Origin of the sequence: Vagococcus zengguangii, assembly GCF_005145005.1 — a bacterium.
Lineage (GTDB): Bacteria > Bacillota > Bacilli > Lactobacillales > Vagococcaceae > Vagococcus_A > Vagococcus_A zengguangii.
On the sequence record NZ_CP039712.1, the window covers coordinates 1,647,843 to 1,705,513 of the forward strand.

Below are 57,671 nucleotides of genomic sequence, written 5' to 3' on the forward strand. Positions count from 1 at the left end.
CCATTAATACTGAAGCGCCACGCGCTACAACGATGATTAATACAACCGATAAGATATCTTTTGCACCATCGATAAATGTGTCAATAATATCACTTTCTGACATTTTAGCGATTAACGCAATGATAATCCCCATGATGAAGAACCACATTGCTAAGTCACCAAAGTACCAAGCACCAAATGGTTCGCCTGTTAAGAAAGTTGTCCAGCTATCAAAGAAAGTTACACCAAAGTCTCCCCATGGAATAAGTGACACAATCATAACCAAGAAAGTAATCGCAAAAATAGTTAAAATCATTTTGTGTTTGCCAGTGAAAACAACTTTATCATCAAAACCTTTAGCAAAATGTTCTTCCATATCATTTTGTTCTTGCAGTGATAAAATAGTTGAACCTTTATCAGCTTTCACTTTTTTCGCATAACTCATTACAACAAAGATTGCGTAAGCAGTAGTTAAAGCCCATAATACTAAACCAATTAACATGATCAAACCAGTTTTTGGTTGAATGCTAATTCCTTTTAAAGCATCCATTGCTACTCCTGTTGCGAATGGGTTAACAGTTGAACCAATTACCCCTGCACCCGCACCAAGCATGACGGTACCAACTGAAACAATCGTATCAAAACCAGCTGCCACCATTGTCATTCCTAATAAACCGTAGAATGGAATGGTTTCTTCGGCCATCCCATATGTTGAACCACCAATTGAGAATAAGAACATTAAGATTGGAATAATAACTAATTCATTACCTTTTAATTTCTTCACGACATTTTGAATACCTGCTTCTAAAGCCCCTGTTTTGGTTACGATATTCAAGAAGCCACCTAATACTAAGATAAAGATACAAATATCAATCGCATCTTTGAAACCATAGAACGGTGACATCACCACATCTGATAACTTCGCACCGACTACTTGACTAACTGTTTCACCAGTATCACGTAATTCCATTGGTGAAAATTTAGCCCCATCTAAAAATTTGGTTATAATACCCAAGACGATAATAATAATAAATAAAATACTAAAAGACGAAAGCGATTTACGTTGTTTTTTCTCTTCCATTATTATTTTGGCACTAACTCGATAGTGCCACTCCTCTCTTATTTATTAATCGTTAAGATAATCCATAAAATAGTCTGTATCTAAAAAGATTAATTGTTTTTTATGATATTTAATTTTGCCCTGACACTCTAATTGTTTAATCATAGAACTAGCTGTTTCTCTTGTTGTACCAGCTAATTTAGCTAAATCATTAATGGTGATTGGAAATTTAATTTCATATCCCCCTTCATAACTCACCATGCCAAAATCGTGTAGAATCACCGCAAGTGAAAAAGAAATCCGATGAATCGCATTATTCGTAGTTCCTTTTTGAACTTTCAACATTTGGCGTTTCAAACTTTCCGATTGACTACGAATAAAATTCATTAGTTGAAGGTTATTTTGTTTAACTAAACGTTCATAGATGTCTTTTGGTAAATAATAAACTTCAATATCGGTGTACGCACTAGCAGAGAAATAATAATCCTCATCAAATAAGAAACCTATTTTAGGAAACATGGTACCTGGATTCAAGAAATCGATATACTCAAATTCACCCGTAAAGTCAGTTTTTTCAATTTTAACAACGCCTGACTTAAGTAAATAGACGCGATTTCTTTCATCGGCAGCATCAAATAAGACCTGTCCTTTTTTATATGATCTAAAATAAGTATGTTCTTCAATTTCTGCGAATTCTTCCTCATTAAAGTAACAAAAGTCTTTATATCTTTTTAAAAAGGTAATCTCTCTGCTTTTTTGCATACTAACACCCCTGATCTATTATTTGCTAATAATGGTCCCTACCCCTTCGTTGCCCAAAAACTCTAAGTTTTCTAAAGAAGTGATAACCGCTTGGCTACTTGGATTATTGTTTACGTAATCAATCGCCGCTTCGATTTTTGGTAACATGCTGCCTGGGGCAAAATGACCTTCTGCTTTGTATTTTTCTAACTGAGAAACAGAAACATTGGTTAAACTTTCTTGATTTTCTTTTCCAAAGTTAATCGCAACATTATCCACACCTGTTAAAATAATTAATTGATCAGCATGAACTAATTCTGCTAATTTAGCTGAAGCATAATCTTTATCAATCACTGCTTCAACCCCACGCAACTCTTCACCAACAACAGGAATACCACCACCACCAGCTGAAATAGTGATCACATCTTCTTCAACTAATCGGTTAATAACCTTGTATTCAACAATGCTTTCTGGTTTTGGACTTGCCACAACTTTACGCCAACCACGGCCAGCATCTTCCTTAAAGGTTGCGCCAGTCGCATTCATTTGTGCTTTAGCCTCTTCTTCTGATAAGAATGGACCAATTGGCTTCGTTGGATTAGCAAATGCTGGATCATTTTCATCGACTACCACTTGAGTGACAACGGTTACAACTTCTTTGTCGATACCAGCTACTTTTAATTCTTGAATCATCGCATTTGTTAACCAATAACCAATACTTCCTTGTGTCATCGCAACACAGGTGTCTAGTGGCATCGCTGGGTTCTTTTCTGAGTCAGCCGCTTGTTGTTGTAATAATAAATTACCAACTTGAGGCCCGTTACCATGTGAAATAATTAATTGGTTGCCTTTTTTTACTAATTCAACTAATTGTTTTGCTGTTTTTACTAATGCATCTTGTTGAGATTTTGCGCTAGCATTATCTGACAAAATCGCATTTCCACCTAAAGCTACAACGATTTTTTTGCTCATGCTATGTCCTCTTTCCTTAATTATATCTGATTTATTTTTCATTATTAGTAAAATGAGTTTTTTATCATTTCCACTAATTGATAAAAATAAAGGCAACATGAAAATTTATTCATGCTGCCTATTTCCCACTAACTACTAATCATTATGTACGTGGAATAAATAAATTACCTAATGTAGCAGCCATGATTGCTTTGATTGAATGCATTCTATTTTCTGCTTCTTCGAACTGACGACCATATTTACTTCTGAATACTTCGTCAGTAATTTCCATTTCTTTCACACCAAATTGTTCTTCAACCATTTTTCCGTATTCAGTGTTAGTGTCATGGAAGGCTGGTAAACAGTGTAATACGATTAAGTTATCAGTATCTTGGTTGCCAGTCTTATTAATCATATCCATATTTAATTGATAAGGTTGTAACATATTTACACGTTCTTCGAATTTATCTTCTTCACCCATAGATACCCATACATCTGTATATAATACGTTAGCGCCTTTAACCCCTTCGTCAACATTGTCAGTAATCATTAATTCTGCACCTGATTCAGCTGCGAATTTGTTAGCATAGTCAATAACTTCTTGTTCTGGGAATAAAGCTTCTGGTGCACAGATTCGTACATTAACACCTAAGATAGCTCCTGTCACTAGTAAGCTGTTTGCCATGTTGTTACGGCCGTCCCCAACATATACTAACGTAATGTTTTCTAATGAACCGAAGTTTTCTTTGATTGTCATGAAGTCAGCAATCATTTGTGTTGGATGCCATTCATCAGTTAAACCGTTCCACACTGGCACACCAGAGAATTCTGCTAATTCTTCAACCATTTTTTGGCTGAATCCACGGAATTCGATACCATCAAACATGCTACCTAATACTTTCGCTGTATCTTCAGTTGTTTCTTTTTTACCTAATTGAATATCGTTTGCTCCAAGGTATTCAGGATGCGCTCCTAAATCAACAGCTGCTGTTGTAAATGCCGCACGTGTTCTTGTTGAAGTTTTTTCGAATAATAACGCAATGTTTTTACCTTCTAAGTAACGATGTGGGATATTGCGTTTTTTCAAATCTTTTAAATGAATACTGAAATCGATTAAATATTCTAACTCTGAACGAGTGAAGTCTTTCTCTGCTAATAAACTACGTCCTTGAAATACTGATGTCATAATTGAATCTCTCCATTTCTATTTTTTTATTATTAAATAAAAAGTATTTAGATATCTTCACGATAAATTGGCATACTCATGCAACGTGGGCCCCCACGACCGCGAACCAATTCACTTCCGCGTAATTTATGTAATTTTAACCCTGCTTTTTCAAGTAATTCATTCGTTACCACGTTACGGTCATAAACTACTACTTCACCTGGTGCGATTGTTAAAGTATTTGATCCGTCATTCCATTGTTCACGAGCTGCTGCTGCAACATCGCCACCACCACAGCGAATTAATTGAACACTTTCGACACCTAAATATTTAGCTAAAATACTTTCTAATTGGTCAACTTCTTTCTTAATCACTAAATCTTTTTCACCTTTAGTGATTGAGTAAACAGTTAAGTCCCCTTCAATTTCTGGGTGAATCGTGAATTTATCATAATCAACCATTGTAAATACTGTATCTAAATGCATGAATTTACGATATTCACCAATATCAAAGGCTAAAACTGTTTCGAAGCTCATGTTTTCTTTGAAGATATTGCGCGCTAATTTTTCAATTGCTTTAGCATCTGTACGTTGAGAAATACCAACTGCCAATACTTTACTTGAAAGTACTAATTCGTCTCCACCTTCGATACGATGTTCTTCATTACGACAATATAAACGTGGAATATCTTGATCTTTGAATCTTGGATGATTATCAAAGATATATTTTGCATAAATTGTTTCTCTATTTCTTGTTTCAGAGTACATGTGATTTAATGAGATACCATTTCCAATTGTTGCGAAGTTGTCGCGTGTAAAATACAGATTTGGCATTGGATCAATAGCAAATGGATAATCATTACCCATTAAGTCAACTAAACTATTTTTATCATGTTCAGGTAGTTCAGTTACTTGCATACCAGCCATTGTCTTATCAACTAGTTCACGTTTGTCTTCAATTGCCATTAACATTTCTTTAATAGTAGCAACTGTTTCATCACTCTCAATATTCGCTTCAGATAAATACTCATCAATAAACGCTTCTTTTACTTCATCAGACACTAATGACTCAGCCATTAAATCTTCCAAATATAACACTTCAACGCCATTGTCAGTTAAGATTTTAGCAAATTGATCATGCTCAGCTTGGGCATCTTGTAAGAAAGGAATATCATCAAATAATAATCTTTCTAAATAGTCAGGCATTAAGTTTTCTAACTCTTTTCCCGGACGATGCAGTAAAACCGTTTTCAATTTCCCGATTTCAGAATACACATTGATAGGACCATTCATAATTCATTTCCTCCTCATTACTTTTGATTACATGTATATCTTAACAAAGGCAAAAAATAAAAAAGCTAAATCTTCGATGTTTAAAATGCTAAATATTAATCATTAATTGTGAAAAATTCAACAATATTATGTAAGCGTTTTATTCTCGTTGTTTTTATGCTCCTTTTTTATTCAAAAAAAGAAAAAAAATGCAAAAATATTTTTTCGTTTTTTTGATTTTCTCTCATTTTATTCTAATATAAACCTAGAAATAGCAAGACTTTTAGAATATCTACCAAACAAAAAAAGACGATTGAGTGAAAATCGTCTTTTTCTTCATGTTATTTACTATGAATTATTTAAATTATTTAATTTTGCCAAATAATCTACATAATAGAATTTTTCAGAATTTCAATCGTCGGTATCAACTCATCTTTTCTAACTTCTATCGACTCTCCAGACTCTCTTAGTTTAATTTCAACAACATTTTCAACAGCTTTTTTCCCTACTGTTACACGCAGTGGTATTCCGATTAAGTCGGCATCATTAAACTTAACACCCGCGCTTTCTTTACGATCATCAATTAATATTTCATAGCTAGATTCCTTTAATAGACTAGCAATCTCAGCTGTCAATTTATTTTGATTTTCATCGCGGACGTTCATTGTTAACAGATGAATGTCAAATGGTGCAATAGCTTTGGGCCAAATTAAACCATTCTCATCAGATGTTTGCTCAACAATTGCCGCCATTAGGGTAGACGTGATTAATTCATAAGCTGCCATAATTAACGGTTGAGGTTTCCCATCTGAATCAATCAGCTGAGCGTTCATCATTTCACTAAGTGTGGTACCCATCGTTTCCAAATACCCTACGACTATCCCTTTAGAAAATATTAACGCTCCTTCACCATCAGGAGAGGGATCACCTTCTTTAACAATTCTTATATCAGCAAACTGACTAGGCTTAATATCACGCTCTAAGTTAACATGTCTCAAATGATAATTTTTTTTATTCGCCCCTACGATAGCATTATCCATATCTTGAACGTATTCATCCGCAATAATTACTACCTCTTCAGGCAATCCAATTGGGCCAATGTAGCCACTTTCTGAATGTGTGAGTTGTCGAATCTCTTCTTCAGTTGCTGGTAAGAGGTGTTTACTCCCCAGCAGTTTTTTTAATTTTAGTTCATTAACTTCATAATCACCACGAATTAGAGCTAAAACGGGTTGTCCATCACTCATAAATAAAAAGGATTTTATGATTTTTTCTTCAGGAACATCTAAATACTCTGAAACTTCCTTTATCGTCTTAACATTTGGCGTCTCGATTTCTTCTAATTCTAAAAAAACATCACGCTTAAGCTTTGGTGTATACAAACTAGTTGCTAACTCTAGTTGTGCAACATAATCACTTTCTGTTGAAAAACAAACCGTTTGTTCTCCGACTTCCGATAATGCAATAAATTGTTTACCGTCAATGCCTGCTTCATCTGTAAAGCGACTTACTAACGTACGAAACTCCAAGCCAAACCGCTCTAAAATACGACTATACGCTGATTCTAATTGACGGTAAGTTTCAAGTAAACTCTCTGACGTTTCGTGAAATGAATAAGCACTGTGAGCGATTAACTCACGACTTTTTAACAACCCATAACGTGGACGTTCTTCATCAATAAAATGCGTTTGCATCGTATATAGCGTTAAAGGTAATTTTTTATATGAAATAGCTTCGGTAGTAAATAAACTTAATATTGCCTCTTGATAACACGGTGATAAAATAAACGCGTGTTCGTTTTGATCATTCAAGCGAAACACATTCTCTTCAGTGCGTTCTGTCGTTCCTGCCGACTCTAGCACACGCTCAGGCAACAAATAGGGTAAATGCATCTCAATCGCTGCCACTTTTTCTAACTCTTCACGAATTATTTGATTCATTCGGTCCATTACTCGTTTGGCCAGTGGTAAATAACTATAAATACCACTAGCCATTTGACGAATGTAACCCGCTCTTAATAATAAACGATGACTTAACACTTCAGCTTCACTTGGATTTTCTCTTAATGTTGGTAGAAATATATTCGACTGTTTCATCTGTCATCCCCCAGTTTGAAATACTAGCGTCCCAAAAATCTCATAATATCATTCCACGTAACTAACACAATTAAACCAATTAATAACACAGCACTTGCTAGCGTAATCTTCATTTCAATTTCTTGATTTAAAGGCTTACGGCGAATACCTTCGACAATGTTGAATAAAAGTTTTCCACCATCTAACATCGGAATTGGCAGTAAATTCATGATACCTAAGTTAACACTTAACATCGCAATAAAACTTAGAATAGTCACTAAGCTTTGATTAGATAATTCAGATGAAGCTTGATAAATCATAACCGGTCCACCTAATTTATCTAAACTAAAGCCACCTATCAAATCTTTTAAGGCATTAAAGATTGTCAAGGCACTTGCTTTGGTTTGCAACGCTGCTACCTTGAACTTCTCACCAAATGATAATTTCTTCAAAATTGTCCCTGGAGAAACACCAATCATATAACGTTCATTGCCATCTTCAGTGACTTTTTCAGGCGTTATATTTAAGGTTTGTTCTTGATTATCACGTTGAATGACTACCTCTAGTGCTTTATCTTTTGTTTCTGCGATGACCTCGCCGATTTCAGTAAACTCAGCAACTTTGACACCATCAATTGACAGAATACGGTCGTCCGGTTTAAGTCCGGCTTTATCAGCAGGACTATCCACTTGCACCGATCCTATAGTACTTGACGGATCCGACGACATCGCTCCACCTTGCATAAAAATCACTAATAGGAACAATGCAAAGGTCAAAATAAAGTTAAATAACGGTCCAGCAAAGTTCGTTAACATGCGTTGATATAATTTAGCCGATTGGAACTGCACATCTAGTGGTGCAATACGCACTTCAGTTCCATCTTCTTCAATAATCGTCGCATCATGATCAACAACGTAAGTCGTTTCTTGTTCACCGTTAACATAACCTTTAATAAATAACTTATCTTCTAAATCAGCTTCTAATAGCTCCATCGGAATACCATTAGTCAACGTCACTTTCGAACTCGTATTAATCCTTGCAACATGACCTTCTGCATTTAATTCCACTGACAACGGTTTTCCAGGTGGTAAATCAACCTCTTCTTCCCCCATGCCAGCCATGCGGACATAACCACCCATGGGTAAAATTCTAATTGTATACAATGTCCCAGATTTATCACGATGACTAAAAATCTTTGGGCCCATTCCAATCGCAAACTCACGTACCAAGATACCTGAGCGTTTAGCAAAAATAAAATGACCCAACTCGTGAATCACCACAATCAACCCGAAAACAAAAATAAACACTAATAATGTTTTCATATGCAACATCCTTTCTTTTTATACAGTAAGAGGGTTATTTTTAAGAAAATAACCCTAGAATATACATTAATGGAAAAACAAATAACAAACTGTCAAAACGGTCTAATATCCCACCGTGCCCTGGTAATAACTTACCAGAATCTTTGACACCATAAAAACGTTTAAACGCTGATTCAACTAAATCACCCATTTGACCAGCAATCGATAAAACAATCGTAATTGGAATCATTACCGGCCAACTATAAGTTAATGTTGTTGCGCTAGGATTCAAGGTGATCACAAGTAGCGCTGCTACAATGGCACAAATAATCCCACCAATTGAGCCTTCAATTGTTTTATTAGGTGAAATATGTGGGGCTAATTTATTTTTTCCTAATTTACGACCTACCATATACGCGCCAATATCAGTACTCCAAACCACTGCTAACCCATAAATAATAAATAAAAATTGTGAATCATTGCCACGAGCTAACACAAAATGTTGGAAACCGACCCCGACATACAGACTAGTTAAAATCGGAAACGCCACGTCTTCAAAACTAAATTCATTTTTTGAAAAAACAGTCACACATAATAGCAACATCATCATGACAATAAACAAATGAAAATTATTAATATTATAGGGTAAAAATTCAAACCAATTTTGTCTTGGCAAGATTAACGAAACTACCGCCAAGGCTGATAAAACGCCCGGCACGCTTAACATAGATAAACCTTTCATTTTAAATAACTCATATACCCCTACGACTCCCATTAACGCCACCACTAATTGAAAGACGGGACCACCGTACCAAACAACTGGCACGAAAAACAGCAACGCAATGATCGCTGTAATAACACGTTGTTTCATTTATTTACTCTCCTTTGTCTCATTTAAACCACCAAAACGGCGATTACGCGCTTGGAAACTACCAAACGCTTCTTCTAAGTGACTTTCGCTAAAGTCTGGCCAATAGACTTTAGAAAAGTATAACTCACTATAAGCAATTTGCCATAATAAAAAGTTACTGATACGTTCTTCACCGCTTGTACGAATGACTAAATCAGGATCTTGATAATCTTCTGGTAAAATCGCTGTCATCAAGTGTTTTGAAAACATGTCTTCAGTAACCTCTTCAGTTAACTCACCACTTTTTGCCTCCTCAACTAGTTGATTAACCGCCGTCAACATCTCCGCACGACTACCGTAGTTAAGGGCAAAGTTTAGAATCATCCCGGTACAATGCGCCGTTTGTTCAATCGCAGAATCTACTGCCTGTTTAGTATGTTCCGGTAAAGCATCGGTATAACCAATGACTTGAACTTTAACATTTTCTTGAATTAACTCAGGCACAAATGTATCAAAAAAATCAACCGGCAATTGCATCAAAAAGCTCACTTCGTCGTTCGGACGACGCCAATTTTCAGTAGAAAAAGCGTATAACGTCAATACTTTCACACCCATTTGACTCGCTTTTTTTGTTATTTTTTTGACATTATTCATGCCTTCTTTATGTCCCGCAACACGTGGTAAACGTCGATTATTTGCCCAACGTCCATTCCCATCCATGATAATCGCAATATGATTAGGAACTGGCAAATCCCGATTAAACACGTTGGGGATTTCTTCTATATGATATTTATTTTTTTGAGGAAAAAAACGGAACATCACTCAACATCCTTCCTTTAATTACTATCCCTCTTATTGTAGCAAAAAACAAGGAAAAAACCTATATAAAGTAAAGAATCAATAAACATATGGTCTAGTATTTAATAAAAGATTAATGTTTTGTTTATTAAAAGACAAAAAGAGATCTAGCCAGATGCTAAATCTCTTTAATAATTAAACTGAAGTTTCTAATTCCCAAGTAATTGTCCCTGAGTATTCAGTGTTATTTGTGACAGTATTACGAGGAATTTCAATTCTAACACCATTCGTTATATCATATGTTACATCTTCTAATACTGAAGCATCTTCTTGAGTTGGTAATTGTGTTGTAAATTCTTTAACATTACCTAAAGCCATTGACCATTGACCAGCACCAGTTTCAGCAGTAGTGTTCGCTAGAACTTGCTTCCCAGCACTAATGTTCTTATCTCCTTGAACAGCTTGAGGCGCTAACTCACTATCATTGTATGACGCGTTCGATAGAATGATTTGTGCCCCTTTTAATTCATTCTCATTTTCATCTGTTAAAACAGAAGCCGTTGCAGATAGTGTCCAACCATTCCCGCGCTCAGTTCCGCGATTATCAATCGTTGAAACGAATGGTGCTACGTCTTGCACCTCACCATTTGTTAAATAAATCGGTTGTGCTTTCGCATAAGCCGTAATATTATTGGTGGTACTTCCCCATGTCCCAAAGTCGAAGTTTGATACATAGTTAATACGTAATAAGTGGTTCTCCGGATTTGGATTTGGAGAAGGATTTTCTGGATTTTCTGGATCAACGATTTCAGGATCAGTAATACCCGGAATCTCAATATCTTCTTCTTCCAAAGACTTTACAAAGTTAATTTTAGCTTCTGATGTTGCTACATTATAATCATTGCTTTCAGCAAAAGTAACGGTTCCACCTAATCCTACTGTACCCAATAAAACGACTGTCATCATATTTTTCATAGTTTTCATAATTAATTTCTCCCTTAATTTATATTGTACTATTTTATTAAATATTTTATATCTTTATATTATGGTCCAACTGACAAATTCCACGTAATGGTAGACGTATATTCAACACCATCGTTGATTACGATATTTGAAGGAATTCGTAACTCAACGCCGTCAGTTAATGTCTCATCTTCATTTTTGTAGCCCATTGCTAATGACCAGCTACCTACACCTGTATCTTGTGTACCATTTTCTTCAGAATAAGCAGTTGCAGTTGCTAATGTTTGAGGGCTATAACCTAATGTAATCTTACCTGCTCTTGCTTGTGGGGCACGTTCAGAACCACTAGCATAGTTTAAATTAGATAATGTAATTTCAGCACCACGTAAAACATGTCCACTTCCATCTTCAAGAGGTGTAGTCGAAGCTTCTAATTTCCAATCAGAACGCTCAGTTGCGTTTCTCATATCATACGTTGTAACCCAAGGAACACGTTGAACTTGATCTAGACTTTCAGAAGTGGTAACTGCTAATGTTTTCGCCTTAACTACTTGTTCTTTGGCAGTTGCTTCTACTTCACCAAATTCTAAGTTAGAAGCATGAATGACTTTGAAGCGATTTTCACCAGGAGGGGTAATTGGAGGTTCAATAATTTCTCCAGGTCCTTCAGGGTCAGGGTTCTCAGGTTCAACTTGGGTTAATTCTTTCACACTTACTCGACCGGTACTTGTTATACTTGTATCTGCATTAACAACAGCACCTCCTAATAAACTACTTGTTAATAATCCAATCGATAATAAATTAATTTTTTTCATGTTCTTTTCCTTCTTTCTTTTTTATTATTAAAGCAATTATAATGACAATTAATCCCATTAGAACTACTAATTTAGACTGTCTAAAACCCGTCTTCGGTAAATAACCCGGAGTCTGATTTCTATCACTAGTTAGTGAAGAATTCTCCTGTTTCTCTGATAAATTAACGGAGTCTCTGTCATTAGTAAACGAATTATCTGGAATATTTTCATCAGTTGGAAAATTTGTAATCGTTTCTTCTACCACTATGGGTGCTTTATTTTCCTTATAAAATCTAATCGAACTTTGGCTCTCTGCTGCACTCATAAACGGAGAAAAAGCACTTGATATGATTAATCCTATTGCTAATACTAAACTCATTTTTTTCATTTTCTCCCCCTATGGTGCGTCAATCAAGTCAAACATGATCTTCACTTGATAGTCACTATTTTCTTTTAACCCAGTGATTTGATTTAACATAATACCTAACTTTTGCTCTTCTCCAACAGGTATTACTTGTTCTTTAGAATCTAATGGTTTTTCTTTAATTGGATTATGTTCATAAAGAACAACTCCATCCTTAGCATTACACCAACTACCATCAGTTGTTTGTCCTAATAATTGGAACAAACCTCTATCGCTTTTGCCTTCATCATTAATAAAGACGTTATCGGTTGAAACTTCCACACGCCATGATGAACGATTTCCTTGAATGCCATTTTCTTCAACATCATTTGAGCCTCGTAAATCTTCAACTTTCAATTCAAAAGATCGTGATTGCACAGTGATTTCGTCCAGCATTAGATTATCCCATTCTTTAAATCCAATAACTTCAGGTGCTTTTGATATAAATCGTATACGTCCGTTATCTACTGTTAAAGAATTAACACCCGTCCATACATAATTAGTGATTTCTGTCCCTTTTTGATTTAACATCACTTTTATATTATTATCATAATATTCATTATTTACACCCAGTAAGTCGTAAGAAAACTCGACGATACTATTTTTTGGAATAACAATACCCTCGATTAGGTTTTGATAGTTCAACTGTGAAATCTTACCATCTATTTTCACTTCAATCGTCTCTTCTAATAATTCTATTCCTTCAAATACTCCATTCACAAGTTCTACCGTTACTTCAACATCATCATAGCCGGTCAAATTTTCAATTGTGGCATTCACTTTCGTTGTTTCTCCAATTGTAATTTTATCGTCAGTAAGTTGGACATTTACTTCTAACTCATGCATGTATTCAACTTCCGCAATGTAGGTCCCTGCTAATAAATCACCTTCACCATATTTTTGAGTAAATTCAGTAGGCGTGTATGCTTTTGAATTACCATCTTGTCTCATCCATTTACCCGTTAAATAACCAGGAAATGAAGATTCCAACATCCCAGGACTTGACAAATTTGAATTATCTCCAAACTTGAAACTTTCTCCCAAAATCAATTGATTAATTTTCGAGCATCCTTTAAACATAGCAGACATATTCTTAACTTTTTTTGTATCAAATGTGGTTAAGTTGATTAAGTTTAAATTTTCACACTTCTCAAACATATAAGACATATTTGTAACATTATTAGTTTCAAAAGAGACTAAATTTGCTTCTTTCATGTTTTTGTTTCCACTAAACATATAAGACATATCTATTACATTATTTGTAGTAAAAGAACCAAATATTATGTTTTCCAATTGATAACAGTTCCTAAACGATGATCTCATACTAGTAACTTCAGTAAGGTCAAAACTAGAAACATTTAATTCCACCAGTAGCTTGCATAGATTGAACATATAACTTATGTTAGTCACTTTTGATGTATCAATCATTGATACATCAATTGTTTTTAAACTTTCACATCTATTGAATAGATAAGACATATCCGTTACATTACTAGTATCAAGACTATTAATATCAATGTTAGTTAAAGAGCGGCAATTTGAAAACAAGTTGGACATATTGGTCACTTCAGTAGTATTAAATCTATCTAATCCTTCAATAGTAGTGACCTTAGTTAACATTGTAAATAAGTAAGAAATGTTACCAAGTCCTTTTACGGAAGATGGCGTATTCGTGTCATAATTCCAGAAATTTACTTTTGTAACTATTTCACTGTAGTCTTCCCAAAATCCTCTTCCTTCAACTCCAACTTCAAATTTAGGAGTTGATATTTCCCCACTCCCAATTTGTAATTCGCCCGTTTCAAGAATCCACCAAGTTGATGTACCAATTTCTCCTTGATGAATAACTTTACTATCACTCTTTGATGCTATCGGATTGGTATTGGCCGCGCTCTCTTTTAATTCAATTGAATTTTCATCATTTTCAACAACTACTTCTTCAATATTTGATTCCAAATCAAGAGATGAGGAACTCTCTATTGAAATTTCTTCTTTAATTTCATCTAAATTATTAATTGTAAGTGTTTGTTTTTCTGAATCTAACTCTGTATCTAGTTCACTACTTGTCTCTATGTTTTCTGTTTGAAATAATTGCTCAGACTCATTCAAATTAACTTTTTCAAGAGTGTCTTCTATATAGGATACTTCAATAGGAACTTCCACTTGAGCTGTTTTAATCTCATCTTCATCCATCTGTATTTCTTCAGCCACTACGTTTAAAGGGATACTCTGCAGTACTATACTAGCAATCACACCATAAGTAATTGTTTTTTTCATTAAATTCTTCCTTTCACTATTTTTCTTTTTTTACCGCCCAAATCACGGTTGTTACACTCAGTAACACTGCTGAAATCGCTATCCACATCCAAAGTTTGATTGCAGGTTCTTCAATAAAAATAGCTTCTTTATTATGAGTTTTGGCTTCTTTACCTGAAATTTCAAATTCTTGATTCCAACTAAATTCTTCACCATCAGCATTAGCTGTTAACTTTAGTTGGTATTTACCTGGTTTAAAAGCCGTTTCTTGTGTTGAAATCCCATAGTTAAAACTTGAATTTGGAGCCATTCGTAATTCTTGACTACTTGCTGTGTAAATGGGTTGATTGCTTCCCAACTCATAAACTTCAGCTTCAATCATCATCTCATCAATAATTCTAGGCATATCATTTTGTAAATTAACTAGAATATGATTACGATAGTTAACTTGACCCGTTGTAATATCCAGTAGATTCAAATTTACTGGTATATCTTGTTCTTGATTGCTTAATAAAATACCAACAGTATACGCAAAACGATTTTCAATACCCACTATTTCGTTATCTTTTTCTGCTAAAGTAAAGCGAAAACCACCTAACACAACACCATCAAAACTTTCTTTCGGCATATTAATATCCCATTTAACTACCTCGGACGATTTTGGTTTAAGTACAACACTTTCAATTTCATTTGTCACAATTTCTTCAATATTATTAATAACACTCTCATCAACCAATTCAGTTGTTTGATAAGTAATATTTCCAACATCAGAAGTAGTCGCTCTATTTAATTCAGTCATTACTTCAATTTCTTCATCTGAATCATTAAATACTTCAATTTCGATTATTTGTTCTTGATTAGGTTTCAATTCTAAATCAAAATAACTCGTACTATTCTTTTGATTTTCAGGAATTTTTGGTTGAACAGAAAAATTGGCACCTGATGATGCAAATGTTACTTCTTCTGTTACAAACACACCTACACCTATCACTGCTACCATCAAACTAATCAATTTTTTCATTGTTCTTATCTTCCTCTCTATATCTGTATCACTTAACTACTTATCAACTATAACATCTTACGATTCTATAAAATTTTATGTTTTATCTCTTTTGGAAAGAATATAAAACGAATTATTTGACTATTATTTAGAACCAGCTCTTTGCTACTAATCAAATATAACATGCTAAAAATAATCTGGATTTTACGTTTTATCCTGAAATTTAAAAAAATAAAACGAGGCATAAAAAAAGCTAATCAAACATGATAATCCTTAATCGTTGGAATATCATTTATAATTAGCTTTTTATTTTATTAAAACCATTTGTTCAAATTCTTGCCAGAATTCATTACTAGGGTAGCGAGAATAATATAAATATTTACCTTCAAAATCTTCTAAATAAATATCAGAAATAATCACATCATAGTTTTTCACTTGGTAATCGTTATATAAAATGTTGATATAATCAATAGTTATTTTATATTGATTTTCATATTTATCTTTCAAAATACTTTCAAAAATTTCAGAGTAAATATTATTTTCTGAATAATATAGTAAGATTCTAATATTTTCAGATTGATTGATACCAAAGTAATCTTTACGCACCTCATCAATAATGGTTAAAAAGAAGATACAAAATTCATACTTTAAGCTCTCTCTATCTGTTAAAAAAAGCTCTGAACTAGCTATCACTCGGTATAAGAAAGATGATTTTTCTAAATTAATTTCAGCCAGTTTTTTATAGTTAATATCAAAATCTCTTAAAATCACCTGATTAATCGGACCAATTGTCACCAATTGATTAGTTAGAAATTTAATATAGCGCTCTTGTTTCTTGAGTGGAATGCATAAACCGTACTTCCTTAAATAACATTTGAGGATATCTGATATTTTATGTTCTTTATCATCATTTAACATATAGCCTTCTTTAAGAAACAAAATTTCTTCTATATATTCTATTGGGATAATATTGGCAATTAAATATGGAGAAAATATGACATTATAAGTAGACTCAATAAAATTTACAAAAGGTTTTTTTTGAACCAACGTATTATAAATTATCATTACTTCGGTTTTAATCTCACCATCAAGTTGTTCTAAATCATCATGTAAATAATAATGTTTCGACACACGATTTAATGCAATTAATAAGTAAGTATCAATCATCAATGATTCATGCCTTGTGTGATAGTCACGATAATTTTTTTTAAAAAAAAGATGGACCTCATTAAATATTATTTGATTTTCTCGAAGTACTTCATAATCACCCATTTCAAGAAGTAACACTCTAAAAAAATGTCTCACTATTCTCTCATGACCAGTTATTTCATAATAGTCATTATAGACAATTTGAATATCTAATGCTTCCCTTTCAAAATACTTATTAATATGGTTAATTTTATACAAAACGGTAGGCTTGGTCATATAAAGTTGTTGAGATAATTCTGTTAAATTACATTGATCAAAAAAAATAGAAAGTAATAACTTCAAATTAATGGAATCACCTAGTAGTAATTTAGATACCATAATAGAATTTTGACGATAATCTGATATCAAATGAATCGTGCTACCTTTAATGACTATTTCATAACTATCCGTACTTGTATTAATTTCTTTGATATATTTTTTTAACGTCACAATAGTTGTATCTAAAAACTTTAGGAGATCCTCTGTAGAAGCTTCTCCACCATAAGCTTCTAAGTAATACATCAACTCTATTTTTTTAGAAATATTTTTTTCAATAAACACCCATTCTCTTCCCTTCTATTTATTTACTTTTCCTTACATATAGACATCTCCCTTTTTTTAAATATATCATGTATATTTTTTCTCATATTTTTTTTTTTTTTATAATCAATAAAATAAAAAAAACACATGAAAATAATTCATGTGTTTCATTTCCCTTTAATTAAATCCTCAAAGCTCTTCCAAAAAAATGTACTTGGCAATTTTGTGAAATATAAATACTTATCCTTAAAACTATCCAAATAAATATCCGAAATAATAACGTCATAATCATCGACATTATATGTATCATGTAAAACGTCTTTATAATCCATCACCACCGAAAAATAGGCACTGTAACGATCTTTCAAAATATACTCAAGTACTTCCGAATAGACATTATGCTTAGCAGAATAAAGTAATATTTTAATTTTTTTAGACGGATGAATATGAAAATAATCTTTCCTAACTTCAGAAACTACAACTAAAAAATATATGATAAATTCTTGGTAAATACTTGGCACTTCATAAGTAATAATACCTGACTCTTGTACTAATTTATAAAGATAATCTAATTTTTCTTCATTTTCTCTTCTCAAAGCACGATAATGAATCTCGTAGTCTTCGAGTAGTATTTGATTAAGCGGCCCATACATAAGAATCTGAATGGATAACAACTTGACGTAATAATCAAAATCATTTTTTAGCATATCGATATTATACTTATCTATATATTGTTTAATAATATTTCCAACCGATGATTCTAACGGATCCCCAATCTCAAAATTTCCATTTAAATACATAATTTCATATAAATATTCTATTGGAATTATATTAGCTAGTAATAACAAATCAAATTTCACTAAGTACTTGCTCTCAAGAAAACTAACAAAAGGTGTTTTCTTTTTTAAATGTTCAAATAAATACTCTAGCTCAATTCTGACTTCTTTAGGAACTTCTTCAAAACTGTCAAATAAATAAAAACCCCGTGATGCTCTTCTTAAACCAATAAAAACATACGTATCTACTGTCAGCGCTTCATTTTGAGTGTAATGTTCATTAAAATGATTATCTAATTGTTCATGAATTTCTTTAAAAATGGGTTTGTTTTGCAAATAAATATCATAGTAATCGATTTCCAATAATAAAATTTTAAAAAAATGTCTAATTTCCCATTCCTCACCAACTATTTCATAACTTTCATTATCAAGATAAATAATTTCAATTTCTAATTCTTGATTCTTAAAGTACTCATTCAACTGTTCAACTTTGTAAATAACTGTTGATTTTGTAATAAACAAACGTTCTGCTAATTCTGACAGATTATATTTTTTATATAAAATACTTAGTAAAAGAGTGATATTAAGAGACTCCCCAATTATTCTCTTAGCAATCAACAAACTATTTTCCCTATGGTCACTTTTTAATTCTATACTGTTACCTTTTATAATTATTTCATACTCTTGTGCCATTTCATTGATTTCTTTAACATATTTTTTTAACGTTATTTTAGAAATATTTAAAAACTCTAATAACTTATCAACAGTAATATCATTTCCAAAAAATTCTAAATAGTATAATAGATTTAGTTTAGTGGTAATATTTGTTTCAGCAAACAATACAAATCACTCCTCCATATTTCATGATCTCTAATGTTATTCTAATACATAAATATCCAATTAACTACTATTTAATAGTTTTAAGTTAACAAAAAAGCATTGAAATAGAATTGATCGATTTTAATCGGACAATTCTACTATCAATGCTTGCTTTATTACACTTCCAATAATTCTTGTTCTTTTGCTTTTGTAATGCTATCAATTTTAGCAATACTGTTATCTGTCAATGTTTGAACGTCTTTTTCGTAAGTACGTAATTCATCTTCAGAAATTTCTTTGTTTTTCTCTAATTTTTTCAATTCATCAATTGCATCACGACGAATGTTACGAACCGCTACTTTTGAAGATTCAGCGATTTTGCCTACTTCTTTCGCTAATTCTTTACGGCGTTCTTCCGTTAATTGAGGAATCACTAAACGGATAACAGAACCGTCGTTTGATGGGCTTAAACCTAAGTCACTGGCCATGATCGCACGTTCGATATCTTCTAAAGCTGTTTTGTCGAATGGTGTAATCATTAACATACGTGCTTCTGGTATGTTGATTTGAGCGATTTGATTCAATGGTGTTGGAGCACCGTAATAATCAACTTGTACGCGATCTAAAATGCTAGCGTTAGCACGACCAGCACGAATGTAACCTAGTTCACGTTGTAAGTTTTCTTCAGACTTAATCATTCTTTCTTTAGTACTATTTAATACTGCTTGGACCATTATTTTTTCCCCCTTACCGTTGTTCCGATGTTTTCACCTTCAACAACGCGTTTAATATTTCCTGGTTCATTTAAGTTAAAGACAACTAATGGAATATCATTATCCATACTCAATGAGCTTGCTGTAGAATCCATTACCGCTAATCCTTTAGCAATCACGTCTAAGTGAGTTAATTCTTCAAATTTAACCGCATCTGCATCTAATTTAGGATCAGCAGAGTAAACACCGTCAACATTATTTTTCGCCATTAAGATAACGTCAGCATTGATTTCAGCTGCACGTAAAGCAGATGTTGTATCTGTTGAGAAGTAAGGATTACCTGTTCCCCCAGCAAAGATTACAACACGACCTTTTTCTAAATGACGTACGGCACGACGACGAATGTATTGTTCAGCGATTTGACGCATTTCGATTGATGTTTGAACACGAGTTGGTAGCCCAACGTTTTCTAACACATCTTGTAAAGCTAAAGCGTTCATCACCGTTGCAAGCATTCCCATATAGTCAGCTTGTGCACGTTCCATGCCCATTTGTTCACCGACTTGACCACGCCAGATGTTTCCGCCACCGACAACGATTGCGATTTCAACACCTAAATCATGAACTTCTTTGATTTCTTTACAAATTTCTTCGATTACTGGTGGTTTAATTCCAAAACCAACATCTCCAGCTAATGCTTCTCCACTTAATTTTAATACCACGCGTTTAAATTTTGGCTCCTCCATGATAACACCCTCCATTAATTTCTGTACTTATTCTAGCATAAATCTAGTCTTACGACCATTTTCTAATTTTGCCTAAAAAAAGGGAGCGCACTTTTTACAGTTGCGTCCCCAACTATCAGATGATAGATTAATTATTTCATTTGGCTTCTTACTTCGTCAGCAAAGTTTTCTTGACGTTTTTCGATTCCTTCGCCTACTTCGAAACGAACGAATGCTTTAACTTCAGAGTTTTTGCTTGCTAAGTATTTAGAAACTGTCATATCTGGATCTTTAACGAATGGTTGGTCCACTAAGCAGATTTCTGCTAAGAATTTTTGCATACGGCCGATAACCATTTTTTCAACGATGTTAGCTGGTTTGCCTTCGTTTAATGCTTGCTCAGTTAAAACTTTTTTCTCGTGTTCTAATTCTTCAGCAGGCACTTCTTCTTTTGTCATGTAACGAGGGTTGATAGCTGCAACGTGCATTGAAACGTCTTTAGCTACTGCTTCGTCAGCACCAGAAACTACTGATAATACAGCGATAGTTCCGCCAGCATGTAAGTAAGCTCCGAATACTTCATCGTCAGCTTTTTCAACGATTTCGAAACGACGGAAAGCAATTTTTTCTCCGATAACTGTAGTAGCTTCTAAGATTTCTTTCTCGATAGTTCCGTTTTCTGTTTCGATAGCTAAAGCAGCTTCCATATCAGCTGGTTTGTTTTCAGCAACTAATTTAGCTACACGTACAACTAATTCTTTGAATTGGTCGTTTTTAGCAACGAAGTCAGTTTCTGAGTTGATTTCTACGATTGCAGCAGTATTGCCGTTAACGTAAACGTTAGCTAAACCTTCAGCAGCGATACGGTCACCTTTTTTAGCAGCTTTTGCTAAACCAGATTCTCTTAAGTGATCGATTGCTTTGTCCATGTCTCCGTCAACTTCTACTAATGCGCGTTTAGCGTCCATCATACCAACGCCTGTTTTGTCGCGTAATTCTTTTACCATAGCTGCAGTAATTTTTTGTGCCATTTTATATGTGCCTCCTAGAGTATTTTTCTTTGTAAAAAAAGTCTCAAAGGTACAAGACGGGCTACTTTGTTCGCCTACTACTTCATAGCCTTTGAGACATTTAATTATTTAACTAAAATTATTCAGCGTTGCTTCCTTCAACAACTTCAACGATTTCTTCCATTGAATCTGCTGCTGGAGCTTCTTCAGCTGTAAAAGTTTCTTCTACAACTTCGTCTTCACCTTGACGGCCTTCGATGAAAGCGTCAGCCATTTTACCAGCGATTAATTTAACCGCGCGGATAGCATCGTCATTTGATGGGATAACTACGTCGATCTCATCTGGATCACAGTTAGTATCTACCATAGCAACGATAGGAATGTTTAATTTATGAGCTTCTTGTACCGCAATACGCTCTTTACGAGGGTCTACGATGAACATTACGTCTGGAATTCTTGGCATATCAGCGATACCGCCTAAGAATTTTTCTAAACGTTCACGTTCTTTGTTTAATACAGAAACTTCTTTTTTAGGTAAAACAGAGAAGATTCCTTCTTCTTCCATTTTGTTAATTTCTTTTAAGCGAGCGATACGTTTTTGGATAGTATCCCAGTTAGTTAAAGTTCCACCTAACCAACGGTGATTCACGTAGAATTGACCTGAACGTGTAGCTTCTTCTTTAACAGCTTCTTGAGCTTGTTTTTTAGTACCTACGAATAAAGCGATACCGCCGTTTTCAGCAACATCCTTCATGTAGTTGTAAGCGTCGTCTACTAAACGAACTGTTTTTTGTAAGTCGATGATGTAGATCCCGTTTCTTTCAGTGAAGATATATTTCTTCATTTTTGGGTTCCAACGACGAGTTTGGTGACCAAAGTGTACACCAGATTCTAGTAATTGTTTCATTGAAATTACTGCCATTTTTGTTTCCTCCATTTGGTTTTTAATTTTTCCTCTCCACTATTCAACTTCACAGAGAACTTTGTCAGACAAAGCACCGCTCTGAAAATCGTAATGGATGTGGTTTTTGTTAGTTATTTGCATAACCTTGAATAGTATATAATAGATTCCCATAAATTTCAAGTGTTTTACCACAAAATCTAGATTAACTATTCGTTTGTTAAGCCTCTTTCACACTTCTCAAAATCAAGTAGCCTTTTTCTTTCGTCACAATCTCGCAGTTTCCGAAAACTTCTGCCATCTTCTTCTGAGCGCTTGGTGCCCCTTGTTTCTTTTGAATGACAACCGTTAAGCTACCGCCTTCTTTAAGTAATGGATAGGCCCCTTCTAAAATACCATGCACCACTTGTTTACCAGCACGAATGGGTGGGTTGCTCACAATCCCTGCGTAACTTTCTTGATTAGTTACTTCATATATAGAAGAAACATGGATATCTACTTGTTCAATACCATTAGCTGCTGCGTTTTCTTTTGCTAAACCTAAAGCACGCTCGTTCACATCCACCATCTCGACAAAACGTCCCGTACTATATGCTAGTGACAAGCCCATTGGACCGTAACCACAACCAACATCTAGCAACGCGCCTTCTGGTAGTTCGCTATCGTCAAACGCGTCGATTAGCACACGACTGCCAAAATCAATCGTGTTCTTTGAAAAAACATGGCTATCCGTATTAAAAATAAATTTTTTGCCTTTTAGCTCAAAAGTAAATTGCGCTCGCTCATGAGCGGTTTCTGGTGAATTACTAAAATAATGCTCTGTCATAAAACTTCCCTCTTCTTTTTAATTTCTTGATTAAATAATTTTGCAAGTTCCTCATAACCATAACTTGAAAAATGGAGACCATCTGCTTGGAACCAATCATCACGTCTAGTGTCATTCATCATGATTTCTAATAAGTTAACAAACGGAACATCCAACTCCCCCGCTAGCGTTTGCGCCACTTCTACAAACTGTTCGATACGTGTTAACGGACGGTCTTGAAATCTTAAACGTTGATTAACATATGGTGCAGAAAAAACAATTACTTTATCATAGCCTATTTGCTCGACGATTGATTTGAGGTGCGCTTGATAATCCATCACGGATACATCACGGTGCAACGCTAAATCATTTACCCCGAAGAAAACAGTGACAACCTCCAATTTATTTGTTTCATCCGCTTTATATTTTAACACATGTTCCTCTATTCGCTGAAGGCCTTGTTCGGCCGCATCTCCAGGTATTCCAGCGTTAATAACGTCTAATTCTGGGAAAGCGGCTTGCACACGGCGCGTCAATTCGTCCGTAAACATTTCTTCTGGATTATAACCTGCTGTTAAGCTATCACCAAATAAAATTATCCTTGCCATTTAGGTTGCTTCCTTCCTATTCTATCCCCTGTTTATGGTATAATCAGAGTGCTATTTTATCTATCATAGCACGGGAGGAAGTTTTTTTATATGAATGAAGTTAAACCAAATCAAAAATTTTGTCATGAGTCACGTACGGTTCAAACCCATTTAGTGTTACCTCAAGACACAAACAGCCACAACACGTTATACGGTGGCCAATTAATGTACTATATTGATAGTTGCGCAGCAATGGCAGCGATTCGCCATACGCGTCAACCAGTTGTAACGGCTTCGACTGATCGTTTAAACTTCTTAGCACCGATTCCAGCTGACTATGCCTTAACATTGGATGCCTTTGTAACAGGTACTGGAACCCGTTCGTTAGAAGTTTTTGTAAAAGTAACTGGTGAAAATTTAACAACCGGAGAGCGCTATTTAGCGGCAACTTGCTTTATGACTTTTGTGGTAGTAGGAAAAGAAATTGACAAAGGTTATGTCGTGCCCACTGTCGTTCCTGAAAGTACTGAGGAAATTAGTATTTCTAAAGACTACTCGGAACGCAAACAAAATCGTTTACGCGATTTAAAACTTGAAAAAACATTTGCAGCCGACATTTCTTTAACCACTTTTTAATTTTGAACATTTTAAACTATGAAAAAAATTTAAATGTGGTATAATTCTTTCTACACCCTATTCTTAGGAGGAAATAAACATCGTGCAAGCGAAGGAATCAAAGAAGTATCATCACTTCACACGTCCAGAGTGGGAAAGTTTTTATCTAAATGGTATACCTCCATTAACCGAGGAAGAGCTTCAAGAAATTAAAAGTTTCAACGATAAAATTTCTTTACAAGACGTGCAAGACATTTATATGCCCTTAACACATTTAATTAAGCTGTATATGAAAGAATACGATTCGTTGCAACAAAGTAAAGGCTTGTTCATGCAGAAGTACCAAGAAACCCCACCTTTCATTATCGGCATTGCAGGTAGTGTCGCGGTCGGTAAAAGTACCACTGCACGTGTCTTACAAATGATGTTGTCACGTATTTTTAAACGTCGCAACGTTCATTTAATTACCACTGACGGTTTCTTGTATCCTAATGAGTATTTGCTTGAAAATAACATGATGGATCAAAAAGGATTTCCAGAGAGTTACGATATGGAACGGCTAATCGGCTTTTTAGAAGACGTTAAACGTCGGAAATCGCCATTACAAATCCCAATATACTCTCACGAGGTTTACAATATTATTCCGGATGAATTTCAAGAAATATGTGAACCTGATATTTTGATTGTTGAAGGAATTAATGTTTTACAATTACCCGCAAACCAACAAATCTATGTTAGCGACTTTTTTGACTTTTCAATTTTTGTTGATGCCGATCCTAAAACAATTGAGAAATGGTACTTAGATCGCTTTGAAGCGCTTCTTGATTCAGCCTTCTTAGAACCAAATAATTATTATTATTCATATGCAACCGGCCCTCGTGAAGAAGCGATGGAAATGGCGCGTGGCGTATGGAAACGAGTGAATTTACGCAACTTAGAAGACTATATCTTACCAACTCGTCATCATGCTGAGTTGATTTTGCGTAAACAAGCTAACCACCAAATTAGTGATGTCTATTTGACTAAATATTAATAACAGAAAGAGGGAACAACGTGACTAATCCAACACTAGAAACCATTATCGTTTTAGATTTTGGTAGCCAGTACAACCAATTAATTACTCGTCGTATTCGTGAGTTTGGTGTATTCTCTGAATTACTAAGCCACAAAACAACTGCTGAAGAAATCAAAGCAATGAATCCAAAAGGAATTATCTTCTCTGGTGGACCAAACAGTGTCTATGAAGAAGATTCATTCAAAGTTGATCCAGAAATTTTCAACTTAGGCATTCCTGTCTTCGGTATTTGCTACGGTATGCAATTAATGACTGACCACTTCGGCGGAACAGTTGAAGCAGCAGCGAAAAAAGAATACGGACAAGCCTTCATCGATGTTCAAAATACAACATCTGGTTTATTCCAAAACCTACCTGCGCAAGAACAAGTATGGATGAGCCACGGTGACTTAGTGACTAAATTACCGGAAGGTTTTGACGTAACCGCGACAAGCGCTGACTGTCCGGTAGCTGCTATGGCTAACGAAGCTAAAAACTTCTACGGCGTGCAATTCCATCCAGAAGTACGTCACTCTCTAAACGGGAACGACTTATTGAAAAACTTTGCCTTTGAAATCTGTGGCTGTAAAGGCGACTGGTCAATGGAAAACTTCATCGAAAACGAAATCGCAAAAATCCGCGAAACAGTTGGCGACAAAAAAGTTTTACTTGGTCTTTCAGGCGGTGTGGACTCTAGTGTTGTTGGGGTTCTTTTACAAAAAGCAATCGGCGACCAATTAACTTGTATCTTCGTTGACCACGGTTTATTACGTAAAGGCGAAGCAGAACAAGTAATGGAAAGTTTAGGCGGAAAATTCGGCTTAAACATCATCAAAGTAGACGCTAAAAAACGTTTCTTAGATAAATTAGCAGGTGTTTCTGATCCAGAACAAAAACGTAAAATTATCGGTAACGAATTCATTTACGTATTCGACGATGAAGCAACTAAATTAGACGGCATCGAATTCTTAGCACAAGGTACGTTATACACTGACGTGATCGAAAGTGGAACTGATACTGCTGAAGTTATCAAGTCTCACCATAACGTAGGTGGTTTACCTGACGATATGCAATTCAAACTAATCGAACCATTGAATACATTATTCAAAGATGAAGTTCGCGCTTTAGGAACTGAATTAGGTATGCCTGATTCACTTGTATGGCGTCAACCATTCCCAGGACCAGGATTAGGTATCCGCGTGCTTGGTGAAATTTCTGAAGAAAAATTAGAAATCGTTCGTGAATCAGATGCTATCTTACGTGAAGAAATCGCAAACGCTGGTTTAGACCGCGATATCTGGCAATATTTCACAGTCTTACCAGGCATCCGTTCAGTTGGTGTTATGGGTGACGGCCGTACGTACGATTACACAATCGGTATCCGCGCTATCACATCAATCGACGGTATGACGGCTGACTTCGCACGTATCGATTGGGATCTATTACAAAAAATCTCAGTTCGTTTAGTAAACGAAGTGGCACACGTTAACCGCGTCGTGTATGACATTACCTCTAAACCACCAGCGACTGTAGAGTGGGAATAGCCTAAAATCATAAAGTTCAATTGGTTCAAGGATTTTTAAGGCGTTTGTAGAGGTATAAAACAGCTTGAAAACGGGTTAGTTTTGGTTAAGTGTCCCCAAAATGTCCCCCATTACTATCAAATGCTGGCTTGTTATTTTGACAGGTCAGTGTTTTCATTTTCCTAAAAATTTACAAGGTAAAAAACAGACTGACTATATTTGTCAGTCTGTTTTATTTTTTCTATATCGATATAACTCTACTGTAGCGGATAATAAACATCCTTAATTTCTGAAGCTCCTTGTCCTATGATGATTCTATCTCTAGTTATGTCTGTACTACCTAAAACAAGTGTTTCTGTAAATTCTATACCTTTAGGAGCTATTGCAATTCTTGCTCCAGTCATTCCGAAACTCACACTCCCTAAAAGCACTTCATTTTCTACTTGTAATCCACCTGTCGAAAGTTCAACTATGTCACCAGAAGATAAATTTATACTAGCACCCGCTATACTTATCATGTCTCCAGCTTCATTTACCCATGAATGCGAAATACTTGAATAATCACCTTTCTGAACCGCTGCAATATCCACTTCTCCGCTGGTACCTTGTTGTTCTGGCGCATCAGTTTTAACGGATTGCCATTTTAATATGGATAAATCAACAGATTCTCCAATCTCTATCGACTCGCCTTCTACATTCGTACTTTCTCTAGTACTGTAAAGCTGTATTCCTTGTTGATTAAATTCATAGATTTTGTAGCTTTGGCTGTTAGCTCCGCTACTTCCTATATAGTATAATGTGCCATCCTGAAGGGGTATTAATCGCATTCTTTCCCCAATAGCATTCAACTGATTTTCTTCCGTTGTTAAACGAATCAATTCATTGTCAGATGAAATAGTGTACATATCTAATAACGTATATGCCCCCTCCTGATTACCTAACGCAATCAATAACTCCTGAGTTCCGTTATTATCCACATCCAATGTTGTATGAAAAACTCCAGTATAGAAATATTGAGTAGCTAAAAATGCCATGCTATTTATATCCGCTCGTTGAACATTTGTATCTTCTAAAAAGGTTGCATAGTTTCCAACAATTTGGTTATATTGACTCATATCAGCTTTACGTCCTGATTCAGTTGTACTCTCTGACGTAACTGTGGAGCTTGTGCTTGCTACAGAAGTGCTTTCTTTTGTAGCAGCTATGCTAGTGCTAGAATCTTCATTTTTCTTCTCATTTTCCCCACACCCGACTAACACCGTAACTAATAATAACAATAGAACTTTATTTTTCATTTTTCCCATCCTCTGGTCAAATTTTGTCATGTTACTAATGATACTTTTTAAAACTACCATTCAAACGCACATTTCTATATGATCAAAAAAACTAGCACAAGACTACTTAACCTATATCTTGTACTAGTCACTTTTATTATGTGAACGCTCACTTTTTTTTAGAGGTATTATAAGCTGTAATAACTGAGGTTATAGCTGAAACTCGTGTATTTCTTTCTGCAGCTTCCGAAGCTTTAAGATTCTGTTCTGCCAAATGATTTTGATATTCAGCGTTTAATTGTAATTCTAGTAAATTGAATGCTTCTTGAAGAGTATTCGCTCTGCTTTCACTTACTAGATTATATAGTCGATACGTAGAATCAAAATCATAAAATTTCACAGGAAAATTATGTAATCCTTCAAGATATTCAGGTTTACTCATTTCATTTTTTAATAATTGCTCTGTCTCACTAACTTTATTTGCACATACCTGTACTTTATTTCTTCTCAATAGGAATAATCCAATCCCTAAAACATACAAAAAAGTAGTGAACATCATGTAATTATTATATGGATAATACATAATTCTCAGCAGTGTAGCTACAATAATTGAGGCGTAAATTGTTCCATTCCATTTCTTTTTCATATCCGCTTCTACATTTTTTTGATTTCTAAGTGTTTTTTCTAATTTAGTAGCTACCTTTGTTCTTTTTTGCTGATTCAACAAATAATTCAAAAGCTCATTCTTGTCCATTTTTCCCTCCTATTTTCCAAAAAGATACACTGCTATTATATACGAATAACAATCATATCACAATGCAAATATTAATAATTCAGAATAAAAAATATAAGCGAACAATTTTTCTGAAAAATTATATTACGGTTGTAAAATCAACCCTAGAACTAGATTTTTATGATACAAAATTAACATAAACAAAGGCAAGCTCATAAATATTCGTATTTTTCTTTTGTGATATTTACTATGAAATTGACTCAATTACTTTTTATTTTCTAACTCTTTAAATTTTTTTTGAAACATAGCCAATTTTTCAATATGATTTATAGAATATGTTGTGTATTCATCTAATAGTGTTGTTATATCATTTTCCCCTCCATGAAGCTGCTCTTTTATACCATTGAGTTTATCGTAATTAATATCAACTTCTTTTTGATATCTGAATGTTTGCTGTCCAAAAGAATTTTCCTCTGGGATAAATTGTTGTAAAAATTCTTTTAAAAATTTATCTAAAAAATATGAAAGTTTTTGATTAAATTTATCTAGCTTCGTTCCAGTAAATTCTTTTAAAAATGATTTTTTGAGTTCTTTTACATATGTCTCAGTAGAATCAAAGTAGCTCCATTTAATAGCTTTATTTGTTATATCTTCTTTTTCTTGCTTTTCATATAGTCCCCATACTTTACCATATTCCGTTACTTCATAATAATGTAGTTTAGAATACGGCACATAATCAATAAGGTTTTTTTTAAATGTTTCTTGCAAGTCGTTTGACACGTTACCTTTACTCAAATCCTCTATAACTGCACTATACATGTCTTGCCATCTAATATGTCCCCACAGCATTTCATCACTATTAGTATAATTTAGTGTCTTAGTTAATACATCTACTTCATTACTACTCATAAGGTAAGGATAACTTTCTGGTCTATTATTGTTAAGAATTCGGCTAACACGTTTATTTCGTGAATTTTGTTGTTTAACAACGAATTCTTTGGGAATCTTAAGTCCATTCTCTATTTCATCAGCAGGAAAAATTTCTCTATTTTTTTTCTTGCTTTCTTTTTTACGTTGTTTTAATGACAAAGAAAGACTTTTATAAAAATAATTTCTTGTAACTTCGTACATAAAACCACCTCCTCAAAACTCATTATACTATAAATAGATAAGAGGTGTATTATTTTTGTTAATTAAATACGCTAAAAAGAAGCAATTGCAATACACTTTCAGTCTGTTAAACTTATATCAGTTAGTTAATTAACTTATAAAGTTGTTTAGTGCACGTAAACAACAAAAAAAATGAAAAGGCGGTTTTCAAATGGAAAATCAAAAATTAAAATTAACTGGGACAAAACTAGGAATATTAGTTGCAAAAGCTAGTGAAACAAATGTCGAGATTCCAACACAAATTCAAATCATTACAGCAACTACGCGGAATGAATATGTAAATGGTATTGCTACCGATACTATCTCAAAAATCGCTTTGACGGCACTTGATGAAAAAGCAGTCCAAGCAGCTACTGCTGCGGAAATTGACTTAACAGATATGCCTGCTTTCATCGTAGAAATTCAAGATAAGAATTTAGTTAATAAACTAGCTACACAAACCGAAAAATTAATCGGTCAAAAACTTTCAACTGAAAACTCACTAATTGCCTTACGTTGGGTTTCTAAGGGACAATCTGGCTCATGGAATGGCTTGAAACTTATTCTTACACAAATAAAAACAGCCATATCAAGCCGAGGGTAAAAGTATGAAACAACGAGAATACACTTTTAAAAAAAAACGCAGTAATACTGAATCTCTGCAAAACTTGCTAGTCATCATTTCTTTGATGATTAGCGTAGCTTTTGCGATTAGTTTTTTACTAGAAATCAAATATGTTGATAATTTAAATCAGCTTTCAACTTTATTTGGGAATTCTGTGATTTTTGGATTTATGATGACATTTTCAATTATTTATATTTTTGTAATTTGTCTATACTTACGTTCGCCTTGGTGGTACGAACTTTTTTGTTGGCGATTAAACACTCTATTTGAAAATGTTGGAAAAAATGAAACATTATCAAAAAAGCTAGTCTATCCAATTGTTAAAATGTCTGAAAATAAGAACGACGAGATATTTTTAATAAAGTTCATTTGGCAGGCTTCCATGACTAAAAGTATTCAGAATGAGATAAAAGAGCACTTATTAGAAGAACTTTTATTTCCTTCCAAAGATTACGTTATTGAAGAAATAATAGAAACTACAACAGACACAACTTTTATCTTCCAAAAAAAAGCGAAAAGGTTAGTGATTAACTATGAACAATAACATTCCCCTAAATAACAAATACTCATGGAATTTAGATACTCAACCTCATTGCGTAGTTACGGGAAAAACTGGTTCTGGTAAAACACAATTTATTTACTATCTTATTTTAGAAGCGGCAAAATTAACCAATGAAATTTTGATTTTTGATGGAAAAAATGGCGATTTAAGTAATCTAACAGCAGTTACGATCGCACAAACAACAGAAGAGGTTGTCACTGAACTTCAACAATTAGTTCTTATAATGAAACAACGAATTACTACTATTAAATCAAAGAAATTGGGGAACGTTACAGCTTCTGAAATTGGACTATCTCATATTTTCTGTTTTGTCGATGAGTTAGCAGCGATTATGATTAATGCAAAAAAAACAGATAGAAAAAATAAAATTGCGAATAAAGAGAACTCTAAAAATACTGCTTGGAACAGACTAAAAGAAGACAATACTACGGATATTCTTGATTCATTAACAGAACTAATTTTAGTCGCTCGTCAAGCTTCTATTCATCTCGTACTTTCAACACAACACTTTGATGCTAAACTATTGGGGGATTCACAAATTAGATCGAATATTTCAATGAAAGTTTTATTGGGGCAACAAACAGCACAAGAATACAATATGTTGAATCTGACTCAAGAACAGTTACCGAACGTTGATTTCTCTAAAATTGGTGCTGGTGTATTAATGCTTGATGGGCTCGGATGGGTTAGAGCTAAAGCGTATGAAACTCCATTTATTCGATTTAGTAATTGTACCCCAAATGATATTTTACGAACACAGATCAATAATCATCAGTTGAACAATCATTGATTATTGTACGCAAAGGCAGCGCGACTCAGTCGCAGCTGCCAAGCGAGCCGCCGTTTGCGGCGGCTCTACTTGATAATAAAGCGAAGTTTGGAACAAACGAAAAAAAGAGAAAGAGTGTTGATACAAATATGCCCAAATTTTTTGATAGCAATGGAGAAATTTTAGGTGGCAAAACAAAATGGCTTAAATATTGGCTACCACAAGAAAAAAATAAACTTCAGTATGATAAAGTGTTTAAAATTTCAGATGATTCTATCGAGTTAAAAGAATATGCTCAAACAAAAGAAATTGTGCCTTACGAATTAAAAGAAGGTTTTCAAGCTATCTCAATCCAAGACGGAAAAATCACATATATTCTTGATAAGAAAACAAAAAATATCGTCATTACAAAAGTACTATCTGACGAAGAACACACTCATTTAAGGCTAAAGAAAAAACGTAGAAAAAGAAAAGAATTCATTGATAAAGCATTAGCAAATCCTTGGACTCACTGGGCAACGCTCACTTTCTCACCAGAATTAGCACCTAAAATGGCTTACTCTTATGATGAAGCAAAAAAGGCTTTTATGGAATTTCGCAAAAAAATTAGGCGGAAATATAACAATAATGTAAAATATATGGCTATTTCCGAATATGGAGAAAAAAATGGACGGATTCATTGGCATATCCTTCTATATTTTGATAAAACTATCGTTTTTGAACAGGCACGAAGTCAAAAAGGCAAGCTACTTTACTTAACAAATTCTCATAATCGCAATGTTCTTGACGATAATAAAAAATCAATCCCTAAATTGATTCTTCCAAATTGGAAATATGGAAATAGTGATTTTTATCCGATTTACAATAGTTCCCAAAAAGCTGTTAACTATATGTCCAAATATATGATGAAGAACGAGGGGCGAGCTCCATACGAGGAACAAGGCAGTAAGGCAAAAGCATACCTAGCAAGCAAAAACCTAAATAGCCCGCATAAAGAATATTTAATGAGACACGACAAAAGTAATCTATTGGATGAAAATATTCAGAAAAAAATTGAACACGCTCAAGCTACTGTTCAACTAAATATCTATGATAAAAAAATTATGACAAAAAAAGAAGCGATTATTGATGATAACGGTACTACACACACTGTAAAAAAAAACACGTATATCATTGATATAACTGAAAAAGCTCATCAATCATCAACTCTCACATCTCCGATTGATGAACGTCCTAATTGTGAAATTTAAAATTCACAATTTGTATCGCGAGCAACTATGCTCAATCACATTATACTAAATCGCATAGTTGTTTGCATATTTTTATGGAATACGAAAGGTACTGATAGTATGTATAAACAAATTATCACAAAACAAGACTTAATGAAATTAGGCTATTCTGACTATCAATCTAAAGAGATCATCAGACAATCTCGAATTTATATGATAGAATTAGGTAATGAATTTTACGATAATCGTAAAATTACAGCAATACCTCTACACGCCATAGAAAAAGTTCTTGGATTTGAACCTCAAATTCAGGAGGCTAAATAAATATGGCAATGAAAAAAAGTAAGTATACTGGCGTATACTACGATAAAGAAGCAGATAAAGTTCAAGTTCAAATATCATTGGGTACTGACCCTGTTACTGGTAAACGAAATCGGTTAAAAACAATGGTAGATGAAAACAATAAACCTTTTTCTTCTCTTACAGAAGCAAATAAGTTTGTTGTCGTTCAAAAAGCAAAATATTTCAAGACTGGCGCTTATGCTGCTTCAAAAATGAGCTTTGATACTTTTGTTGATAATGAGTATTTACCGCATTATAAGACAACAGTTAAACCACAAACTTATGAACACAAATTAAATGGTATCAAAGTTATCCGCAATTTTTTTGGTAAGCGTAAGCTTAAAGATATCGATGTGAAGCTAGTCAACGATTTTCGAATCTGGTTAGTCAATTATGGCTACAAACCCAGTTATTCTAGTGGTCTGTTCTCTACTTTTAAAAGAATTTTGTCCTTTGCGGAACAATTGGGCTATATCCAAGATAACCCTGCTCACAAAGTCAAAGCATTACCTAAAGGAAAAGCAAAAGTTGCTTTTTGGACTAAAAAAGAATTTGAAAAAGTATTAGCTCAAATTTGTATTGATGATGTGTATGAACATCTCAACTATACTATGTTAACTCTATATTTCATGACTGGGATGCGAGTAAATGAAGCGACTGCTCTCTATTGGGAAGATATTGATTTTAAACGAAAACAAATTCATGTTTGTCATAATTTGTTGATTAAGAATCAAAAAGAGTTTGAACGCTCAGATGACTTAAAAACAACAAATGCAAACCGTTTTATTTCATTAGATGATACGACAGTTGAAATCTTACGAGCTTGGAAAGATAAGCAAAAAGAAATTGGATTAGGTCATAAAAAAGATTTCGTCCTTTCATTTACTGGAAAGCCATTGATAAAGAGTACTATTTCTCGTATTATTAAGCGTTATGCTGCTTTAGCAAACATCCACTCAATTCAAGCAAAAGGCTTACGACACTCGCACGTAAGTTATTTGATTAATGAATTTAACATTGAGATTCTAAAAATTTCTAAACGGCTAGGACATTCCAGCCCAGAGATCACGTATCGACATTATGCACATCTTTACGCTGGTGCTGACCGCGATATTGCCAATGAAATTAATGGTACTATTAATTTTTCTAGCTCTAAAGAATCAAATGTTCATTTTCAAGGGAATCAATTTATTAAGAAAAATACTGTCCCCGAAGTGTCCCCAAAGGATACTAAGACAGCTTAGAAATACAGTGACATCAACAGGTTATTTCCCACCTGTACAAAACCGAGTGGGAATAAAGAGCTAACTTAATATGAATGGGGAATACCGATAAATCAACGTTTTAGTACACTTAAAATGCTTGAAAATCATTAAAAATGACATAGTTCCCTACCATTTCCCTACCAAAATTTTTGGTAGGGATTTTTTCTGCTTTTTCAAACTAAACACCTATCGAAATATTTTTGAGCCACGTAATAAGCATTTTAACTTACTTTGACAAATCACAACCATAAAAAAAACTATAAAGTAGATTGGGAATTTTGTTTTTTCCGTGTCTACTTTATAGGGAGAATATCACTTTTTATCCGTTTCGGATTTTCCATTTTAAACTAATAACACTAACTTTTGTCACAAGCTCTATTTCATAACACGTTCATCACTTGATAATTCATCGTCTGCCTCTTTCTTATAATGGCTATAAAATTGAATAAATCCTAATACTATAGAAGTTTCGTTCGTCAGGTCGTTAGGAAAATCATCATTCATTGTCTCTTCCAATAAATATTCATCCATAAAGTCAAACCCTTGAAATTTTTCTATATCCAACCATAATTTTACTGTAAGAATTAGAACATTGGCATATTCGTCATGATTATCGATAGATATCTCCTTATTATAATCATAATACTTATACGAACTAAAATATTTCATAACTTCTTCTTGTAATAAATGTTTATTACTATCTGTCACTTTTTCGTTTAATATAACATAATATGTAAATTCGGTCTTTTCAAAAAGTGATTCACCAAATATCCTTTTTAAAATATCATATTCCATTTTCTCCGTAAATTTACTAATCAATTCTAAATCATTTTTCTCAAATTCATCTGCTCCTACTATATAATTTAGCTCAGGTTCTTCATAAGTACTCTCTCCTCCTGAGTAATATTCTGTCTGAGTACCTATATAAAAAGCACGTGCTCCATACTTTCTAAAAATATCACTAATTTTTGTCTCTCCATTATACATTCCCTCAGTTAACCAATATAAACCGCGTTCATTGAGCAATTCTGAATAATTAACAATTGAAAATTTATCATTCAAAGTTTGATTGTCTATTATTTTTAAAGACAAAGTCTCAGCATATAATTCTTTTTGTACTTCTTTTTGTAATTCCTCAATTTTATTCGGTGTTATTTCTGGATTAAATATCATTATTCCCTCGCTTCTAAATGCACGCATTGGCATATTTATCTCTCCTTTTCTATTTTAATCAAATTAATTTTTTTTAATAACCTTTAAATATTAATTTAGGTTTTATAAGTACTTATTTCACTAATTCTAAAATATTTTTATTGTATATGATTTGTCAAATTAATAAAACTTCTCCAAATATTAATTCTAAATCTTCCTCATAGGACGTTACAGACTCTAAAACATCATTATTAATTGCTTCTATCATAACAACTTCTTTTTCTTTTAAACGTTGATAAATCTTATTACCTATGCTAACTTCTTTTCCACCGTATTCATAATATTGTTGTAAAAAGTAGTATTGTGTGTATTGATTAGATTTAAGACCTAAGCGATGAATTCTATCTTTAGATTGCAATAAATGAACTAAGTTAAAACTATATTCAAAATAGATAGCATCATGACAGACCATATGTAAAGAGACTGACTCAGCTAACGTATGTGGGTTAGTTATTAGCACTTCAAATTGACGATTTTTAAAATCATCAATTAGTTTCAAACGTTCATCTAATTCAACTTCTCCATATATACACTTAACTTTTATTCCTTTTTTAGATAATCTATTTTCTAACGTTTTTATGGAAGACACAAACGTACACCAAATAATTACAGGTTTATTTTCTCTAACTAATCTCTCAGTCAGTTCAATTGTCTTCTTAACTTTTACTGGTTCCTTAATTTGTTCTATTAGGACATTTACATCTTCAGAGTAATCCACTACCTCTACATCAGCTGATTCGTAAGATTCATCATCAATTATTCCTCTTAAATCACTGTAATCAATTTTTTCAAGTAGCTTTTTTGGATTACTTTCTAACTGCATTACTCTAACTAATAATCCAAACAGATTATTTTGATAAGATTGTTTAATAATTTTAAATAGTTGGTTTTCAGCCTCTGTAGCGTGAACTTTTAATAATTCATCCTCTTCGGCCTTTGGTACACCTAAATCATCCTTATTCATCCTACAAAAAAATGGTTTAATCTTTTCATTGATTTCATCCATAGTGTCAATATCAACTTTTTTTAGTTCATTTTTAGTAAAACCAAAGAAATCTTTATAGTCTTCTGGATACAACATATTTAACAGATTATATATATCAACATATGAATTAGGAATAGGTGTCCCAGTTAAGGCAATAATTCTACCCGCATTCTTACTAATTTCTTTAGATGCATCAGCACGCTGTCCTTCTGGATTTTTAATCTTATGAACCTCATCAAAAACTAACAAAGTTTGATTATCTATTATTTCTAACAACTCATTTTTCAATGAGTTAACAGATTCATAATTAACTAAAATAAGCTCTTTATTTCCACTATCAAATTTTAACGAAAACTTTCTTTTTTCTACTGAATTAGTTTCTTTTGAATGAATATTTAAGTAAAATCTTTTCGTCTCGGTAGGTAAACAAATAGTAAATTCATCTATCCATGACCCAAATGCATTTTTAGGGCCTATCATTACAATTTTATTAGCAAGGTTATTAGCTTTTAAATAGGCATACGTTCCTAGAACAGTAGCTGTCTTACCTGACCCTGGAACTGAAAAATTGGATGTGTTTTTCATATTTAGTTGATAGAATGCATGCCACTTTTGTTCTATCTTTAATTTCCTAAGCATTATAGCGTCAATTGTATGGCAAAATGTATTGAAAGAACTCTCTACTTCAACTACTTGTTTTTTTATATCATTTCCAAGGCGATATCTGTTTTCTATATAAAATTGACGATTATTAATATAATCAAATACAGAATTATCAATATCAATATCGGGAAATTTATTACGTAGCTCTCCTTCTACTCTTTTTATCTCATGGATAGATATATCTTCTTTAAAAAAAAGACAACTTTCCAAGTCATGAGATACAAAACGTTTAATTCTCATTTTATACGGTATCGATTTAGTAAAAGCTATACGTTCTTCGATACATTCGAATTCTAATATTAATTGATTGTTATTATCAATAAATAAACCCAATAATTATTCACCCATTTCAAAGTTATTTTTAACTTTTTGTATTTCAACTTCACATTTCTTCAGTTGATCTAAAAATAGCTCTTTTTCACTATCATTTAACACACTTAGTGTATGGTAATCGATAGATGACAATAATAGTTGGCAACGTTGCAAATCTTGTATCGGTTTTGTTCTAGTACTATCTTTTTTAGTTTTAATTTCAAACTTTTCTACAGATGCCTTCATTTGATTTTTTAGTTCTTCATCTGATCGGAGATGCGTATTAATTTCCTTAGTAGTTATTTCTGGTAAATCTTCTAATTTTTCAAGTGTCGATTCTGCATACTCTAGTTGTTCTTCAATAAATTCCTCAAAATGATTAGAATCTACCACATTTTTAATTTTCCTTACAAATCGTGTGATATCTCCCTGTGGTTTCATTGCTAAGTTGCTAAAAATGATTAGCTTCAAATTTTCTTTTTCATCTTCAGTTTTTACACGTTTTAATAAACTAGGAACCTCTGCTAACGGACCATCTAATTCTAAATCTCGAGCTATATAAAATTGTTCAGGTGCGTTAATAAATTCTAAGAATTCCACCATTAATTTTGCTTGCTCAATTTTCTTATTAAGTGAAGCAGCTGATTCATTTACTGTCTTTTGATATTCATCAAATGTAATAAATTCATTCTTTATTACATCATTATATAAGCCAACCAATCGATCAATTGGATTGTAATCTACCTTACCTTCCTCTCCATGTTGGATAGATAACTCTAACAATTTAATTTCCTTTTTATTTTCTTGGATGTCTCGCTCTAAAATTACTGCCTCAAAATGATTAATTGTGGAATTCTTTTCATGTAATTGTCGCAAACAAGTATAACGACGATTCCCATCAATAATTCTACCATCATTTAGCACTACTCCAGCTTCACGCTGTCCAACTAATTCAATATTACTTTTTGTTTTATCAATTGCCTTGGGATTACTCTCATAGATAAAATTTTCAATTAAGTCATTATACGATTTATCGGCTGTATCCATATCTTCTACGTGATTTTCTGCTTTGTATTTGCTAATCCAAGTAGCAATTCTATCATTCTGATCATTATAAAAAAGTTGATCTAATCTTATTTTATAAACTTGATATGACTCTGTATGACCATCAATTGTAAGCTTTCTTGTATATTCTGTTGGGATAACATATCCCTGCTTAATTCCTTCTGTTAGTAGCATATTTAATCCTCCATCATTTCATAAAATTCATCTAAATCTTGGTATATCATTTCCATTACAGGATGATAATAAAGACTTGTTTGCTCTATTATCGATATTATTTTTTCTTTAGACCAAACAATTCCATAGTAATCTTCAAGGTAATCAATTAAATCAAAAATATCAATTGATTTGAACTTAGAAACTATTTCTTCTAAAAAAGTATAACTGTAAAATTTATCCTTGGTTTTCCTGAAAATTGTTGTTGTTCCCATGTTTTGATACCTTAATCCTTCTACTCCTTTCAAAATTGATTCATAAAAAATTGCATCAAAACCCAGATTATTTAGTTTACTGTTCTCCACAATATGTTCAATCATCAAGTATGAAAAATATTTATCATTCATTTGTTCAGTAATGTCTGAAACTATTTCTAATATCTGTTTTTTAGTTATTCCTGTATGAGAAGTTATTTTATCCATGCTTATATATTTGTAACAATCATATTCGAAAATATCTAAATTACGTACTTTTTCGGATATTAGATTTCTAAATGAACCCGTTGATAACAATCTAACATCATCGATTTCAAACAAATCTTTACTGAAGTAATTTTCTTCAAAATAATAATCTGCTCTATTATATTCATTAGATAAAATGAATTCTGAAAATGGTTTATATCCTAACTCATTGAAAATATAATCAGGGAATTTAGCTTTACCAAATCTTTTCTCATACCTTAAATAAATATCTTTTTTAAAATAGAATTGTTCTGTAAGAATTCCTTTTAAATTCTTCAAAACCTCCTTCTCTATGATTGGAGTATCCGCATTATAAATATCCTGCTGTTCATATTCAACTAATAATTTTAAATAATTAGCTTTTACGGTTTGAATACTAACGCCATACTTTCGTGAGTATTCTAATGCAAAATCTTCTTTTGATACTGGGCTCATTTCTATTAGTAAATCTAGCAACTGTTCTTCTCGACTTGCTGACCCTACTTCTAATAAAGGCATTCTTTTCAATATAACTTCTTCAGATAAAATGCTTTCATATTTTTTCAAAAGATTATGTAACTCGTATTCATCATTAATATCAATTTCTTGCATTAGGACTGGATAATCATCTAATAGTTTTTTTGCAGATATTTCTGAATTATAATAATTACTAAATGAAATACCTTTAATAGCTTCAATCACTTTATCTTCATCTATAGGATAGTATCTTAATTTTTTACCGTATTTCCAAAGTAAACTAGACGCTCTAGAAATAATTCCTTCCATTGCCCTTTCATTACCAAAATCAATATCTAAATGATACTGCTTCGTAAAATCATTTACTAAATTGTAAAAATCATTAAAGGAAATTTCTTCCTTTGCAAACAACTCAATACAATAATTAATTATACCAACTCTATTTTTCTTGATTTTCTTGTTCTCAATTATTAAATAGCCTTCATTCAAAAATTCTAACAACGATTCTTTTTCTTTTCTTGAAAGCAGTCCACTGTCTAATAATTCTTCTGCAGTATGTTTCTTAGCACGTTTATCGATATTTGAAAACATCTTTAAAAAATTGTATTCATAGTTTCCTATATCAAAAACCTTACAAAAAACTTCAGGTGATAATTCATATTTTTCAAAAAATTCGGAATATTTCCATTCAAAAATTTCTTTATATGGAATAATTTTTTTTAAATTTCTCTCTTTTTGACGTATCCTTTCTCGAGTAACTTGATAATCTTCCCCTATTTCCTCCAATGTTTTTCCTTTTAACCTCTTATCTAGAATATCTGCTTTGTACCCCAATACATCAATATATTCTCGAATATAAGGATTTTGGTATTTAACCCCCTGAGAAGTGAATATCACAAAACCACTATTAACTAAATCATTAATTAATGGCATTAAATTATCTTTCTCAATTAAATTCAACTTGTCAATTCCTTTTGATAATTGAAAAAAAGAAACCTCTCGATGCTGTTTTTTTAAATATCTAGATAGTATTTTTAAAGAAATATCTGGGATTTTATCTTGAAGCACTTTCTCTATTTCAAGAGAATCCATAATTAACTCAGAATACATGTCAACGTCAACATCTGTAAAATCAAGTAAATCTAGTTCTTCTTTTATATATCTAGACAGATTCACATATTCTTCTTCTAAAAGATAATTTCTTATTGGATTTAAGAAATTATCTTTTAGTTTGCTTACTACTTCTTCTTTTTTTATTGGAGAAGAACTTGTATAATTTACTTTTTTAATTAAACTTTTTCTTTTTAATCCATTAAAACTATTTATCAGCTTATTATTCATTTTATTATTTTTTTCAAGTTCATCCAATTTTATTGATAGTATGTTGTCTTCATTTATATTATTTTTACTAAAAAAAACTTCTACATTAGTAGTATAATAACATTTTCCTTTGTCATTTTTAAAATCATTAAATAAGTCAGATTTAATTTGACATTGTTGGATTTTTAGAATAGCTTCTATTTTTTTCTTCCCCAATCCTTTTATATTCATAAGATCATCCAAAGTCAAATCCATTAATTTTTCATTAGTATCTATCCCAAATTTATAAACTGCTTTGAGAGCATTTTCTGCTTGCGGAATGTTAAAAAAATCCATGAAGAATCCCCTTTCTTTTTTTATAAGTATAACATAGCCCATATTTTCCTTACCAACTAATATAATTTTGTATCGAAATTATACTTTAACTGTTAATAATTCTTTCAAGATACTTATTATTTAACCAAAAACATTGTTTCACCATTCTATCTCCATTTGGTAATTCATCTGAATCCCTATGAAGAGTACCATTACCAAAAACTTGTCCATTTATTTCATATACAGATTTGCTAGCATGTGGACGTAAATGGAAAATTTTAGTATCTTTTGCTTTTGGTAAATTATTTAGAACTCTATTCCCTTTTGGTATAAGCTCTACCCCTTCTTTGACTACTTTTTGGTTAGCTAACCATTCTTCTTTTCCTATATCTTCTAAGTCGGTCATAGGCATATTCCAAAACATTGCTTTATCTAATTTGTATTCTGTACCGTCATGTCGATACACAACGAATAAGAATCTTTTCTCACTAAAGTATTGATATATTTCAGACTCTTCCCACTCTTCTTTAGCAAACTCTTTAAATTTAATTGCAGGAAACGACATACTCTCTCTGATTTTTCCATTGGCTTCCACTCTAATAGTTTTGACAATCGTATCTGATTTGATAAATTCTTCTACATTATTAGATTTCACACCTAAAATAGAGAAAGATAACCTACTAAATAAATTTAAACTATTACTACTTTCTAACTGAAATTCACTTCTAAGTTGAGATTCTCCCCAACCTTGATACTTACTAAATTTACCGATAACCATTTTTTCAAAAGATTCTTTATCTAAATCATGATTCGTCAACGGTTCATAGGTGTCCACATCTTCAAAAATATACTTATTTAAAATATAAGTCATATATCCTTGCTTTAATGAAAAAGCACGTCTTTTTGCTGGAATTTCTGCATTATAGTATTGTGGCTTCAAACTTGAACTAGCAGTCGCCCCTTTGGTACAAGCTCCCAAATACATCGTATCTGACTCTGATAACTCATGAGCTTTACCTTCCATGATTTTATCAGTGATTATTTTATAATCAGATTTAATTATTTCTAAATCGTTTTTACACTCTTCCCCTAAGATAGAAAATAATTTGGAATAATTAATTTTAAAGTTTAATCTTTCGATGCCTTTCTCTCTTAAATATAAAACCAATAGCACTAATTTTAGCTTATCTAAGACATGAGAATTATTAAAATCTGCTTCAACAGGCTCATTATTAGGTATCATGCCGATAACCAAACGTTCCCCCGCCTTAAACTTATTATTTTTTAACGCTTCATAAGGGGTTACTTTTAACTCTACCCCTGCTTTTGGAAAGTCAGGTTCAGGATTACTATTAGGCTCATAATAGAAAAAATATTTTTCAATTAAATTACCTAATCCCCCTTTTGAACGAGGATTGTTATAGTATTTCTTTAATTCTAATAATTCTTCTTGATTAACTATTTCGTCTTCTAACACATCAGAAAAACTTTTGCCGATTAATTTTTTAGAATAGTTTTCGATTGATAGTGGATTACTTTCATCATAAGGTAATTTTTTCAAACTAACACACCCTTCTTTTAAATGATTTCTTGATTAATTCTTGTATATTATTATATCATTTCTATTACTTTGATCTTGATCTTTTTTATGATTTAGTGTATAATACTATTAGAAATCGAAAGGGTGTTCGCTTAATGACAAAAGAATTTAAAATTTTAGAGCTATTCGCAGGTGTAGGTGGTTTTCGTATCGGGTTAGAAAATTCAAATCCAGAATTATACCAAACTAAATGGGCGAACCAATGGGAGCCTTCAAGAAAATCACAAGATGCTTTTGAGGTATATAATTATCGCTTTCCTAATAGCCAAAATATAAATAAAAATATTGAAGAAATAACTGATGAAGAATTTAAACAAATGGATGCCGATATCATTGTTGGTGGTTTTCCATGTCAAGATTATTCAGTCGCTCGCAGTAAAAAACATGAAATGGGTATTGAAGGTAAAAAAGGCGTTCTTTTTTGGCAAATTATTCGTGCCATTAGTCAAATTAAACCTAAATACTTAATACTAGAAAACGTTGACCGTTTATTAAAATCACCTTCAAAACAACGTGGTCGTGACTTTGCGGTTATGTTAGCTGCTTTTAACCAACTAGACTATTCAGTAGAATGGCGAGTTATCAATGCGGCTGATTACGGTCGTAGCCAACGTAGACGTCGCGTATTTTTCTTTGTTTATCGAAACGATACTAACTTTGCAAAACAAATGGATGAAAAATATGAAACTGATTTAATGGATACTTTGTTTGATGAACATGCTTATGATGACTATATTTTCCAAGAAGGCTTATTTGCTAGACAATTTCCAATCAAACAACTTCCAGTTAAAAACAGACAAGCTTCTTACGAACTATCAGAAGATATTGTAGAAGTTTCTGATTCCTTTACTGGTCAAGTATGGAATACAGGTATCATGCGTCATGGTCGCTATTTTACTATTGATACTGAACCTACTGGTGATGAAAAACCAATCACACTAGGAAAAATTATTCAGTCTGAAAACGAAGTAGATGAAAAACATTATTTAACAGACCCTCAAAAAATTGAAAAATTTGAATACTTACGAGGACCTAAAAAAATCGAACGTACTTCTGCTGAAGGATTCACCTATACATTCTCAGAAGGTGGCATGTCGCCTTATGATGATTTAGAATTACCTGGACGCACGATGTTAACCTCTGAAGGCTCTGTCAATCGGTCAACTCACTTATTAAAAATTAATGGACGTTATCGTCTTCTAACACCAATTGAAGCTGAAAGACTGCAAGATTTTCCTGATAATTGGACTAAATACAAAAAAACTCCTACCAATGAAATAGTAGAAGTTTCTGATCGTATGAGAATGTTCTTTATGGGAAATGCATTAGTTACTGAGATTGTAAAAAGAATTGGTGATGAATTGAATATAATTGAAAATAGCTAATTAAATAAAGTAATTATGTATAATAATCAATAATCCATGTCTAACATTCTTCATGTTGAGGTATGGATTTTATTTTTTTCACCATTCGATTCAATTTTAAGGAACGGGTAGTCATCAAAATCTACATTGTTATATACTTCACCATAAAAATCCCATAATAAATAATAAGATAGACTGCTTCTTATATTACTAGTTATTACTCTAATAAAATTCACCCCCTCAACAACAATCTTTAAATTCGCTTATCGTTCGTTTATTTTCTGATATAATATATATAACTAAAAAATAATAAAAGGAAAAATAATATGTACAAAATAAAAAAATGGTTTATTAGTATGTGGGGGAATATAGGTAATATGAGTCGTGATACAACAATCGTTCTAAATTCTATCACTTATAAAAAATACTATGTTCTTGGATTTATATACATTGCTTTATGTTTACTTTCAATAATAAAAAATAAGTCTATCTTATTATTTATTTTTTCTCTTTTAAACACATACAGTATCTTATATGGAATATATTACTTCTTCAAAAGAAAAAAAAATAATTTAGAACCTAACAATAAAAATCTCAATTTTCTTTCAATATTTACTATAAGAATGGCTTTTCTGTTAGAAAATAAGTTAATAAAAAATAATAACAGATTAAAAATCAAAGTTAACGTGTTTAGAAGTATCGCATTAATATTTAGCATTTTAATATTTTTTTTACAAGCATACGTCTTAATATATACCATTGAAAATTCTATTATTACTAAACCTAAATTAATATCTATAATACTTAAGATTACTAATGGTGATATCCATAACATAAATATATTAATATATTTATTATTAATGTTTTTATTTCTTATAAGTATATGCTCATATTTTATTAGATGTCTAAAATTTATAATCATACGTCAAAATGACTATAATCAAATAAAAAAATAGTTAATAAAATGTAGTGACAATAGCTTTAATTATCACTATATTTTATTAACCCCCATTCTCTCCCGATATCTCCTAAACGTCCTTCTATTTATCCCTGTCTTCTCTTCCACTTCTTTATCTGTACAACCACTCAAATACAACTCAAACCCCAGCTGCAATCGCGGATCATCATCCTTAAATTTACGTTGACCACCTTTATACTTTCCTTTTGCCTTTGCAATTTCAATTCCTTCACGTTGTCGTTCCTTAATTTTTTGTCGCTCGGATTCCGCCTGATACTTATAAATTTCAATCATCAAATTATTAATCAATCGTCTTAAATTATCATCTTCTATTCCTGATAGAGTCGGTAAATTTAAAACTTCAAGCGTTGCGCCTTTTTGCTGAATTTGATTCATGATATTAGTTAAATCCTCATTATTTCTTCCTAATCGGTCCAATTCCGTTACAACCACTATATCACCTTCACGAATGTAGTCTAACATCGCTTTTAATTGCGGTCGTTCGATGGATTGTCCACTTAATTTATCTGAAAAGAGCTTAGAAACGTCCTCTAACGCACTGATTTGTCTATCTAACTGCTGATCTTTACTACTAACTCTCGCATATCCAATTTTCGCCATAATATTCCTCCTAATATAAAAATTACAATGCCCAACTTACTTGTCCTTTTAATAATTCAATTATATCAATGTATGCCAAAAAGAGGCTGTGACATAAGTCTCTAAAAAATCCCTGATAAATTTGGCAATGAATCCAAATTTATCAGGGATTTTGGTATAATAAAATAAAAAAAGAAGCACGGTTGCACCCATGCTTCAAAGAATCCTAGAAAGGACCCCAAAAATGTATAATAATTATAACATGAATCAGTTAAGTTTGGATATCACAACTTCATATATTCCAGAAAAAAATAATACCGCTTGGTTTATTAACGAGTTGGTTGAAGCACTACAAATCAATGAACCCTATTTATTCGGAAGACCACGTCAATATGATTTAGCTGCTATGTTGAAACTGGTCTTATTTGCGTACACTCGAAGTGTTTTTAGTAGTCGTAAAATTGCTCAATTGGCTGAAGAGAGCCTACCGGCTCGCTGGTTAACACAAGAAATGATGCCTTCTTATCGAACTATTGCGCGCTTTAGAATATCTAATGAATTAGAAGGTCTTATTAATCAAGGATTGGATAATCTAACCGCTTATTTACGTCAACAAAATATGATTGATGATGCCATTTTTATTGATGGGACTAAAATTTTAGCAGATGCCAATAAATTTAGTTTTGTTTGGAAAAAAATACTATTCGTTTCGATGCGATGAATCGAGAAGCAACTGTCTCTTTAATGAATGAATTAAAAGAGGCTTATTCGTCGTCTCATATACCAGAGGGATCTAATCTGTCTTTAGATATGGTCGATGAAGTTCTGACTCGTTTAGAATTAAGATTAGAAGAATTAGAAAAACAAATCGAAGCAGAACCAAAACTGTCACCTAACCCTGCAAAACAAGAACGTCGTTCTTTAAAATCAACTAAAAGAAAATTAGCTGCACGTCGAGCTAAAATGGTAGAACATCAAAAACAATTTAAGACATTTGGAAAACGAAATAGCTATTCAAAAACTGATCACGATGCCACTTTCATGAGAGTAAAAGAAGACTACATGAAAAATGGTCAGCTTAAACCTGCCTATAATTTGCAAATTGCTACGAGTAAGCAATTTATCGTAGGGTATGATGTTTACCAAAATCCAACAGATACTAAAACGCTAATTCCTTTCTTAGAAAAAATGAATCTTTCAGAAAAAGAGGGCATGCATATAGTGGCAGATGCAGGTTATGGTTCAGAAAGTAACTATCAATATTTAGAAGATAAATTATCTCAACATACATCATTAATCCCGTACGGGACAATGTTAAAAGAAAATAGTAAAAAATGGCAGTCAGATGATAGAAAAGTAATGAATTGGATTTACGAAGAAAAAGAGGATTATTATATTGACCCGAAAGGAGTCCGTTTTAATTTTAATACGTATAGAAAACGCACAGACAAAGACGGTTTTACGCGTGATTTCAAGGAATATATAGCAGAAAAATATGATGAAAATCGTGAAGAAATACCTGATGCGTTAACAGCTAAGGGCTACACAAGAAAAATAATGATTAATCCTTCATGGGAATATTATAAAGCGAAGCAACGAGATTTGCTTTCAACCAAAGAAACTGGAAAAATATACGCTAAACGTAAGATAGATGTTGAACCAGTTTTCGGACGGATGAAGGCTTCTTTAGGTTTCACTCGTTTCTCTGTGAGAGGACTTGGAAAAGTTCTCAAGGAAACCGGAATTGTTTCCTTGGCACTAAATATGATGAAATTAGCGTCTTTGGAGACGCAAAAAGACGTAGAAAATAGAAAAAATCCGAAACAAACGAAAAATAACACTTTTCGTCCATTTCGGATTTTTTATTTTAGACTAATAACACTAACTTTTGTCACAGCTTCTTACATAATTTTTTATTCTAATTTAATTTGAAAATTCATATAATTTAAATTAGGAGAGAACAACTCGAGTCATAGTGCCTATTATTTATTTAAAAATAAATAGTCTATTCATGCATTATTTCCCCCGTCTTACAATTTGATAATATTTCCTTGAAGTCAATTTAAAAATAACATAGTAGATTGCTAAGAAAACCACGCATGTTACTACTGCTACTTTAATGGTCAACCCTACATCTTTAAGAGAAAATAGACGCAACAACTTATTAATCATTGGCATTGCAAAACTTAGATGAAGAATAGCCAGTCCAATTGGAAAAAAGAAAATCCCTAACATCTGCTGATTAATCGTCGCTTTCACTTCACTCTCACCCATCCCAATTTTTTGCAACACGTCAAATTGTCGTCTATCTTGACGACCTTCAGTAATTTGCTTATAGTAAATAATTAAAGCTGTGGCTAAACAAAATAATATACCAAAAATTAAGCCAATAAATAAGAACCCTCCTGTAAAACTTAGTGCCTCTTTTTTATTGAAATCGTACGAGCTAAACGATAAAGACCTCCCATCAAAAAATGTCTTCACCCCTTGTGCAAACATTAAACGTTGATCTTCTTTCCCTTCAAAATTAAAACCAATATACTCTCGCATGATTGGTTGGGATAACTGCCTATCACTTTCATCACTATCTGACGGAAGTAATTCCTTGTAAGAATTAGTTACTTGCTTCTCAGATGATAACACCATCACAACATTGTCAAAAACACTATCATTTATATTAATTAACGCACCACCACTAGTACTCGGCAATTCCTTTGATGCTAATGTTAAAACTTCATAGTGTTGCTGTCCTACTTTAAATTCCGCCCTATTAAAAATCTGATTATCACTTAAAATAGCTACTTGATTAGTTTTTAAATCAATTTTTTCTTTAGCTATTTTTTGGTAGTCAGTGGCTGTCATTAAGGTTAACTGCCACGCGTTTGATTGATCATATACCCCTAGTCCATTCGCATGAACTGGTTGTACCCCTTTTTCATTAATGGTTACCAGTAACCTTTTTGTCGATCTATAACTCTTAATCGAGTCTATAGTTATGTCATGATTATTGGCTAGTTGATGCAACTTATCAAAATCTTCTGATGAGACAGTAGGCAATTCTAAACTAATATCTTCCGGACTTCGATTACGAATCATGGAATCAATACCGAAATAAAGACTAGCCGTCGTCACAACCGTTACTAAAACCATTGTACTTAATAATGAAATATTAGCTAGACCCATCGCATTTTGCCATAACCGCTTGATCATGGTCGAAATCATAATGAACATTTCCGGTTGATAATAAAGCTCTCGTTTTTGTTTTAATTGATTAAGTAGCCACACTGAAGTTGAGGTAAAAAGTAAATAAGTCGCTATCACCACTAATAAAACGGCAATAAAAAACATAAAGAACGCTTGTAGAGGTGACTGAATCGTAACAGATAAGTAATAAGCTATACCTAATAGTAAAATACCGATTACCCCTAACAATTGATGCCTTTTTGGTGAAGATTGATTTTGTTTCGCTTGACTAAATAAATCAATCGGTGAAATTTTACGAAGCTTCAAACTGTCAATCATCAATAGCATTACAAACAATAATGCCACTAATAGGCTAATTTTTAAAATAACCGATCCTTCCACATGAAAGAAAAAATCTTGTCCTACACCCATCATCTTCTTCAAAACTAAAAACATCAGATTAGATAAATAAATCCCCATAAACAAACCACCAATGAGACTAGCAAACGCTAGTATTAGTTTTTCAAACATCAAAACATAACGTAGTTGTTTTATCGAAAGGCCTAATAAATTATACAGTCCAAATTCTTTTTGACGTTCTTTAATCAAAAAACTATGGGTATAATAAGCAAAAATTAATGAAAAAATCAATAAGATATTACGACCAAATGAAAAAATCATTCTAACATCACTCGCCCCGGGCATTTTATCCATTCCCGGATTAACGAGTAACAAATATAAGACTGTATTCAGACTAATCAAAAAAATCATGGAACAAAGGAATGGTAAGACTACGGCTAAATTCTTTTTTAAGGAATTAATAGCTAATTTCAAATAAATCATCACTTACCTCCATTAGTTTGTAATAAAGAGAGTGTTTGATTAATTTTAATTAAAAAATCATCAGTTGATAACGTACCTCGGTATAGTTGATGGAATAATTTGCCATCTTTTATAAAAATCACGCGATTAGAATGGCTAGCGGCTAATGGACTATGTGTGACCATTAATATCGTTTGCCGTTGTTGGTTCAAATCTTCAAATAACGTTAATATTTCACGTGATGTATTAGAATCTAACGCTCCAGTTGGCTCGTCAGCTAATAATAACTTAGGTTGATTAATTAATGCTCGGGCGATGGCCACTCGTTGTTGTTGTCCTCCAGACAATTCATAGGGATACTTATCTAACCACTCTTCAATAGCCATCCTATCACTTACTTGATTCAAAGCACTCTCCAACTCTGCAAGTGAACGATTATTTAAAACAAGTGGTAATAATATATTATCCTTCACATTGAAATTATCTAACAAATTAAAGTCTTGAAAAACAAAACCTAAATGTTGTCGTCTAAATACGGCGCTCTCTTCTTCTTCAATTGTCATTAGAGACTGGCCTTCTAATAAAACATCCCCAGTAGTTGGTTTATCTAATGTAGCTAAAATATTAAGTAAGCTAGTTTTACCTGAGCCTGATTCCCCCATAATTGTAACGAACTCGCCACTTTCAATTGAAAAACTAATGTCTTTTAACGCCTGTACCTCAAGACTAGTTGCTTTGGTGGCATAAATTTTTTTAACATGTTGAACATCTAATAATGTCATCTAATCACTCCTTCTAATTCAGTTTAGCTTCCATCTGACTAAAAGGCTACTAACAAAATAAAGAGGCAACCTAACAAAATTGTAAGGTTACCTCCAACTCAAACATGATTTTTTGGAAATATCAAGCGAACAGATGTCCCTTTTCCAACAGTTGATTCTATTATTAACTTAATATTTAATTCATCTGCTAGTTTTTTTACCATATATAGACCTAGTCCAGTTGCCTTATGTTGCGTTCTACCGTTGTAACCTGTATAACCTTTTTCAAATACACGTGGTAAATCTTCCGGTAAAATTCCAATGCCGGTATCAATGATTTCAAGTTGTTGAAACTGAGATGAACGTATAGTAATAGCACCTTGCAAAGTATATTTTACCGCATTAATTAAAAGCTGCTCTAGGATAAATCGTAACCACTTTTCATCAGATAGTACCTGCAATTTTCGCACGTCAAGGTTAACGGTTAAGTCGTTTTGAATGAAGAAATGTGCATGTTCACGTAATAGTGACTTGATAATTTTATCGACCTCAATATTCGTTAAAGCAATGTCGTTTGAAAGATGGTTGGCTTTCAGATAATAAATCATCATTTTAACATAATGTTCAATTTTGTTAACTTCATTTTTAACACTAGCCTTTGAGAGATTGTCAGTATCCGCTTGTAATTGTAACGATGCTAGTGGCGTCTTAATTTGATGACTCCAAACACTATAATAATCTTCCCATTCTGCAATTAACCTATGTGCTTCTTGTTCAACATCACGGATGTGCTGCTGTTGCTGTGTAATAATCGTATGACTCAATGTTTCTATCGAAGTTATATAATCCCGCTGCTCAGATGTTACGTTACCCCAAAAAGACTGATAACGCATTATCTTTCGATAAGTTTGCCACCCTATATAAAGGGAAATACTAATTAGAGGTAAAATTAGGACATAGGCTAGGGTTTGCCAGACCTCCACAGTGGCTTCGCTTAACCATAAACCAAAAAAGCAGCTCAATATCAGGATAACATAAATACACCATAACCTTTTAAGTTGCTGCCAAATAATCCGCACTATCATTTTTTTATTCACTGGCATGTCCTTCCTTCTCAAGCAAGTAACCTTTTGCTTTTACCGTTGCAATTTTATCTTTCAATGGCGTTTCCACTATTTTTTTTCGGAGACGATTCATATTTACGGCCAATGTATTTTGATCAATATAACAATCATCACGCCATAAATATTCCAAAATATGTTCTTTAGGTACTACTTCCCCAAGATGCCGGAATAAAATCATTAACAATTTATTTTCGGTTGGCGTTAGATGAATGGTTTGCTGATTTTCTAACATTATTTGACTTTCATTTGGAACATACCTTAAGTTCCCATAAGTGTAGTAAGTAGTCATAACTTTGTTAGCTTGAAATTCATAGGAACGGCGTAATAAAGCCTGAACCTTTGCCGTAAAAACAGCTAAATCAAGAGGTTTAGCGACGAAATCATCGCCCCCGTTATTAAGCGCTGTTACAATACTCATCGAGTCATCAGCTGATGAGAGAAATAAAATCGGAACCTTTGAAAACTGTCTTATTTGTTGTGTCCAATAAAATCCGTTTTGATAAGGCAACATGATATCCATAATAATCAAGTCAGGTTGGATATTTCGTGCTTCTTCAGCAACTTGAGAAAAGTCCTCTATTTCAGTAACTTGATAACCCCATTGTCCCAAATGTTGCTTTAGCAAACGGGAAATTGTTGCATCGTCTTCGACAATTAAGATATTGTGTATCATCTATTTGCCACTCCATTCTGATACTGTTTAATTCTGACTGGTAACCAAATCTCACTATAATAATTGTTATCTAGCGTTCCTTGAGGATAACCAGTGGGATCATCATACCTTTCAATAGTATAACCAGCCGCAATTTCATAGTTGGATGTATTAGGTAGCCATTCTTGATAAATTTTTTGATTAATGTCAGCTAACTGTTGATCTGCTCGCCCACGACAAGGAAATACAGCCCAAGTGTGCGCGGGAATTTCTTGAATCTTTGCCTCTGAGAAAGGTAACATATTTCCATTCAAATCATCGGCAATCATATAATCAAAGTCAATTCCTGTCATCTCCAAATCAGCATTCACTCCATATTTAGGACAAAAATCAACTGTTTGATGTTTAGACATAAGCAGTTGCCAAAACAGTGGTACTTCTTTGTACGCTGCTTCATAGGCGATGGTTTGACAAATACCAGCGACTTTGAATGCTGGTTTTTCTTCAATACGATATTCCATTAAATAACCACCTTTTAACTCCAAATTAACCTTTAAAGGAGCAAATTCTTGAATGGTTGCTTCACCAGTGCGGACTGAAATTGGAGATGAACCATGAAATCTCTTAAAAGCACGTGTAAAATTATCCGGTGACTCGTAGCCATATTTAAGTGCAATATCAATAATTTTTTCATTACTATTCATTACATCAAACCCTGCCAAGGTAAATTTACGTTTTCGAATATATTCGTTTAAAGTATAACCACACAGCATCGAAAAACCTTTTTGTAAAGACATTGGCGTGAGATAAACATGTTTCGCGATTTTTTCTATCGTTAAATCATCCTGTATATGCTCTTCAATAAAATGTAACGTCTTACTAATTGATTCAATAAATTCCAAGTCTTTCACCTCTTTCTTTCATAAACAATAACTATAGCTCTATTAAACCAGTAATACCCGACTTTTTAAAGATTATTTTAGCATATTCAATTTATTTAGTATCAATATGTAACCTTACAAAATTTCATTAAACAACTTCTTTGTGTAAAACAGAATGAAAACTTCCCGAACTAAAAAACTCCCCAGTCAAACGACAAGGGAGTTTTGTTAGTCCATTAAAACGTTAATAAGGTATTCCAGATTCTAAAAAGTATATATCAATATCATGTTGCTTACTAAATCACAGCTGTCTACAACGATTTTCTCAAATAATCTGCTGTAATGCTTTGTGATTGTTCGACCATCTCATGAGGCCTACCACAGAAAACCACTTGACCACCGGCTGTTCCACCGTCTGGACCGATATCAATGAGATAGTCAGCGTTTTTTATCACGTCCATATTATGTTCAATCACAATCACGGAATTACCACGGTCAACAAATTTATTCAACAAGTCCATAATCGCCAACACATCCGATGCGTGTAGTCCCGTTGTTGGTTCATCGAGTACATAAATATTTCCTACACCTAGATGTAAGTATTTAGCCAACTTCATTCGTTGACGTTCCCCGCCAGACAATGTCGATAATGGCTGACCTAATGACAAGTAGGACAAACCAACTTCCACCATCGCTTCTAACCACTTGCGAATCTTAGGTTTCTCAGCAAAAAAGGCCACGCCTTCTTCTGCTGTTAATTCTAGAATTTCGACAATATTTTTTCCTTGAAAAGTATGTGCTAAGGATTCCGCGTTAAAACGACAGCCTTCACAGTCTTCACAAACCGTAATGACTGGATCCATGAAGACCAGCTCCGTGACAATAACTCCTTTCCCCTTACACGTTGGACAGGCACCTTTACTATTAAATGAAAACAAAGAAGCCGAAACGTTATTTTCATCAGCTAAACATTTACGAATCGCATCGAATACACCTAAAAACGTGATCGGCATCGAACGACCGCGCGCATTAATTGGCGACTGATCAACCATGATGACACGCTCCTCGTATTGTTTAGCAAACACATCGCGAATTAGCGAACTTTTTCCCGAACCAGCTACGCCTGTGACCACCGTCAAAATATTTAGCGGGATATCGACCGAAACATTTTTTAAATTATGAAGCGTTGCACCACGAACTGGTAAAAATGCATGCGGTACACGCGGATGAGATTTAAGTGGCATCTTGGCTTTCATTGCTTTACCGGTTAAAGTATCTGTTTCAAGCAAAGTCTCATAGCTACCTTGATACAAAATCTCCCCTCCATTACGCCCCGCAAGCGGACCGACATCAATCACTTCATCGGCAAGCGCAATGACATCCTGGTCATGTTCCACCACAAGTACCGTGTTCCCCTTATCACGCAAACTACGCAATAATGATGTCATGCGGTGGACATCACGTGGATGCATTCCTGTACTCGGTTCATCAAAAATGTAAATCATATCTGTTAACGAACTGCCCATATAGCGTACTAGCTTCAAACGTTGCGCCTCACCACCTGATAATGATGACGACTCTCGATTCAGCGACAAATAAGGTAAGCCAATCTCAATCATTCGTGTCAATGACGTAGCCAGATTATCAACGATCGATTGACTACGTGAATCATCAATGGTCGCAAGGACATTTCGTAATTCAGTAAATTCCATTTCGCATAACTCATCAATACCATAACCAGCCACCTTAGACCCCAACGCCTGTGGATTCAATCGCTTGCCTTGACACGCCTTACAACTTTCCTCATGGATTAAACTTGTTAGTCGTTTCATTGACGCCTCACCCATCTCCGAACTATCACGTTTCAAAAGCAAACGACTCATCATGTTTTGCACGCCTTCAACCTTCTTCGCTACTTGCTTACCACCTGGTACTTCCGACCCGTAAAGCAATAAATGACGCTCACGTTCACTGTAGTCGTGCCACTTCTTATCAAGATCGAACAATCCACTACCGGTATAAACTTTCCAGTACCATTTCCCCACTGAAAAAGCTGGCAACGACACCATACCTTCATTCCAACTCTTATCGGCATCAATCATCGGCAAGACATCTACCTTCATAACTTTTCCTAGTCCAAAACATTCTGGACACATACCATTTGGATCGTTGAATGAAAAATAAGAAGCTGTTCCAACGTATGGTTCTCCAATACGTGAATAAAGCAAACGCAAAGCTGAATACATATCACTAATCGTCCCGACCGTCGAACGCGCATTGCCACCTAAGCGCGTCTGATCAATAATAACTGACGCCGATAAATTCTCAATTTGCTCAACATGTGGTTTTTCATACTTAGGCAAGCGACCACGAACAAACGCTGAATAGGTTTCATTCATCTGGCGCTGACACTCCGCCGCAATTGTTTCAAAGACAATACTTGATTTGCCTGAGCCTGATACTCCGGTAAATACGACAATCTTACGTTTTGGAATTTCAAGCGAGATATTTTTTAAGTTATTTTGTTTCAATCCTTTAATGATAATCTTATCCTGAACTGACATTAGTTTCTCCTCATCTTTGTTATTGATAAGTTGAGTATAGCAGTTAACTTAGACACTGACCATGCACTTTCAGGACAAAATTTGTTAAAAAATAGTTTTCAAAGCAATATTTGAATCGATTTCATAATCGTAGCGCTTTGAGTTTCAGGAAATTGTATATACAAAAAATAAGAACATGCCCAATTGACATTAGCACTATTTTAAACTTATTCCAAAAAAATTCACGTGTTGGACCACCTATCTCAATTAATTATGTAGCACTGGTATCATACGCCACGATTGCTATTTTACTATTGATACTGAACCTACTGGTGATGAAGAACCCATCAAACTAGGACAAATTATCCAGTCTGAAAACGAAGTAGAGGAAAAATATTATTTAACAGATCCTCAAAAAATTAAAAAATTTGAATACTTACGAGGACCTAAAAAAATCGAACGTACTTCTGCTGAAGGATTCACCTATACATTCTCAGAAGGTGGCATGTCTCCCTATGATGATTTAGAATTACCTGGTCGTACTATGTTAACCTCTGAAGGCTCTGTCAATCGTTCAACCCACTTGTTAAAAATTAATGGACGTTATCGTCTTCTGACACCAATTGAAGCTGACAGACTACAAGATTTCCCTGATGATTGGACTAAATACAAAAAAACTCCTACTGGTGAAATAGTAGAAGTTTCTGATCGTATGAGAATGTTCTTTATGGGAAATGCATTAGTTACTGAGATTGTAAAAAGAATTGGTGATGAATTACAAAAAATAGATATCATATTGTAACAATCCAATCATAAGTACTCTGAATTCAGAGTGCTTATTTTTTTACAGTACTAATGGAGGACTTATGTTATATTTTTTTATTTCTTCCTCTATATGTTCTAGAATCTTCAAAAGTTCCATTAAGTAATTCATCAATTGTTGTGCCTATCTCTAAAAAATTAAAATAATCTAAATTGCAATATTAAGTTAGCCACTTAGGTAAAAAAATCTAAATATCAATGTTATTTTAACCAAAACCTCTTTTACTATCAGGTTTTGGTTTTAATTTTTTCCAATTCTTCTAAAAATAGTATGACTGGTTGTCGATAGTTTAACAACTTACGTGGTAAAAAATTGATACTATCAGTAGCTTGCTGAATAAATTGTTTTGAATACTTATATATCGGTGTTCCTTTCGGAACAAATCTCCTAAGTAATCCATTATGCCGTTCATTTGTTCCACGTTCCCATGAGGAATACGGATGAGCAAAGTAAATATCAGTCGCATGGTTTAAGGTGTCTTGTAATGAGCTAAATTCACTTCCGTTATCAGCGGTGATTGATTTAAACACATGAGAAAACAAATGAC

Annotated in this window: 48 protein-coding genes and 2 pseudogenes (2 of these 50 cut by a window edge); 12 read left to right on the plus strand and 38 right to left on the minus strand. The window is 33.2% G+C overall.

The genetic code is table 11. The annotated features are described in order from the left end of the window. From FA707_RS07790 to FA707_RS07895, 22 genes are all read right to left on the minus strand, one after another. On the minus strand, positions 1-1,066 hold the 5' portion of the coding sequence (locus FA707_RS07790; protein WP_168177411.1) for a YfcC family protein. It extends 389 nt beyond the left edge of the window; only the first 1,066 of its 1,455 coding nucleotides appear in the window; the start codon lies at positions 1,064-1,066; its stop codon lies beyond the left edge, outside the window. A 39-nt stretch (positions 1,067-1,105) separates the two neighbouring features. After that, positions 1,106-1,801, minus strand: coding sequence for a Crp/Fnr family transcriptional regulator (locus FA707_RS07795; RefSeq protein WP_136953696.1), 696 nt, complete (start codon positions 1,799-1,801; stop codon positions 1,106-1,108). An 18-nt stretch (positions 1,802-1,819) separates the two neighbouring features. Continuing rightward, positions 1,820-2,752, minus strand: coding sequence for a carbamate kinase (gene arcC / locus FA707_RS07800; protein ID WP_136953697.1), 933 nt, complete (start codon positions 2,750-2,752; stop codon positions 1,820-1,822). Positions 2,753-2,894: 142 nt separating this feature from the next. Next, positions 2,895-3,920 carry an ornithine carbamoyltransferase gene (gene argF, locus FA707_RS07805; RefSeq protein WP_171028946.1) on the minus strand — a complete coding sequence of 342 codons (1,026 nt, stop codon included), beginning with the start codon at positions 3,918-3,920 and terminating at the stop codon, positions 2,895-2,897. Between the two features lie 44 nt (positions 3,921-3,964). After that, on the minus strand, positions 3,965-5,188 hold the full coding sequence (gene arcA, locus FA707_RS07810; protein WP_136953699.1) for an arginine deiminase: 1,224 nt from the start codon (positions 5,186-5,188) through the stop codon (positions 3,965-3,967). A gap of 365 nt (positions 5,189-5,553) precedes the next feature. Beyond that, complete coding sequence (locus FA707_RS07815) at positions 5,554-7,263, minus strand: proline--tRNA ligase (protein WP_136953700.1); 1,710 nt, start codon at positions 7,261-7,263, stop codon at positions 5,554-5,556. A 23-nt stretch (positions 7,264-7,286) separates the two neighbouring features. Next, positions 7,287-8,564 (minus strand): RIP metalloprotease RseP, encoded by a 1,278-nt coding sequence (gene rseP, locus FA707_RS07820; protein WP_136953701.1) that lies wholly within the window; start codon positions 8,562-8,564, stop codon positions 7,287-7,289. A gap of 40 nt (positions 8,565-8,604) precedes the next feature. After that, positions 8,605-9,414: a phosphatidate cytidylyltransferase gene (locus FA707_RS07825; protein ID WP_136953702.1), complete on the minus strand. Its 810-nt coding sequence runs from the start codon at positions 9,412-9,414 to the stop codon at positions 8,605-8,607. Beyond that, positions 9,415-10,212, minus strand: coding sequence for an undecaprenyl pyrophosphate synthase (gene uppS, locus FA707_RS07830; protein ID WP_168177378.1), 798 nt, complete (start codon positions 10,210-10,212; stop codon positions 9,415-9,417). 174 nt (positions 10,213-10,386) lie between these two features. Next, a complete protein-coding gene (locus FA707_RS07835; RefSeq protein WP_136953703.1) occupies positions 10,387-11,175 on the minus strand; it encodes a WxL domain-containing protein in 789 nt (262 codons plus the stop codon). A 59-nt stretch (positions 11,176-11,234) separates the two neighbouring features. After that, on the minus strand, positions 11,235-11,969 hold the full coding sequence (locus FA707_RS07840; RefSeq protein WP_136953704.1) for a WxL domain-containing protein: 735 nt from the start codon (positions 11,967-11,969) through the stop codon (positions 11,235-11,237). Further along, complete coding sequence (locus tag FA707_RS07845; RefSeq protein WP_136953705.1) at positions 11,956-12,336, minus strand: LPXTG cell wall anchor domain-containing protein; 381 nt, start codon at positions 12,334-12,336, stop codon at positions 11,956-11,958. The genes FA707_RS07840 and FA707_RS07845 overlap by 14 nt, the downstream gene beginning before the upstream one ends. A gap of 9 nt (positions 12,337-12,345) precedes the next feature. Continuing rightward, the gene (locus tag FA707_RS07850) at positions 12,346-14,628 is read right to left on the minus strand and encodes a BspA family leucine-rich repeat surface protein (protein ID WP_136953706.1); all 2,283 of its coding nucleotides are present in this window, start codon (positions 14,626-14,628) and stop codon (positions 12,346-12,348) included. Positions 14,629-14,644: 16 nt separating this feature from the next. Beyond that, positions 14,645-15,628: a WxLIP family cell surface protein gene (locus FA707_RS07855; RefSeq protein WP_136953707.1), complete on the minus strand. Its 984-nt coding sequence runs from the start codon at positions 15,626-15,628 to the stop codon at positions 14,645-14,647. 285 nt (positions 15,629-15,913) lie between these two features. Then, complete coding sequence (locus tag FA707_RS07860) at positions 15,914-17,356, minus strand: helix-turn-helix domain-containing protein (protein ID WP_136953708.1); 1,443 nt, start codon at positions 17,354-17,356, stop codon at positions 15,914-15,916. A gap of 146 nt (positions 17,357-17,502) precedes the next feature. Continuing rightward, positions 17,503-18,951, minus strand: coding sequence for a helix-turn-helix domain-containing protein (locus tag FA707_RS07865; RefSeq protein ID WP_136953709.1), 1,449 nt, complete (start codon positions 18,949-18,951; stop codon positions 17,503-17,505). A gap of 155 nt (positions 18,952-19,106) precedes the next feature. Further along, the gene (frr, locus tag FA707_RS07870) at positions 19,107-19,664 is read right to left on the minus strand and encodes a ribosome recycling factor (RefSeq protein WP_136953710.1); all 558 of its coding nucleotides are present in this window, start codon (positions 19,662-19,664) and stop codon (positions 19,107-19,109) included. Next, the gene (gene pyrH, locus FA707_RS07875) at positions 19,664-20,389 is read right to left on the minus strand and encodes a UMP kinase (RefSeq protein ID WP_136953711.1); all 726 of its coding nucleotides are present in this window, start codon (positions 20,387-20,389) and stop codon (positions 19,664-19,666) included. Before pyrH ends, frr begins: the two co-directional genes overlap by 1 nt. A 131-nt stretch (positions 20,390-20,520) precedes the next feature. After that, positions 20,521-21,399 (minus strand): translation elongation factor Ts, encoded by an 879-nt coding sequence (gene tsf / locus FA707_RS07880; protein WP_136953712.1) that lies wholly within the window; start codon positions 21,397-21,399, stop codon positions 20,521-20,523. Between the two features lie 118 nt (positions 21,400-21,517). Next, positions 21,518-22,300: a 30S ribosomal protein S2 gene (gene rpsB, locus FA707_RS07885; protein ID WP_136953713.1), complete on the minus strand. Its 783-nt coding sequence runs from the start codon at positions 22,298-22,300 to the stop codon at positions 21,518-21,520. A 199-nt stretch (positions 22,301-22,499) separates the two neighbouring features. Further along, positions 22,500-23,105 carry a class I SAM-dependent methyltransferase gene (locus tag FA707_RS07890; protein ID WP_136953714.1) on the minus strand — a complete coding sequence of 202 codons (606 nt, stop codon included), beginning with the start codon at positions 23,103-23,105 and terminating at the stop codon, positions 22,500-22,502. After that, entirely contained in the window at positions 23,102-23,692 is a 591-nt protein-coding gene (locus FA707_RS07895) for an SGNH/GDSL hydrolase family protein (RefSeq protein WP_136953715.1), read from the minus strand. Before FA707_RS07895 ends, FA707_RS07890 begins: the two co-directional genes overlap by 4 nt. A 90-nt stretch (positions 23,693-23,782) precedes the next feature. Here FA707_RS07895 and FA707_RS07900 point away from each other — a divergent pair, with 90 nt between their 5' ends. The 3 genes from FA707_RS07900 (at position 23,783) to guaA (ending at position 26,884) form a co-directional block, all read left to right on the plus strand. Continuing rightward, on the plus strand, positions 23,783-24,307 hold the full coding sequence (locus FA707_RS07900) for an acyl-CoA thioesterase (RefSeq protein ID WP_136953716.1): 525 nt from the start codon (positions 23,783-23,785) through the stop codon (positions 24,305-24,307). Between the two features lie 82 nt (positions 24,308-24,389). Continuing rightward, a complete protein-coding gene (gene coaA / locus FA707_RS07905; RefSeq protein ID WP_136953717.1) occupies positions 24,390-25,319 on the plus strand; it encodes a type I pantothenate kinase in 930 nt (309 codons plus the stop codon). 20 nt (positions 25,320-25,339) lie between these two features. Continuing rightward, a complete protein-coding gene (guaA, locus tag FA707_RS07910) occupies positions 25,340-26,884 on the plus strand; it encodes a glutamine-hydrolyzing GMP synthase (RefSeq protein WP_171028945.1) in 1,545 nt (514 codons plus the stop codon). Positions 26,885-27,120: 236 nt separating this feature from the next. Here the strand turns inward: guaA and FA707_RS07915 are convergent, their stop codons facing one another. The 3 genes from FA707_RS07915 to FA707_RS07925 form a co-directional block, all read right to left on the minus strand. Continuing rightward, positions 27,121-28,158 (minus strand): DUF6287 domain-containing protein, encoded by a 1,038-nt coding sequence (locus FA707_RS07915; RefSeq protein WP_136953719.1) that lies wholly within the window; start codon positions 28,156-28,158, stop codon positions 27,121-27,123. A 148-nt stretch (positions 28,159-28,306) separates the two neighbouring features. Beyond that, complete coding sequence (locus FA707_RS07920; RefSeq protein WP_136953720.1) at positions 28,307-28,891, minus strand: hypothetical protein; 585 nt, start codon at positions 28,889-28,891, stop codon at positions 28,307-28,309. 243 nt (positions 28,892-29,134) lie between these two features. Further along, the gene (locus tag FA707_RS07925) at positions 29,135-30,001 is read right to left on the minus strand and encodes a hypothetical protein (protein ID WP_136953721.1); all 867 of its coding nucleotides are present in this window, start codon (positions 29,999-30,001) and stop codon (positions 29,135-29,137) included. A 190-nt stretch (positions 30,002-30,191) separates the two neighbouring features. On the opposite strand from FA707_RS07925, the gene FA707_RS07930 reads away from it, so the two are divergent. The 6 genes from FA707_RS07930 (at position 30,192) to FA707_RS07955 (ending at position 34,790) form a co-directional block, all read left to right on the plus strand. Next, on the plus strand, positions 30,192-30,623 hold the full coding sequence (locus FA707_RS07930) for a hypothetical protein (protein WP_136953722.1): 432 nt from the start codon (positions 30,192-30,194) through the stop codon (positions 30,621-30,623). Positions 30,624-30,627: 4 nt separating this feature from the next. Continuing rightward, a complete protein-coding gene (locus tag FA707_RS07935) occupies positions 30,628-31,188 on the plus strand; it encodes a hypothetical protein (RefSeq protein ID WP_136953723.1) in 561 nt (186 codons plus the stop codon). Continuing rightward, positions 31,178-31,996 (plus strand): FtsK/SpoIIIE domain-containing protein, encoded by an 819-nt coding sequence (locus tag FA707_RS07940; RefSeq protein ID WP_136953724.1) that lies wholly within the window; start codon positions 31,178-31,180, stop codon positions 31,994-31,996. The genes FA707_RS07935 and FA707_RS07940 overlap by 11 nt, the downstream gene beginning before the upstream one ends. After that, positions 31,993-33,225 carry a rolling circle replication-associated protein gene (locus FA707_RS07945; protein WP_136953725.1) on the plus strand — a complete coding sequence of 411 codons (1,233 nt, stop codon included), beginning with the start codon at positions 31,993-31,995 and terminating at the stop codon, positions 33,223-33,225. Before FA707_RS07940 ends, FA707_RS07945 begins: the two co-directional genes overlap by 4 nt. A 99-nt stretch (positions 33,226-33,324) precedes the next feature. After that, positions 33,325-33,528 (plus strand): DUF3173 family protein, encoded by a 204-nt coding sequence (locus FA707_RS07950; RefSeq protein WP_168177379.1) that lies wholly within the window; start codon positions 33,325-33,327, stop codon positions 33,526-33,528. Positions 33,529-33,530: 2 nt separating this feature from the next. Then, positions 33,531-34,790, plus strand: a complete 1,260-nt coding sequence (locus tag FA707_RS07955; protein WP_136953727.1) for a tyrosine-type recombinase/integrase — start codon at positions 33,531-33,533, stop codon at positions 34,788-34,790. 396 nt (positions 34,791-35,186) lie between these two features. Here the strand turns inward: FA707_RS07955 and FA707_RS07960 are convergent, their stop codons facing one another. The 5 genes from FA707_RS07960 to FA707_RS07980 all read right to left on the minus strand — a co-directional run bounded on the left by FA707_RS07960 (position 35,187) and on the right by FA707_RS07980 (position 43,374). Next, positions 35,187-36,017 carry a hypothetical protein gene (locus FA707_RS07960; RefSeq protein ID WP_136953728.1) on the minus strand — a complete coding sequence of 277 codons (831 nt, stop codon included), beginning with the start codon at positions 36,015-36,017 and terminating at the stop codon, positions 35,187-35,189. A 121-nt stretch (positions 36,018-36,138) separates the two neighbouring features. After that, positions 36,139-38,004: a DEAD/DEAH box helicase gene (locus FA707_RS07965; RefSeq protein WP_246032316.1), complete on the minus strand. Its 1,866-nt coding sequence runs from the start codon at positions 38,002-38,004 to the stop codon at positions 36,139-36,141. Positions 38,005-38,007: 3 nt separating this feature from the next. Continuing rightward, entirely contained in the window at positions 38,008-39,222 is a 1,215-nt protein-coding gene (locus FA707_RS07970; protein WP_136953729.1) for a hypothetical protein, read from the minus strand. Positions 39,223-39,224: 2 nt separating this feature from the next. Next, positions 39,225-41,834 carry a sigma factor-like helix-turn-helix DNA-binding protein gene (locus FA707_RS07975; protein ID WP_168177380.1) on the minus strand — a complete coding sequence of 870 codons (2,610 nt, stop codon included), beginning with the start codon at positions 41,832-41,834 and terminating at the stop codon, positions 39,225-39,227. Positions 41,835-41,919: 85 nt separating this feature from the next. Further along, positions 41,920-43,374 carry a Sau3AI family type II restriction endonuclease gene (locus FA707_RS07980; RefSeq protein WP_136953731.1) on the minus strand — a complete coding sequence of 485 codons (1,455 nt, stop codon included), beginning with the start codon at positions 43,372-43,374 and terminating at the stop codon, positions 41,920-41,922. A gap of 134 nt (positions 43,375-43,508) precedes the next feature. Here FA707_RS07980 and FA707_RS07985 point away from each other — a divergent pair, with 134 nt between their 5' ends. Then, positions 43,509-44,798 (plus strand): DNA cytosine methyltransferase, encoded by a 1,290-nt coding sequence (locus FA707_RS07985; protein WP_136953732.1) that lies wholly within the window; start codon positions 43,509-43,511, stop codon positions 44,796-44,798. 970 nt (positions 44,799-45,768) lie between these two features. On the opposite strand, the gene FA707_RS07990 is transcribed toward FA707_RS07985, so the two are convergent. After that, entirely contained in the window at positions 45,769-46,356 is a 588-nt protein-coding gene (locus FA707_RS07990; RefSeq protein WP_136953733.1) for a recombinase family protein, read from the minus strand. Positions 46,357-46,579: 223 nt separating this feature from the next. Here FA707_RS07990 and FA707_RS07995 point away from each other — a divergent pair. Next, positions 46,580-48,267 (plus strand): annotated as a pseudogene (locus tag FA707_RS07995) (IS1182 family transposase). An 84-nt stretch (positions 48,268-48,351) separates the two neighbouring features. On the opposite strand, the gene FA707_RS08000 reads toward FA707_RS07995, so the two are convergent. The 6 genes from FA707_RS08000 to FA707_RS08025 form a co-directional block, all read right to left on the minus strand. Further along, positions 48,352-50,361 carry an FtsX-like permease family protein gene (locus FA707_RS08000; protein ID WP_136953734.1) on the minus strand — a complete coding sequence of 670 codons (2,010 nt, stop codon included), beginning with the start codon at positions 50,359-50,361 and terminating at the stop codon, positions 48,352-48,354. Next, positions 50,361-51,122: an ABC transporter ATP-binding protein gene (locus tag FA707_RS08005; protein ID WP_136953735.1), complete on the minus strand. Its 762-nt coding sequence runs from the start codon at positions 51,120-51,122 to the stop codon at positions 50,361-50,363. Before FA707_RS08005 ends, FA707_RS08000 begins: the two co-directional genes overlap by 1 nt. A 98-nt stretch (positions 51,123-51,220) precedes the next feature. Further along, positions 51,221-51,994, minus strand: coding sequence for a sensor histidine kinase (locus FA707_RS08010; protein ID WP_168177381.1), 774 nt, complete (start codon positions 51,992-51,994; stop codon positions 51,221-51,223). A gap of 196 nt (positions 51,995-52,190) precedes the next feature. After that, positions 52,191-52,898: a response regulator transcription factor gene (locus tag FA707_RS08015; protein WP_136953737.1), complete on the minus strand. Its 708-nt coding sequence runs from the start codon at positions 52,896-52,898 to the stop codon at positions 52,191-52,193. Next, on the minus strand, positions 52,895-53,779 hold the full coding sequence (locus FA707_RS08020; protein WP_136953738.1) for an AraC family transcriptional regulator: 885 nt from the start codon (positions 53,777-53,779) through the stop codon (positions 52,895-52,897). The genes FA707_RS08015 and FA707_RS08020 overlap by 4 nt, the downstream gene beginning before the upstream one ends. A gap of 290 nt (positions 53,780-54,069) precedes the next feature. Continuing rightward, a complete protein-coding gene (locus FA707_RS08025) occupies positions 54,070-56,322 on the minus strand; it encodes an ATP-binding cassette domain-containing protein (protein ID WP_136953739.1) in 2,253 nt (750 codons plus the stop codon). 256 nt (positions 56,323-56,578) lie between these two features. Here FA707_RS08025 and FA707_RS08030 point away from each other — a divergent pair. Then, a pseudogene (locus FA707_RS08030) lies at positions 56,579-57,103 on the plus strand (DNA cytosine methyltransferase); the annotation flags it as partial. A gap of 248 nt (positions 57,104-57,351) precedes the next feature. Here FA707_RS08030 and FA707_RS08035 read toward each other — a convergent pair. Beyond that, positions 57,352-57,671: the final stretch of an IS30 family transposase gene (locus tag FA707_RS08035; RefSeq protein WP_136954183.1), read on the minus strand. The gene runs 730 nt beyond the window's last position; only the last 320 of its 1,050 coding nucleotides appear in the window; its start codon lies beyond the right edge, outside the window — the gene reads right to left on this strand; it ends in the stop codon at positions 57,352-57,354.

Coding starts and splice junctions, on each gene's coding strand:
- FA707_RS07795 (WP_136953696.1), bottom strand. CDS start 1,801: ATGCAAAAAAGCAGAGAGATTACCTTTTTAAAAAGATATAAAGACTTT.
- arcC (WP_136953697.1), bottom strand. CDS start 2,752: ATGAGCAAAAAAATCGTTGTAGCTTTAGGTGGAAATGCGATTTTGTCA.
- arcA (WP_136953699.1), bottom strand. CDS start 5,188: ATGAATGGTCCTATCAATGTGTATTCTGAAATCGGGAAATTGAAAACG.
- FA707_RS07815 (WP_136953700.1), bottom strand. CDS start 7,263: ATGAAACAGTCGAATATATTTCTACCAACATTAAGAGAAAATCCAAGT.
- rseP (WP_136953701.1), bottom strand. CDS start 8,564: ATGAAAACATTATTAGTGTTTATTTTTGTTTTCGGGTTGATTGTGGTG.
- FA707_RS07825 (WP_136953702.1), bottom strand. CDS start 9,414: ATGAAACAACGTGTTATTACAGCGATCATTGCGTTGCTGTTTTTCGTG.
- uppS (WP_168177378.1), bottom strand. CDS start 10,212: ATGTTCCGTTTTTTTCCTCAAAAAAATAAATATCATATAGAAGAAATC.
- FA707_RS07835 (WP_136953703.1), bottom strand. CDS start 11,175: ATGAAAACTATGAAAAATATGATGACAGTCGTTTTATTGGGTACAGTA.
- FA707_RS07840 (WP_136953704.1), bottom strand. CDS start 11,969: ATGAAAAAAATTAATTTATTATCGATTGGATTATTAACAAGTAGTTTA.
- FA707_RS07845 (WP_136953705.1), bottom strand. CDS start 12,336: ATGAAAAAAATGAGTTTAGTATTAGCAATAGGATTAATCATATCAAGT.
- FA707_RS07850 (WP_136953706.1), bottom strand. CDS start 14,628: ATGAAAAAAACAATTACTTATGGTGTGATTGCTAGTATAGTACTGCAG.
- FA707_RS07855 (WP_136953707.1), bottom strand. CDS start 15,628: ATGAAAAAATTGATTAGTTTGATGGTAGCAGTGATAGGTGTAGGTGTG.
- frr (WP_136953710.1), bottom strand. CDS start 19,664: ATGGTCCAAGCAGTATTAAATAGTACTAAAGAAAGAATGATTAAGTCT.
- pyrH (WP_136953711.1), bottom strand. CDS start 20,389: ATGGAGGAGCCAAAATTTAAACGCGTGGTATTAAAATTAAGTGGAGAA.
- tsf (WP_136953712.1), bottom strand. CDS start 21,399: ATGGCACAAAAAATTACTGCAGCTATGGTAAAAGAATTACGCGACAAA.
- rpsB (WP_136953713.1), bottom strand. CDS start 22,300: ATGGCAGTAATTTCAATGAAACAATTACTAGAATCTGGTGTACACTTT.
- FA707_RS07890 (WP_136953714.1), bottom strand. CDS start 23,105: ATGACAGAGCATTATTTTAGTAATTCACCAGAAACCGCTCATGAGCGA.
- FA707_RS07895 (WP_136953715.1), bottom strand. CDS start 23,692: ATGGCAAGGATAATTTTATTTGGTGATAGCTTAACAGCAGGTTATAAT.
- FA707_RS07900 (WP_136953716.1), top strand. CDS start 23,783: ATGAATGAAGTTAAACCAAATCAAAAATTTTGTCATGAGTCACGTACG.
- FA707_RS07915 (WP_136953719.1), bottom strand. CDS start 28,158: ATGAAAAATAAAGTTCTATTGTTATTATTAGTTACGGTGTTAGTCGGG.
- FA707_RS07920 (WP_136953720.1), bottom strand. CDS start 28,891: ATGGACAAGAATGAGCTTTTGAATTATTTGTTGAATCAGCAAAAAAGA.
- FA707_RS07925 (WP_136953721.1), bottom strand. CDS start 30,001: ATGTACGAAGTTACAAGAAATTATTTTTATAAAAGTCTTTCTTTGTCA.
- FA707_RS07930 (WP_136953722.1), top strand. CDS start 30,192: ATGGAAAATCAAAAATTAAAATTAACTGGGACAAAACTAGGAATATTA.
- FA707_RS07935 (WP_136953723.1), top strand. CDS start 30,628: ATGAAACAACGAGAATACACTTTTAAAAAAAAACGCAGTAATACTGAA.
- FA707_RS07940 (WP_136953724.1), top strand. CDS start 31,178: ATGAACAATAACATTCCCCTAAATAACAAATACTCATGGAATTTAGAT.
- FA707_RS07950 (WP_168177379.1), top strand. CDS start 33,325: ATGTATAAACAAATTATCACAAAACAAGACTTAATGAAATTAGGCTAT.
- FA707_RS07955 (WP_136953727.1), top strand. CDS start 33,531: ATGGCAATGAAAAAAAGTAAGTATACTGGCGTATACTACGATAAAGAA.
- FA707_RS07960 (WP_136953728.1), bottom strand. CDS start 36,017: ATGCCAATGCGTGCATTTAGAAGCGAGGGAATAATGATATTTAATCCA.
- FA707_RS07970 (WP_136953729.1), bottom strand. CDS start 39,222: ATGCTACTAACAGAAGGAATTAAGCAGGGATATGTTATCCCAACAGAA.
- FA707_RS07975 (WP_168177380.1), bottom strand. CDS start 41,834: ATGGATTTTTTTAACATTCCGCAAGCAGAAAATGCTCTCAAAGCAGTT.
- FA707_RS07985 (WP_136953732.1), top strand. CDS start 43,509: ATGACAAAAGAATTTAAAATTTTAGAGCTATTCGCAGGTGTAGGTGGT.
- FA707_RS07990 (WP_136953733.1), bottom strand. CDS start 46,356: ATGGCGAAAATTGGATATGCGAGAGTTAGTAGTAAAGATCAGCAGTTA.
- FA707_RS08000 (WP_136953734.1), bottom strand. CDS start 50,361: ATGATTTATTTGAAATTAGCTATTAATTCCTTAAAAAAGAATTTAGCC.
- FA707_RS08005 (WP_136953735.1), bottom strand. CDS start 51,122: ATGACATTATTAGATGTTCAACATGTTAAAAAAATTTATGCCACCAAA.
- FA707_RS08010 (WP_168177381.1), bottom strand. CDS start 51,994: ATGCGTTATCAGTCTTTTTGGGGTAACGTAACATCTGAGCAGCGGGAT.
- FA707_RS08015 (WP_136953737.1), bottom strand. CDS start 52,898: ATGATACACAATATCTTAATTGTCGAAGACGATGCAACAATTTCCCGT.
- FA707_RS08025 (WP_136953739.1), bottom strand. CDS start 56,322: ATGTCAGTTCAGGATAAGATTATCATTAAAGGATTGAAACAAAATAAC.